This window comes from Halioglobus sp. HI00S01, assembly GCF_001635445.1.
GTDB classification, from domain to species: domain Bacteria; phylum Pseudomonadota; class Gammaproteobacteria; order Pseudomonadales; family Halieaceae; genus Halioglobus; species Halioglobus japonicus.
Genome location: NZ_LWEE01000025.1, coordinates 229921 through 286227, shown reverse-complemented (window position 1 = coordinate 286227; position 56307 = coordinate 229921). Strand labels below are relative to the sequence as shown.

General features: G+C 58.1%; 64 protein-coding genes (1 of these 64 only partly in view). 51 read left to right on the top strand and 13 right to left on the bottom strand.

The window, feature by feature from the left end; all coding sequences use genetic code 11:
• Nucleotides 1–336: 336 nt before the first annotated feature.
• The 6 genes from xerD to recJ all read left to right on the top strand — a co-directional run bounded on the left by xerD (nucleotide 337) and on the right by recJ (nucleotide 7933).
• Nucleotides 337–1242 carry a site-specific tyrosine recombinase XerD gene (gene xerD / locus A3709_RS06310; RefSeq protein ID WP_066051947.1) on the top strand — a complete coding sequence of 302 codons (906 nt, stop codon included), beginning with the start codon at nucleotides 337–339 and terminating at the stop codon, nucleotides 1240–1242.
• Nucleotides 1243–1328: 86 nt separating this feature from the next.
• Nucleotides 1329–2078, top strand: coding sequence for a DsbC family protein (locus A3709_RS06305; protein WP_066051701.1), 750 nt, complete (start codon nucleotides 1329–1331; stop codon nucleotides 2076–2078).
• Nucleotides 2079–2251: 173 nt separating this feature from the next.
• A complete protein-coding gene (gene alaC / locus A3709_RS06300) occupies nucleotides 2252–3442 on the top strand; it encodes an alanine transaminase (RefSeq protein ID WP_066051698.1) in 1191 nt (396 codons plus the stop codon).
• Nucleotides 3443–3473: 31 nt separating this feature from the next.
• Entirely contained in the window at nucleotides 3474–4784 is a 1311-nt protein-coding gene (locus A3709_RS06295) for a homoserine dehydrogenase (RefSeq protein WP_066051693.1), read from the top strand.
• 10 nt (nucleotides 4785–4794) lie between these two features.
• Nucleotides 4795–6192, top strand: coding sequence for a threonine synthase (gene thrC, locus A3709_RS06290; RefSeq protein WP_066051944.1), 1398 nt, complete (start codon nucleotides 4795–4797; stop codon nucleotides 6190–6192).
• 7 nt (nucleotides 6193–6199) lie between these two features.
• Nucleotides 6200–7933, top strand: coding sequence for a single-stranded-DNA-specific exonuclease RecJ (recJ, locus tag A3709_RS06285; RefSeq protein WP_082849933.1), 1734 nt, complete (start codon nucleotides 6200–6202; stop codon nucleotides 7931–7933).
• A 27-nt stretch (nucleotides 7934–7960) separates the two neighbouring features.
• On the opposite strand, the gene A3709_RS06280 is transcribed toward recJ, so the two are convergent.
• Nucleotides 7961–9274, bottom strand: coding sequence for an aminotransferase (locus tag A3709_RS06280; RefSeq protein WP_066051690.1), 1314 nt, complete (start codon nucleotides 9272–9274; stop codon nucleotides 7961–7963).
• Nucleotides 9275–9454: 180 nt separating this feature from the next.
• Between A3709_RS06280 and cueR the strand changes: the two genes are divergently transcribed.
• Both cueR and A3709_RS06270 read left to right on the top strand, forming a co-directional pair.
• Nucleotides 9455–9856: a Cu(I)-responsive transcriptional regulator gene (gene cueR / locus A3709_RS06275; protein WP_066051687.1), complete on the top strand. Its 402-nt coding sequence runs from the start codon at nucleotides 9455–9457 to the stop codon at nucleotides 9854–9856.
• Complete coding sequence (locus tag A3709_RS06270) at nucleotides 9853–10959, top strand: permease (protein ID WP_066051684.1); 1107 nt, start codon at nucleotides 9853–9855, stop codon at nucleotides 10957–10959. The genes cueR and A3709_RS06270 overlap by 4 nt, the downstream gene beginning before the upstream one ends.
• 329 nt (nucleotides 10960–11288) lie before the next feature.
• Here the strand turns inward: A3709_RS06270 and A3709_RS06265 are convergent, their stop codons facing one another.
• A complete protein-coding gene (locus A3709_RS06265; RefSeq protein ID WP_066051680.1) occupies nucleotides 11289–11951 on the bottom strand; it encodes a pseudouridine synthase in 663 nt (220 codons plus the stop codon).
• Nucleotides 11952–11980: 29 nt separating this feature from the next.
• Between A3709_RS06265 and A3709_RS06260 the strand changes: the two genes are divergently transcribed.
• The 29 genes from A3709_RS06260 (at nucleotide 11981) to A3709_RS06120 (ending at nucleotide 33539) form a co-directional block, all read left to right on the top strand.
• Entirely contained in the window at nucleotides 11981–12640 is a 660-nt protein-coding gene (locus tag A3709_RS06260; RefSeq protein ID WP_066051678.1) for a methyltransferase, read from the top strand.
• 86 nt (nucleotides 12641–12726) lie between these two features.
• Nucleotides 12727–13050 (top strand): hypothetical protein, encoded by a 324-nt coding sequence (locus A3709_RS06255; RefSeq protein WP_066051675.1) that lies wholly within the window; start codon nucleotides 12727–12729, stop codon nucleotides 13048–13050.
• Between the two features lie 264 nt (nucleotides 13051–13314).
• Nucleotides 13315–13497, top strand: a complete 183-nt coding sequence (locus tag A3709_RS23595; protein ID WP_197484087.1) for a hypothetical protein — start codon at nucleotides 13315–13317, stop codon at nucleotides 13495–13497.
• Between the two features lie 106 nt (nucleotides 13498–13603).
• On the top strand, nucleotides 13604–14551 hold the full coding sequence (gene accA, locus A3709_RS06245) for an acetyl-CoA carboxylase carboxyl transferase subunit alpha (RefSeq protein WP_066051672.1): 948 nt from the start codon (nucleotides 13604–13606) through the stop codon (nucleotides 14549–14551).
• A 14-nt stretch (nucleotides 14552–14565) separates the two neighbouring features.
• The gene (tilS, locus tag A3709_RS06240; protein WP_066051669.1) at nucleotides 14566–15921 is read left to right on the top strand and encodes a tRNA lysidine(34) synthetase TilS; all 1356 of its coding nucleotides are present in this window, start codon (nucleotides 14566–14568) and stop codon (nucleotides 15919–15921) included.
• 119 nt (nucleotides 15922–16040) lie between these two features.
• The gene (locus A3709_RS06235) at nucleotides 16041–17678 is read left to right on the top strand and encodes a CTP synthase (RefSeq protein WP_066051665.1); all 1638 of its coding nucleotides are present in this window, start codon (nucleotides 16041–16043) and stop codon (nucleotides 17676–17678) included.
• 30 nt (nucleotides 17679–17708) lie between these two features.
• Nucleotides 17709–18560, top strand: coding sequence for a 3-deoxy-8-phosphooctulonate synthase (kdsA, locus tag A3709_RS06230; protein WP_066051662.1), 852 nt, complete (start codon nucleotides 17709–17711; stop codon nucleotides 18558–18560).
• 20 nt (nucleotides 18561–18580) lie between these two features.
• Nucleotides 18581–19867 carry a phosphopyruvate hydratase gene (eno, locus tag A3709_RS06225; protein WP_066051659.1) on the top strand — a complete coding sequence of 429 codons (1287 nt, stop codon included), beginning with the start codon at nucleotides 18581–18583 and terminating at the stop codon, nucleotides 19865–19867.
• A gap of 20 nt (nucleotides 19868–19887) precedes the next feature.
• Entirely contained in the window at nucleotides 19888–20166 is a 279-nt protein-coding gene (locus A3709_RS06220) for a septum formation initiator family protein (RefSeq protein ID WP_066051656.1), read from the top strand.
• A gap of 3 nt (nucleotides 20167–20169) precedes the next feature.
• Nucleotides 20170–20883, top strand: a complete 714-nt coding sequence (gene ispD, locus A3709_RS06215; protein WP_255359722.1) for a 2-C-methyl-D-erythritol 4-phosphate cytidylyltransferase — start codon at nucleotides 20170–20172, stop codon at nucleotides 20881–20883.
• Entirely contained in the window at nucleotides 20880–21359 is a 480-nt protein-coding gene (ispF, locus tag A3709_RS06210; RefSeq protein WP_066051653.1) for a 2-C-methyl-D-erythritol 2,4-cyclodiphosphate synthase, read from the top strand. Before ispD ends, ispF begins: the two co-directional genes overlap by 4 nt.
• Nucleotides 21356–22366 carry a tRNA pseudouridine(13) synthase TruD gene (truD, locus tag A3709_RS06205; RefSeq protein WP_066051651.1) on the top strand — a complete coding sequence of 337 codons (1011 nt, stop codon included), beginning with the start codon at nucleotides 21356–21358 and terminating at the stop codon, nucleotides 22364–22366. Before ispF ends, truD begins: the two co-directional genes overlap by 4 nt.
• An 81-nt stretch (nucleotides 22367–22447) precedes the next feature.
• Entirely contained in the window at nucleotides 22448–23080 is a 633-nt protein-coding gene (locus tag A3709_RS06200; RefSeq protein ID WP_231871114.1) for a protein-L-isoaspartate(D-aspartate) O-methyltransferase, read from the top strand.
• 2 nt (nucleotides 23081–23082) lie between these two features.
• The gene (locus tag A3709_RS06195; RefSeq protein ID WP_156507582.1) at nucleotides 23083–24012 is read left to right on the top strand and encodes a DUF368 domain-containing protein; all 930 of its coding nucleotides are present in this window, start codon (nucleotides 23083–23085) and stop codon (nucleotides 24010–24012) included.
• A gap of 18 nt (nucleotides 24013–24030) precedes the next feature.
• Nucleotides 24031–24855 (top strand): peptidoglycan DD-metalloendopeptidase family protein, encoded by an 825-nt coding sequence (locus A3709_RS06190; RefSeq protein ID WP_066051644.1) that lies wholly within the window; start codon nucleotides 24031–24033, stop codon nucleotides 24853–24855.
• A gap of 185 nt (nucleotides 24856–25040) precedes the next feature.
• Entirely contained in the window at nucleotides 25041–26081 is a 1041-nt protein-coding gene (rpoS, locus tag A3709_RS06185; protein WP_255359721.1) for an RNA polymerase sigma factor RpoS, read from the top strand.
• A gap of 85 nt (nucleotides 26082–26166) precedes the next feature.
• Complete coding sequence (locus A3709_RS06180) at nucleotides 26167–26451, top strand: YdcH family protein (RefSeq protein ID WP_197484086.1); 285 nt, start codon at nucleotides 26167–26169, stop codon at nucleotides 26449–26451.
• Between the two features lie 551 nt (nucleotides 26452–27002).
• The gene (locus tag A3709_RS06175) at nucleotides 27003–27335 is read left to right on the top strand and encodes a YciI family protein (RefSeq protein ID WP_197484085.1); all 333 of its coding nucleotides are present in this window, start codon (nucleotides 27003–27005) and stop codon (nucleotides 27333–27335) included.
• A gap of 210 nt (nucleotides 27336–27545) precedes the next feature.
• Complete coding sequence (locus A3709_RS06170) at nucleotides 27546–28124, top strand: HupE/UreJ family protein (RefSeq protein ID WP_066051635.1); 579 nt, start codon at nucleotides 27546–27548, stop codon at nucleotides 28122–28124.
• On the top strand, nucleotides 28125–28718 hold the full coding sequence (locus A3709_RS06165) for a HupE/UreJ family protein (RefSeq protein ID WP_066051632.1): 594 nt from the start codon (nucleotides 28125–28127) through the stop codon (nucleotides 28716–28718). It abuts the gene before it with no gap.
• Nucleotides 28719–28729: 11 nt separating this feature from the next.
• Complete coding sequence (locus A3709_RS06160; RefSeq protein WP_066051628.1) at nucleotides 28730–29086, top strand: DOPA 4,5-dioxygenase family protein; 357 nt, start codon at nucleotides 28730–28732, stop codon at nucleotides 29084–29086.
• A 53-nt stretch (nucleotides 29087–29139) separates the two neighbouring features.
• Nucleotides 29140–29550: a thiol-disulfide oxidoreductase DCC family protein gene (locus A3709_RS06155; protein WP_156507581.1), complete on the top strand. Its 411-nt coding sequence runs from the start codon at nucleotides 29140–29142 to the stop codon at nucleotides 29548–29550.
• 6 nt (nucleotides 29551–29556) lie between these two features.
• Nucleotides 29557–29754: a CPXCG motif-containing cysteine-rich protein gene (locus A3709_RS06150; RefSeq protein ID WP_066051621.1), complete on the top strand. Its 198-nt coding sequence runs from the start codon at nucleotides 29557–29559 to the stop codon at nucleotides 29752–29754.
• A 174-nt stretch (nucleotides 29755–29928) separates the two neighbouring features.
• A complete protein-coding gene (locus A3709_RS06145; protein WP_197484084.1) occupies nucleotides 29929–30135 on the top strand; it encodes a GrpB family protein in 207 nt (68 codons plus the stop codon).
• A gap of 122 nt (nucleotides 30136–30257) precedes the next feature.
• Nucleotides 30258–31658 (top strand): M20/M25/M40 family metallo-hydrolase, encoded by a 1401-nt coding sequence (locus A3709_RS06140; RefSeq protein WP_066051615.1) that lies wholly within the window; start codon nucleotides 30258–30260, stop codon nucleotides 31656–31658.
• 36 nt (nucleotides 31659–31694) lie between these two features.
• Nucleotides 31695–32111: a DoxX family protein gene (locus A3709_RS06135; protein ID WP_066051612.1), complete on the top strand. Its 417-nt coding sequence runs from the start codon at nucleotides 31695–31697 to the stop codon at nucleotides 32109–32111.
• Nucleotides 32112–32153: 42 nt separating this feature from the next.
• Nucleotides 32154–32657: a GNAT family N-acetyltransferase gene (locus A3709_RS06130; protein ID WP_066051609.1), complete on the top strand. Its 504-nt coding sequence runs from the start codon at nucleotides 32154–32156 to the stop codon at nucleotides 32655–32657.
• Nucleotides 32658–32700: 43 nt separating this feature from the next.
• Entirely contained in the window at nucleotides 32701–33102 is a 402-nt protein-coding gene (locus A3709_RS06125; RefSeq protein WP_066051607.1) for a hypothetical protein, read from the top strand.
• Between the two features lie 164 nt (nucleotides 33103–33266).
• Entirely contained in the window at nucleotides 33267–33539 is a 273-nt protein-coding gene (locus A3709_RS06120) for a PepSY domain-containing protein (RefSeq protein WP_066051604.1), read from the top strand.
• Between the two features lie 82 nt (nucleotides 33540–33621).
• Here A3709_RS06120 and A3709_RS06115 read toward each other — a convergent pair whose 3' ends face one another.
• Entirely contained in the window at nucleotides 33622–33924 is a 303-nt protein-coding gene (locus A3709_RS06115) for a hypothetical protein (protein WP_066051602.1), read from the bottom strand.
• On the opposite strand from A3709_RS06115, the gene A3709_RS06110 reads away from it, so the two are divergent.
• From A3709_RS06110 to A3709_RS06085, 6 genes are all read left to right on the top strand, one after another.
• Complete coding sequence (locus tag A3709_RS06110) at nucleotides 33919–34347, top strand: alpha/beta fold hydrolase (RefSeq protein ID WP_066051598.1); 429 nt, start codon at nucleotides 33919–33921, stop codon at nucleotides 34345–34347. The two genes, A3709_RS06115 and A3709_RS06110, sit on opposite strands and share 6 nt — an antisense overlap.
• 294 nt (nucleotides 34348–34641) lie before the next feature.
• Nucleotides 34642–34878 carry a hypothetical protein gene (locus A3709_RS23590; RefSeq protein ID WP_066051595.1) on the top strand — a complete coding sequence of 79 codons (237 nt, stop codon included), beginning with the start codon at nucleotides 34642–34644 and terminating at the stop codon, nucleotides 34876–34878.
• On the top strand, nucleotides 34851–35069 hold the full coding sequence (locus tag A3709_RS23585; protein WP_066051592.1) for a hypothetical protein: 219 nt from the start codon (nucleotides 34851–34853) through the stop codon (nucleotides 35067–35069). Before A3709_RS23590 ends, A3709_RS23585 begins: the two co-directional genes overlap by 28 nt.
• Before the next feature lie 17 nt (nucleotides 35070–35086).
• Nucleotides 35087–36292, top strand: coding sequence for a CaiB/BaiF CoA-transferase family protein (locus A3709_RS06095; RefSeq protein ID WP_066051588.1), 1206 nt, complete (start codon nucleotides 35087–35089; stop codon nucleotides 36290–36292).
• Nucleotides 36285–37196: a hydroxymethylglutaryl-CoA lyase gene (locus A3709_RS06090; protein ID WP_066051586.1), complete on the top strand. Its 912-nt coding sequence runs from the start codon at nucleotides 36285–36287 to the stop codon at nucleotides 37194–37196. Before A3709_RS06095 ends, A3709_RS06090 begins: the two co-directional genes overlap by 8 nt.
• A gap of 77 nt (nucleotides 37197–37273) precedes the next feature.
• Nucleotides 37274–39337 carry a S9 family peptidase gene (locus A3709_RS06085; protein WP_231871113.1) on the top strand — a complete coding sequence of 688 codons (2064 nt, stop codon included), beginning with the start codon at nucleotides 37274–37276 and terminating at the stop codon, nucleotides 39335–39337.
• Nucleotides 39338–39422: 85 nt separating this feature from the next.
• On the opposite strand, the gene A3709_RS06080 is transcribed toward A3709_RS06085, so the two are convergent.
• Entirely contained in the window at nucleotides 39423–41228 is a 1806-nt protein-coding gene (locus A3709_RS06080; RefSeq protein ID WP_066051581.1) for an acyl-CoA dehydrogenase, read from the bottom strand.
• A 75-nt stretch (nucleotides 41229–41303) separates the two neighbouring features.
• On the opposite strand from A3709_RS06080, the gene A3709_RS06075 reads away from it, so the two are divergent.
• The 3 genes from A3709_RS06075 to A3709_RS06065 all read left to right on the top strand — a co-directional run bounded on the left by A3709_RS06075 (nucleotide 41304) and on the right by A3709_RS06065 (nucleotide 44122).
• A complete protein-coding gene (locus tag A3709_RS06075) occupies nucleotides 41304–42152 on the top strand; it encodes a helix-turn-helix domain-containing protein (protein WP_066051577.1) in 849 nt (282 codons plus the stop codon).
• A gap of 87 nt (nucleotides 42153–42239) precedes the next feature.
• Nucleotides 42240–43169, top strand: a complete 930-nt coding sequence (locus A3709_RS06070; RefSeq protein ID WP_066051575.1) for an alpha/beta hydrolase — start codon at nucleotides 42240–42242, stop codon at nucleotides 43167–43169.
• 173 nt (nucleotides 43170–43342) lie between these two features.
• On the top strand, nucleotides 43343–44122 hold the full coding sequence (locus tag A3709_RS06065) for an SDR family NAD(P)-dependent oxidoreductase (RefSeq protein WP_066051570.1): 780 nt from the start codon (nucleotides 43343–43345) through the stop codon (nucleotides 44120–44122).
• A gap of 52 nt (nucleotides 44123–44174) precedes the next feature.
• On the opposite strand, the gene A3709_RS06060 is transcribed toward A3709_RS06065, so the two are convergent.
• A complete protein-coding gene (locus A3709_RS06060; RefSeq protein WP_066051566.1) occupies nucleotides 44175–45131 on the bottom strand; it encodes a glutathione S-transferase family protein in 957 nt (318 codons plus the stop codon).
• Between the two features lie 27 nt (nucleotides 45132–45158).
• A complete protein-coding gene (locus A3709_RS06055) occupies nucleotides 45159–45590 on the bottom strand; it encodes a DoxX family protein (RefSeq protein WP_082849930.1) in 432 nt (143 codons plus the stop codon).
• Nucleotides 45591–45863: 273 nt separating this feature from the next.
• On the opposite strand from A3709_RS06055, the gene A3709_RS06050 reads away from it, so the two are divergent.
• The 3 genes from A3709_RS06050 to A3709_RS22480 all read left to right on the top strand — a co-directional run bounded on the left by A3709_RS06050 (nucleotide 45864) and on the right by A3709_RS22480 (nucleotide 47839).
• Nucleotides 45864–46880, top strand: coding sequence for a zinc-binding dehydrogenase (locus tag A3709_RS06050; RefSeq protein ID WP_082849929.1), 1017 nt, complete (start codon nucleotides 45864–45866; stop codon nucleotides 46878–46880).
• A gap of 221 nt (nucleotides 46881–47101) precedes the next feature.
• Nucleotides 47102–47527, top strand: coding sequence for an NUDIX domain-containing protein (locus A3709_RS06045; RefSeq protein ID WP_066051563.1), 426 nt, complete (start codon nucleotides 47102–47104; stop codon nucleotides 47525–47527).
• A gap of 81 nt (nucleotides 47528–47608) precedes the next feature.
• On the top strand, nucleotides 47609–47839 hold the full coding sequence (locus A3709_RS22480) for a DUF2798 domain-containing protein (RefSeq protein ID WP_308428283.1): 231 nt from the start codon (nucleotides 47609–47611) through the stop codon (nucleotides 47837–47839).
• 356 nt (nucleotides 47840–48195) lie between these two features.
• Here A3709_RS22480 and A3709_RS06040 read toward each other — a convergent pair whose 3' ends face one another.
• The 7 genes from A3709_RS06040 to hppD form a co-directional block, all read right to left on the bottom strand.
• Nucleotides 48196–48960, bottom strand: coding sequence for a hypothetical protein (locus A3709_RS06040; RefSeq protein WP_066051561.1), 765 nt, complete (start codon nucleotides 48958–48960; stop codon nucleotides 48196–48198).
• A gap of 605 nt (nucleotides 48961–49565) precedes the next feature.
• Nucleotides 49566–50231 (bottom strand): SDR family oxidoreductase, encoded by a 666-nt coding sequence (locus A3709_RS06035; RefSeq protein ID WP_066051560.1) that lies wholly within the window; start codon nucleotides 50229–50231, stop codon nucleotides 49566–49568.
• Between the two features lie 10 nt (nucleotides 50232–50241).
• The gene (locus tag A3709_RS06030) at nucleotides 50242–51981 is read right to left on the bottom strand and encodes an aromatic amino acid hydroxylase (protein WP_066051559.1); all 1740 of its coding nucleotides are present in this window, start codon (nucleotides 51979–51981) and stop codon (nucleotides 50242–50244) included.
• Nucleotides 51982–51994: 13 nt separating this feature from the next.
• Nucleotides 51995–52636, bottom strand: coding sequence for a maleylacetoacetate isomerase (gene maiA, locus A3709_RS06025; protein ID WP_066051557.1), 642 nt, complete (start codon nucleotides 52634–52636; stop codon nucleotides 51995–51997).
• A gap of 9 nt (nucleotides 52637–52645) precedes the next feature.
• Nucleotides 52646–53635, bottom strand: a complete 990-nt coding sequence (locus A3709_RS06020) for a fumarylacetoacetate hydrolase family protein (RefSeq protein ID WP_066051554.1) — start codon at nucleotides 53633–53635, stop codon at nucleotides 52646–52648.
• Nucleotides 53632–54177, bottom strand: a complete 546-nt coding sequence (locus A3709_RS06015) for a VOC family protein (RefSeq protein WP_066051551.1) — start codon at nucleotides 54175–54177, stop codon at nucleotides 53632–53634. The genes A3709_RS06020 and A3709_RS06015 overlap by 4 nt, the downstream gene beginning before the upstream one ends.
• An 8-nt stretch (nucleotides 54178–54185) precedes the next feature.
• On the bottom strand, nucleotides 54186–55277 hold the full coding sequence (gene hppD, locus A3709_RS06010; protein ID WP_066051549.1) for a 4-hydroxyphenylpyruvate dioxygenase: 1092 nt from the start codon (nucleotides 55275–55277) through the stop codon (nucleotides 54186–54188).
• Between the two features lie 145 nt (nucleotides 55278–55422).
• Here hppD and A3709_RS06005 point away from each other — a divergent pair, with 145 nt between their 5' ends.
• On the top strand, nucleotides 55423–55884 hold the full coding sequence (locus A3709_RS06005; RefSeq protein ID WP_066051544.1) for an Lrp/AsnC family transcriptional regulator: 462 nt from the start codon (nucleotides 55423–55425) through the stop codon (nucleotides 55882–55884).
• A gap of 27 nt (nucleotides 55885–55911) precedes the next feature.
• Nucleotides 55912–56307, top strand: the 5' portion of a protein-coding gene (locus A3709_RS06000; protein WP_082849928.1) for an NUDIX domain-containing protein. Its footprint extends 336 nt past the window's final position; 396 of the gene's 732 nt are visible here — the first part of the coding sequence; its start codon is at nucleotides 55912–55914; its stop codon lies beyond the right edge, outside the window.

The window sequence follows — 56307 nt, the reverse complement described above, 5'->3', positions numbered from 1 at the left end:
TTTGCCCTTCCAAGACCACTGCGAGCCCATCCATGGGGCGATTCGGCGTACCGGATCGCCGGCCGCGCCACCCAGCCTCCCGACGATATCGAAAGGGCAAAAGCTCTCTCGGCCTTGGGGCTGTATGTGTACCGGTACCTGGGGTGTTTCTATTCTAGAGAGGCTTTTCGCCTAGGGTGTGGCGTGTATGGCGAAATAGAGGGCGGGAACGGAGTTTATCTCTCGAAATCGTCGGGAGCCATGGATGGCCTTGCAGCGGTTTCGAGAGATAAACTCCGTTCCAGCCGGGCTAGCCGGAACAAACCCAATCACATCGAATCATGTTACCGTTACCGCATGTCAGAAGCCCTGCTAGAACACCCAGAAATCGAACGCTACATCGACGCCATGTGGATGGAGAAGGGCCTCAGTGACAACACCCTGAGCTCCTACCGCCGCGACCTGCGCCAATTCAATGAATGGCTTGCCAAAAACAAAGGTAGCACAGTGGTTCGCGCCGACCGCGCTGAACTGCAGGCCTACCTCGGAGCGCGCCTGGAGCAGGGGCAGTCACAGCGCTCCACCGCGAGGTTTATGTCCTGTGCCAGGGGCTTTTATAAGTACCTGATCAGGGAAAGTCGGATACAGGCCGATCCTACCCTGGATGTCGACAGCCCCAAGCTCGGGCGCCCATTGCCCAAGTCCATCTCTGAAGCCCAGGTCGACAAGCTGCTTGAGGCACCCGATCTCGACGATCCGCTGGAATTCCGCGATCGCACCATGCTCGAGCTGTTGTATGCCTGCGGCCTCAGGGTGACAGAGCTGACCAGCCTGCAGGTGACCCAGGTGAGCCTCAACCAGGGGGTGGTGCGGGTGTTCGGCAAGGGCAGTAAGGAGCGGCTGGTGCCTATGGGTGAGGAGGCGCTCAGCTGGTTGCAACGCTATATGGCCGGTCCGCGGGGTGAAATGCTCAAGGGAATCCCCTCCGATGTTGTGTTTCCCAGTAAAAGAGGGCGGCAGATGACTCGCCAGACCTTCTGGTATCGTATTAAAATCTACGCCCAGCGCGCCGGTATTCGCCAGGCACTGTCTCCCCACACCCTGCGCCACGCATTCGCGACCCACCTCCTGAATCACGGAGCGGATCTGCGGGTCGTGCAAATGTTGCTGGGGCACAGCGACCTGACGACCACCCAGATATACACCCATGTGGCGAAGCAGCGGATGCAGGAACTGCATGCCGAGCACCATCCACGGGGTTGAGGAACTTATTGCGCTACTGATGCTCAAAAAGCTGAGAACTGTGCGCCGGCCAGGGGAGACCGGGGCGAAATTAGTGAGGAAACAAGATGTTTAATCGACTGTACCAGGCCGCTGTGGCTACCCTGATCATTGCCGTGGCTCCTATGGTCAATGCCGGCGCGCCGGTGGACAAAGAAACTTTTGAGCGCATTAGTGCCGCCATGAACAGCCCCGCCATGGGCCTGTCGGTGAGCACTGTGAGCACCAGCGATATCCAGGGCATGTACGAAGTACAGTTTGATAACGGTCCCATGGTTTACGCCACCGCTGACGGCAAGCATTTCCTGGTGGGTGACCTGTTTCAGGTCGATAACGGCCAGTTTGTAAACCTCACCGAGCAGCGCCGCGATGGCGAGCGCCTGGCCAAGATGGAGGCCTTGGACGAGGCCGACATGATTGTATTTGCGCCTGAAGGTGAGGTGAAAGGCGAGATCACTGTATTCACCGATACCACCTGTTTCTACTGCCAGAAGCTGCACAATGAAGTGCCGGAGCTGAACAAACACGGCGTACAGGTGCGTTACCTGGCCTTCCCACGTGGCGGCACCGACTCAGCGGGCTATCGCCAGCTGGTAGGCGCCTGGTGTGCAGAGAACCCGCAGCAGACTCTCACCGCGCTGAAAAACAAGGAGCCGGTACCGGTTAAGCAGTGCGATTCCAACCCCGTTGATGAGCAGTACCAGCTCGGCCAGCAGCTCGGTGTGCGTGGCACCCCTGCGATTATTACCGACACTGGCCAGATGATTCCCGGCTACCAGGATGCTGACAAGATTCTTGCGACACTTGGTGTAGAGTAATTTTCTCTAAACCCGCGCGCCATTGCGTGCGGGTTTTTCCCTTTTTCGTGGGTGTTTTTGGTAGTCCCCCGCGTTGACATCCCCCCCCTTAAACCGTACTGTTTCTGACCCCTTTCCTGTCAGTTCTCCAGCCCTTTGCTGGGCTGTCATAACCGAAGTAAGAGTTAGAAATCGTGGACGAACAATTCCGGCGCATTTCACGCCTACCCCCCTATGTGTTCAACATTATTGGTGAGTTGAAGCAGCAGGCGCGAGCGGCGGGCGAGGATATCATCGATTTCGGCATGGGCAACCCCGATCAGCCGACCCCGGAGCATATCGTCGACAAGCTGGTGGAGACCGCCCAGCGCGGCGATACCCATCGCTATTCGCAGTCCAAGGGTATTCCAAGGTTGCGCAAAGCGATTTGCGATTGGTACCAGCGCCGCTACGACGTCATGCTCGACCCCGAAACTGAAGCCATTGTCACCCTGGGCTCCAAAGAAGGCCTGGCACACCTGGCGCTGGCCACCACTGGCCCCGGCGACGCGATTCTGGTGCCCAATCCCTCGTACCCGATTCACCCCTATGGTTTTGTGATCTCCGGTGCGGATATCCGCCACGTGCCCATGGGCATGAACGAAGAAGACTTCTTCGATGAACTGGAAAAGGCGATTCACAACAGCTGGCCACGGCCCAAGATGCTGGTGCTCAACTTCCCCTCCAACCCCACGGCCTATTGCGTGGAGCTGGAGTTTTTCGAGCGCGTGGTGGCCATTGCCAAGGAACACAATATATGGGTGGTACAGGATCTGGCTTACGCCGACCTGTGCTACGACGGCTATGAAGCGCCGTCGATTCTGCAGGTAGAAGGCGCCATGGATATCGCCGTGGAGTTTTACAGCATGTCCAAGAGCTACAACATGCCGGGTTGGCGTGTGGGCTTCTGTTGCGGCAACAAAACCCTGGTGGGTGCGTTGGCGCGGATGAAGTCGTACCTTGATTACGGCATGTTCACACCGATTCAGGTGGCGGCCATCGCGGCCCTGGAAGGTGACCAGACCTGCGTGGGTGAAATCAACGCCATGTACAAGTCGCGCCGCGACGTGCTGTGTGAAGGCCTGAACGCCGCTGGTTGGGCGGTCACGCCGCCGCGGGCCACCATGTTCGTGTGGGCGAAAATTCCCGAGTGTTACAGCGACTACGACTCCATCGAGTTCAGTAAAAAGCTGCTGCAAGAAGCCAAAGTGGCGGTCTCGCCCGGCGTGGGATTCGGCGAGTATGGCGAGGGCTACGTGCGGTTCGGTCTGATCGAAAACGAACACCGTACGCGTCAGGCGATTCGCAATATCAAACGTATGTTTAAAAATGACGGTTTCGCCTGAGGCGAGCCGCAGCGCTGGAGATAGCAACAGTATGAGCAAGCCAGTAAAGGTCGGAATTTGCGGCCTGGGCACCGTGGGAAGCGGCACGTTTAACGTCCTCACTCGTAACGCGCAGGCCATTAATGCCCGCGCCCAAGGCGAGTTGGAGATTACCGTGGTGGGTGCGCGTCGCGATAACCCGGCCTGTGATCTCGGGGATACACGTGTTACCCGAGATATTTTCGAGGTGGCTCGCGACGCGGAAGTCGATGTGCTGGTCGAACTGATTGGCGGTACGACGGTAGCTCGTGACCTGGTGACTGAAGCGCTTACGAACGGCAAGCATGTTGTGACTGCCAACAAGGCGCTCATTGCTGAATTCGGTAACGAGTTGTTTGCGCTGGCCGAACAGAACAATGTGGTGATTCGCTACGAAGCCGCCGTGGCCGGCGGTATCCCTATTATCAAGGCGTTGCGCGAAGGCCTGGCCGGCAACCGGATTGAATGGCTGGCGGGCATTATCAACGGCACCGGCAACTTTATCCTCAGCGAGATGCGCGAGAAGGGCCGTGATTTCGCCGATGTGCTGGCCGAGGCGCAGGCACTGGGTTACGCGGAGGCCGATCCCACATTTGATGTGGAAGGTATTGATGCCGCTCACAAACTGGTGATTCTCGCATCGCTGGCGTTCGGCATGCCGCTGCAGTTCTCCTCAGTGTATGCCGAGGGCATTACCCGTCTTACCACGCAGGATGTGGAGTACGCTGAAGAGCTCGGCTATCGGATCAAGCACCTGGGTGTTGCCAAGCAAAGTGATGAAGGCGTGGAACTGCGTGTTCATCCCACATTGATTCCGGAGTCGCGCCTGCTCGCCAACGTCAACGGTGTGAAGAATGCTGTGCTCGTAGAAGGTGATGCGGTGGGTCCAACGTTGTACTACGGCGCTGGCGCCGGGGCAGAGCCCACGGCATCAGCAGTAGTGGCAGATATCGTCGATCTTGCGCGTGAGTTGAGTGCGGGTCAGCAGTGCCGCGTACCCGCCCTGGGCTTTGCAACCGATACCTTGCAGGATCTGCCTATCGTACCCATGGAGCGTGTCAGCACCGCGTGGTACCTGCGTATGGAGGCCGAAGACAAGCCCGGCGTACTCTCGCAGATCGCCAGCATATTCAGTGACCAGGGCATTAGCATCGAGGCGTTGATTCAGAAAGCGCCGGCCGGGGGTGAAACCCGCGTACCGCTCATCCTGCTCACTAACAAGGCCGTGCAGGGCAATGTCGATAGAGCGGTAGCATCCATAGAAGGTCTGGATACAATTTCAGGAGAAGTCATGCGCATTCGTGTCGAAGCGCTGGACGGTTGAGGAACAAAACGTGAAGTACATCAGCACCCGTGGCCAGGCCCCGGCTCTAAATTTTGAAGAAGTTCTCCTGACAGGCCTGGCGTCCGATGGCGGCCTGTACGTGCCCGAAACGCTGCCTACATTCAGCGAAGCCGAAATTGCGGCTATGGCCGGCATGAACTACGCGCAGCTCGCGCAAAAAATTATCACGCCGTTTGTTGACGACTGTATTCCCAAGGCGGATCTCAAAGCCATTCTCGAGGAAACCTACGCAGAGTTTCGTCACGAAGCGGTCGCGCCAATGGTGCAGATCGACAGCAATCAGTGGGTTTTGGAACTGTTCCACGGTCCCACGCTGGCGTTCAAAGACTTCGCATTGCAGTTGCTGGGCCGCCTGCTCGATTACGTGCTGGAGCGCAAGCACCAGAAGGTTGTGATCATGGGCGCCACGTCTGGCGATACCGGCTCGGCCGCTATCGAGGGCTGCAAACGTTGCAAGAATATCGATATTTTCATTCTGCATCCGCACGAGCGCGTCTCCGACGTTCAGCGTAAGCAGATGACTACCGTAGTGGGCGACAATATCCACAACCTGGCGGTGCAGGGTAACTTCGACGATTGCCAGGCCATGGTGAAAGCCAGCTTTAACGATCGCAGCTTTCTGCCTTCCGATCGCAGCCTGGTGGCGGTGAACTCCATTAACTGGGCGCGCATCATGGCCCAGATCGTTTACTACTTTTATGCCGCAGTCGCCCTTGGCGCACCTGCGCGTAAAGTCGCGTTCTCGGTGCCCACCGGTAATTTCGGGGACATCTTTGCGGGCTATCTGGCGCATAAAATGGGCCTGCCTGTGGAGCGTCTCATTATTGCGACCAACCGCAACGACGTATTGCACCGGATAATGATCAGCGGCAGCTACGGCCGTCAGCCCCTGGAACACTCGTTGTCGCCGAGCATGGACATTACCGTGTCCAGCAACTTCGAGCGCCTGTTGTTCGATCTGTACCAGCGCGATGGCGCAGCGATTGCGCAGCTCATGAGCGACTTCGACAATGGCGACATTCATTTCTCTGAGGACGCGATGGGAGCAGCACGCGAGTTGTTCTCCAGCCAGTGTGTGAGCGATGAAGAGACCTGTGCGCAAATGGCAGCGACATGGGATCGCTGTGAATACATGCTGGATCCGCACAGTGCCATTGGCGTGAAGGCAGCTCTGGAAGCAGGCGTGCCTGCCAGTGTGCCTGTCGTTACCCTGGCAACTGCACATCCTGCCAAGTTCCCCGGCGCTGTTGCCGAGGCGGGCCTGGGCGAGGAGCCAACGCTGCCGCACCACTTGCGCGACCTCTTCGACCGTCCTGAACGCTGTGAAGTGCTGCCCAATGAACTCGGGTCCGTACAGGCCTTTATGGCGGATAACCTGAACGCCTGAGCCGGGCGTGGATAAGGTCATCCGCCGGCGCGAGCCGAGCGAATCTACCGAACTGCAGGCCACTGGCCTGCACCCTATCCTGTCCCGGGTCTATCGGGGCAGGGGCGTCGCCGAAGCGGCTGAGCTCGAGCTCGATCTGGCGCGGCTCATTCCCCCTACACAACTGACCCACGCAGATACCGCTGCTTCTTTGTTAGCCGATAGTCTGGAGCGCGGTGAGCGTATTCTGGTGGTGGGCGACTACGACGCCGATGGCGCCACCAGCACCGCGCTGGCGCTCACTGCGCTGCGTGAATTCGGGGCGGCCGAGGTGACGTACCTGGTGCCGAACCGATTCGAATATGGCTATGGCCTGAGCCGGCAGATCGTCGAGCTGGCCCTGCGCGGTGACAAGCCGGACCTGATTATTACGGTCGACAATGGCATCTCCAGTATCGATGGTGTCGCTGCCTGCCGAGAGGCGGGCGTTAAGACGTTGATCACCGATCACCATCTGGCCGGCAGCGAATTGCCCAACGCAGATGTCATCGTGAATCCCAATCAGCCCGGCTGCGATTTCCCCAGTAAGAACCTTGCCGGCGTCGGGGTCATCTTTTACATCATGCTGGCGCTGCGTGCAGAGCTGCGCAAGCGCGATTGGTTTGACCAGCGCAAAGAACCCAACCTGGGGCGCCTTACTGACCTTGTGTCTCTGGGTACCGTGGCAGACGTCGTGCCCCTGGACCAGAACAACCGTATTCTCGTGGCTGCCGGACTGCAGCGCATTCGTACCGGACACGCTCGTGCCGGTATTCTCGCCTTACTGGAAGTGGCGGGACGCAATCTCCATTCGGTGGTAGCGTCGGATCTGGGATTCGCCGTGGGACCGCGCATTAATGCCGCCGGTCGCCTGGATGATATTTCCGTGGGTATTGAATGCCTGCTGCAGCAGGAGCAGGCCGGTGCCCGCCGGCTGGCGGCGGAACTGCACCAGAAAAACCAGGATCGCCGCCTTATCGAACAGGATATGCAGGACCAGGCCCTGGCCTTTCTCGATAGCCTGCCGTTGGCAGAGGAGGGCGTGCCTGTGGCTATGACCCTGTACCAGGGCGACTGGCACCAGGGCGTGATTGGTATTCTCGCATCCCGTATCAAAGATCGCCTGCACCGGCCTACCATTGCCTTTGCCAATGGCGATGCCGGTGAAATCAAGGGCTCGGCCCGCTCCATCGCCGGCATTCATATTCGCGATATTCTCGACGCTGTTGCCACCCGTCATCCGGGCATGATTCTCAAGTTCGGCGGCCATGCCATGGCAGCGGGCCTGACGATTCCAGCGGACGCGTATGAGGCGTTTAATGCGGCGTTCGTGGCAGAAGTGGAGCGCCACGCCGAGGATGTGCACTTGCAGGCAGTGATCGAATCCGATGGCGAGTTACAGAGGGATGATTTCGACCTCACGCTCGCCGAGGCGCTGCGTTACGCCGGGCCCTGGGGCCAGCACTTTCCAGAACCCGTGTTCGATGGAGAGTTTCGTATCGTGCATCAGCGTTTGGTGGGCGAGAAACATCTCAAGTTGGTGCTGTCACCCTCTGGCAGCGCGCAACTGATCGACGCCATTGCTTTCAATATTGATCTGGACACATGGCCCGACGAGACGGTCCAGGACGTGCGCCTGGCCTACCGCCTTGATGTGAATGAGTTTCGGGGGCGTAAAAGCGTCCAGCTCATGGTGGACTACATCGAGGCGCTCCAGTCCTAAGCCCGGAGCGCCCCAAGAGGGCCTCTGTTACAGGCACTGCTCCAGCGACATGGTGAGCTTGTCGACCAGCTCATCCACCTGTTCGTTGGTAATGATCAGGGGAGGGCAGACAGCGATCGCATTGCCCGCCACGTTGCGGACAATCAGTCCATTGTCTTGGCAGGCTTTGGTCACGCGCTTGGCCAGGTCGGTTGCCGGCGTTCTGCTGGTGCGATCTTCCACCAGTTCTATGGCACCCAGCAGACCTTCACCGCGCACTTCGCCCACCTGGTCAAAACGCGCCAGCATGGACATCTTCAGCTGCAGGTATTCACCGACGTCACGCGCGTTGTCGTACAGACCATCGCGCTCGTAGATTTCCAGGGTTTTCAGTGCCGCGGCGCAACCTACCGGGTGGCCAGAATAGGTGAAGCCGTGGCCAAAGATACCCACCTCGTTGCTCGCCTCGACCATGGGCTCGTACATGTCGCCGCGAATTACCGAGGCCCCGATGGGGATGTATGCGGATGACAGCTGCTTGGCAAACGTCATCATGGCCGGGTTCTGAATGTTCATGGTGTCACAGCCGAAAAGGTTGCCGGTGCGGCCAAAGCCGGTGATAACCTCATCAGCCCAGAACAGGATGTCGTACTTATTGAGTACCGCCTGGATCTTCTCGTAGTAGCCCGGGGGCGGAACAATCACACCGCTGGCGCCGGTAATCGGCTCGGCGATAAAGGCGGCGATGGTGTCCGGACCTTCGCGCAGAATCAGTTCCTCGAGGTTGTTGGCCAGGCGGGTGCCGTACTCAGCGGCACATTCGTCGCCCTGTACACCGCGATAAAAGTGCGGAGCGTCGGTGCGAAGAATGCCCAGCGCCTCCAGCGGCGCATCGAAGTGCGCGAGGTTGGCGGGCAGGCTGGTCAGTGCACCGGCAGCCACGGTAACGCCGTGGTAGGCCCGCTCGCGGGTAATGATTTTGCGCTTCTCAGGCTTGCCGATGGCATTGAAGTAGTAGCGCAGCATTTTGATATGGCTGTCGTTAGCGTCCGAACCGGAGTGGCCGAAAAATACCTTGGCATTTTCTACCGGTACCATGCCGGCCAGCTTGTCGGCCAGGTCGATAACTGGCTGGTGTGTTTTGCCGCCAAAGTTATGGGCGAATGACAGCTTGCTCAACTGCGCGCTGATCGTATCAATGAGCTCCTGGTTGCCGTAACCGAGCCCGGTGCACCAAAGCCCCGCCATACCTTCGAGGTACTGCTTGCCATTTTTGTCATAGACATACACACCTTCACCGCGATCAAAATTGAGCTGCTCGGTCGCCGTGAGGTTCGTGGTTGGGTAGATAACTGCTGACATCGAATATTCCCGTAATGGATGGCGCGCGCCTTGCCCGCCAATAATAGTTGGCAACGATTGTAATGTTCCTACTTCTCAGTAATCCAGCGAATAACCCCCTGGGGTTGTAAGAATCTAAAGTTTCTTGACCTTCCAGTCGCTGGAAGGTTTAGATTGGGGCCTGAATGAGAGGTCATACCGATGAAGATTTCAGAAGCCGCCCGCCGCAGCGGGCTGTCCAGCAAGACGATTCGCTACTACGAAAATATTGGCATTATCGCCCCCGCACTGCGCGGTGAAAATGGCTATCGCCACTACGAGCCCGCTGCAGTGGAAGAGCTCAAGTTCCTGGCCCGGGCTCGTGATGTAGGCTTTAACCTCGATGAGTGCCGGGAACTGCTGAACTTGCATCGCGACAGCGGTCGCCAGAGCCGTCACGCCAAGGCGTTGGTGCTGGAAAAGAGCGGCCAGTTGCAGGAGCGCATTGCTCGCCTGCAGGCGATGCAGGAGGTCCTAGAGGGACTGGCCGCGCGCTGCCAGGGCGATGAAGGCCCCGACTGTGCCATTCTCGACGACCTGGCTAGCGGGGAGGCTACGGTATGAGCACCCATGCAGAGCACGACAGCTGCTGCGGCAGCGCCTCTGACAACCCTGACGTGAATAGCCCGGCGACGGAGGCCGTTGACCCCTGCTGTGAGGCGCCTGCCCGACGCGACTACTTCCTCTGGGCATGCCTGACGATCGTTACAGCCGCCTACGTCTGGGGTGCGTTTAATCCCCACGACCACAGCAGTGTGATCGGCGTATTCAGTGGCGGTGTTCTCGAACTATTTAACGCCATGTGGTGGGGCATCGCCCTGGGGATTATTTTTGTCGGTCTGCTAAGCCGCATTCCCCGTGAACTGGTCATGGGTGTGCTGGGCCGCGATACCGGTGTTCGCGGATTATTCCGGGCCACCCTGGCGGGCGTCTTTCTAGATCTGTGCAGCCACGGCATTCTCGCTGTCGGCATGAAACTCTACGAACGAGGCGCCAGCACCGGCCAGGTAATGGCCTTTCTGCTGGCCAGTCCCTGGAACTCCTTCTCCCTGACGCTGATTCTGTTTGGTCTGATCGGTGTCGGCTGGACCTTGCTCTTTATCGGCTTGTCACTGGTCATTGGTATTATCACCGGGCTGATTTTCGAACAGCTGACCCGTCGCGGCACCTTGCCGGCCAACCCCTGGCGCGAAACTCTCGGTGAGGAGCGCCCGGTGGGGGAAATTTGGGCAGAGCTGCGCGGCGATATACACTTCTCCGCAGCGGGTACCGTGGATCTGCTGAAAGAGGGGATTGCGGGCTCGCGGGTGGTGATTCGCTGGTCGATGTTTGGCCTGATTCTGGCTGGGCTCATTCGTGCGCTGGTGCCGGAGGACGCCTTTGCTGCCTGGTTTGGGGCGACCTTTGCAGGCCTTTGGCTGACTCTGCTGGCAACGACCATTATCGAAGTGTGCTCTGAGGGTGCCACGCCGATTGCCGCTGACCTGATGAATCGGGCCCAGGCGCCGGGGAATGCGTTTACGTTCCTGATGGCGGGGGTGGCTACTGACTACACCGAGGTGATGTCGATCAAGGACACGACCCGGTCCTGGAAGATTGCCTTGTTCCTGCCGTTGATTACGGTGCCTCAGGTGATGGTGATTGGGTACTTGCTTAATAATCTTTGATTTGGTGCAGGGCTAGTCGGGCTGAGAACTTTCGTATCCTCGCGAAACCACTACAAGCACATCCATGTGGGCGTTTCAGCCAGCGGCATCCATGCCTCCGGACGATTTCGAGAGGATACGAAAGTTCCCAGCCCTTATTGAGCTCTCTAACTGCAGAGGGATAGAAGGAGCCGGAACACCAAAGGCCTTTCCAGAATCGTCTGGAGGCATGGATGGCGCGGCCGGCGCTCCGGGACGCCGAAGCAACCACATGGATGTGCTTGTAGCGGTTCTGGAAAGGCCTTTGGTGTTCTGGTGCCGAATAGAGTGAGCTGGCACGTATCCAGCGTCTAGAAATCCGGCTGACACTCACCTTCAAGCCACTCCCCGGTCGCCGGGTGTTCAAACCCCAACGTCGTCGCATGCAGCAACAGACGATCCGCCATTTTCAGCGCCTCCTCATGAGCGTACATGTCGCAGCCCAGAATAGGGTGGCCCAGTTCACGCATATGAATGCGCAGCTGATGGGAGCGTCCGGTCACAGGCATAAGTAACATGCGGGTGCGGTCGCCCTGGCGTTCCAGCACGCGGTAGCGGGTGAGGGCGTATTTGCCGCGTTCGTGGTCAATCATCTGCAATGGGCGCCGCTCCCAGTCGCAGCGGATTGGCAGTTCCACCTCGCCTTCGTCGTTCTCGACGATGCCGTGTACAACCGCGATATAGGATTTCTCTACCTTGCGCTCCTGAAACTGGCGGCTGATATGGGCGTGAGTGGGCTTGTTCAGGGGGATGACCATAATGCCCGAGGTGTCGAGGTCAAGGCGGTGCACAATCGTGGCCGTGGGATAGTCCGCCTGCAGCCGGGTAATCAGGCAATCTTTGTTGAGGGGGTGACGGCCCGGGATGCTCAGTAACAGGTCGGGTTTGCGCACCAGTAACAGGTCGTGATCCTCGTGCAGAATGCGAATGGCTTCCTGGCTATGGGGGACGATATAGGGGGGTAATTCGGACATGGCGCGTAGTGTAAGTATAATCCGCCGCCATGTCGCCCGATCGTGAAAATCTTGAAGCCCGCCTGCGGGACATTCTGCCCAGTGCTCATCTGGAGGTCATGCCATTGCCGGATGCCCCGGAGCTGCGGTTGTTGCTGCTGGCTGAGGATTATCCACGCCAGGTGCTGAACAGGCAGGAGATGTGGGCGGTGATGGACAGCCCGCTGTACTGGATTTTCTGCTGGGCGTCCGGACAGGTGCTGGCCCGCTATATTCTCGATCATCCCGAACAGGTGGCCGGTAAGCGCGTGTTGGATTTCGGCTGCGGCTCAGGCGTGGTGGCGGTTGCGGCGGCCATGGCTGGCGCGCGCGAAGTTGTTGCCTGCGACATCGACCCATTGGCTATCGCTGCCACACAGTTTAACGCCCAGCTCAATGATGTGTCCCTGGTTCTCGCCGAAGATTACTTCGATGTACAGGATGATATCGACCTGATCATTGTGGCCGACGTGCTTTACGATCGAGAGAACTTCCCCTGGCTGGAGCGTTTCGTGGCCCGGGCCCCGCATGTGCTCATTGCCGATTCCCGGGTCAAGAACTTTGATCATCCTCCCTATAGGGCGATTGATCGCCGGCAGAGTTGTACGATCCCCGATCTCGACGAGTCCGCCGAGTTTCGTGATGTGCGCATTTACCAGGCCATTCGCTGACCACCTTTAGGGCAGCATGGGGTAAGACATCTGGTGGTTTGTTGTTATATCGAGAGTGTAGCGACATCGATCGATCAGATGACTTTATGAAAACAATCACAGCGCTCCTGAGCTTCGCGCTGTTAACGCCTGCCGCAGTATACGCATCGGATCATCCCGAGCGCCGCCAGCAGTACAAAATGGCGGTAATGACTGAAACGCCCGAATTCGGGAGTCTGCCCATGGCCGCGTATTCACAGACCGGGCATCACCATCTCAAGCCCTCACACAAGCATAAGCAGAGTGATATCTACAAAGGTAAATACGGGGGCTTCTACTATGACCGGCATGTCGGCAAGTGGCGGGACCCCGATGACGAAGTCTGCCACACCTGTACCCCGGAGAACGGCTTCCCGGCCCACGGCCACTAGCATTTCATAATCATAATCAGAGGGGCGTAGAGCCCGACAGGAGATTTGCGTTGTTGCGCATCTTAATAACGCTGCTGGCTCAGCCACGATATTAGTCGGCTTTGGTACCACCGACGGAGCATTACAGGAACAGGGCCGTTCTCAGGCGTTTATCACCGGCTTCCACGATGGCAGGCATAGCGGCATGCAGGAGCAGGGTAACGATTGCGAAACATACATTAAAGGCCACGAGCGCTTCGAAACAGACGCCGAGTACAAGGCCGGTTGGCGGGCGAGGCCGAGGGCATAAAGCTGCAGCAGCAGGCCGTAGCTGTGGGAAGCGCGGCTGCCGGAGCTTACGGCGCACATAGCATCAAGAAAGAAATGGACAAGAACGACCCGGATAAGATCGCCAAGGATGCCGTGAAAGGGTTTGATACCGACGCCCTGAACACCCTGGAAAATTAGCCACACCCCTGCTTGCCATGGTCCTGCGGCTGAGTCTTTGTTGGAGCGCAGCGGGGAATTTCTGTACACTGTCGCCAGCTGAAATGACGTAGGACCTGCGCGCGCGATGAATCCGAATTACCTGGACTTTGAACAACCCATTGCCGAACTCGAGGTGAAAATCGAGGAGCTGCAATTGGTGGGGTCTGACGCTGATATCAATATCAGCGAAGAGATCGACACCCTGCGGGACAAGAGCGCCAGGCTCACCGAGAAGATTTACAGCAATCTCAGCGCCTGGGACATCGTCAAAGTGGCGCGCCACCCGCTGCGCCCCTACAGCCTGGATTACATCCCCCGTATTTTTACCGAGTTTGACGAGCTGCACGGCGATCGCCGTTTCGGTGACGACAACGCTATCGTCGGCGGTGTTGCCCGTCTGGACGGCAAGCCGGTGATGGTCATCGGCCAGGAAAAGGGCCGTGCCGTGAAAGACAAGGTCATGCGCAACTTCGGCATGCCCAAGCCCGAGGGCTACCGCAAGGCCCTGCGCCTTATGGAAATGGCCGAGCGCTTCAAGATGCCCGTAGTAACGCTCATCGACACCCCTGGAGCCTACCCCGGTATTGATTCCGAGGAGCGGGGCATTTCTGAATCTATCGCCCAGAATCTGGCTGTGATGTCGCGCCTGGCGACACCGATTATCTGCGTGGTGATTGGCGAAGGCTCTTCTGGCGGTGCCCTGGGTATTGGTGTTGGCGACCATCTCGCCATGCTCCAGTACTCCACGTACTTTGTGATCTCTCCCGAGGGTTGCGCCAATATCATCTGGAAGGATTCCTCCCATGCATCCGATGCCGCCCAGGCCATGGGTGTGACCTCGTCCGTGCTCGAGGATCTGGGTATTGTCGATTCCACCATCCCCGAGCCCATGGGCGGCGCCCACCGGGACGTGGACCTGATGGCGGAACGTATTCGCGATCACCTGATCAAGCATCTCGACTCCTTGCAGGCGCTGCCCACCGAAGACCTGCTGGCCAAGCGCTACCAGCGCTTGATGTCCTACGGCAACTAGTGATCTGACCCGCAATGTCGCGCGCTCTGGATCACAGTTTGCTCGACGCCACACTGCTCCACCTTCTCGACTCCCCCCACTGGTACGTTGGTTTCAGTGGCGGGGTTGATTCCACCGCATTGCTCCACTTGCTTACCCGCTGGCGTCGCGGTCGCGACGATGTGCCGGCTATTACCGCCCTGCATGTCAACCACGGCCTGCAGCAACAGGCCGCGGAATGGGTGAATCACTGTGCGTGGATTTGTCGCTTTCTGGATGTGCCTTTCAAGGCGCTCGATGCGCGTGTGGAGGCTGACGGTGAAGGGCTGGAGGCGGCGGCTCGCGATGCCCGCTACGCCCAGTTTGAAGCCCAGCTGGGGGAGGGCGATGTGCTGTTTCTAGGCCATCACCAGGACGATCAGGTGGAAACACTTTTTCTGCGGTTGCTGCGCGGAGCCGGGGTAGAGGGGCTTGCCGCTATGCCGGCGGCGCGCCGGTTGGGCGCGGGGCGGTTGAGCCGCCCGCTGCTGGACACGCCACGCTCAGCCCTGGAAGCCTATGTGGCCGAGCACGGGCTCAGCTGTATCGAGGACCCCAGCAATGGCGATACCTCGCTGGATCGCAATTATCTGCGCGCCGAAGTGCTGCCGCTATTGGCAGCTCGCTGGCCGGGTTACCGCAAAACGGTGACGCGCGCTGGCGATCATCTGGCTGTTGCCGCCAGTGCATTGCGCGAGGCGCGACAGCTGCCAGCCACGCAATTTTCCTGTGTGGGCGACCCGGGTTTGCCCGTGTCCAGCCTGGTGGAACCTGACAGTGAAACCGCGGCCGCTACCCTGCGTGACTGGCTGAAACTCGGCGGCTACCCGGCGCCGGATGCATTGGCATTGGCGGAGTTCCTGCGCCAATTGCGCGAGGCGGGTGAAGACGCTGCGCCGCGGCTGGACTGCGGCAAGTATCAGCTGCAACGGTTCCAGAACGCGGTGTACTTGTTGCTAACGCAGGACAATTTACCCGAGGCCCTGCCGGAACTGGCGCCGGGGCAGTCGCTGACGCTGCCGGGTATAGGAGATATCGGCCTGGCGCGGGCCGAGGGGGAGGGGGTGTGGCTGGCCCTGGATGAGCGCCCTGAGGTTGCCGTTCGCGAGGGCGGCGAGCGCTGCCGTCCGGTGGCTCGCAAGCGCAGTACCAGCCTCAAAAAACTCCTGCAGGAGGCCGCGATACCCCCGTGGTGGCGGGATCGGGTTCCCCTGCTACAGTTGGACGGAGAGATTCTTGCAGTGGGCGCGCTGGGGCCTTGTGCCAGCGAGCGATGGGGGGACGTCGGCGAAGAGGATGAGGCATCTTGGCAATTGTACTGGAAACCAGCTGTGGCACCGGGATTCGATTGAGCTGGCGGGCCCTTTCTGATAGTCTGGCTACCCATCTTTTTGCAGTATTTCGCCAGCGTCTTCAGATGCCGGGGCGGAAATCTGTGTTTCCGGATTTACAGCGTAATTAAAGGCTTTTCATGACGCGTTACGTGTTCGTTACTGGTGGTGTGGTTTCCTCTCTTGGCAAGGGGATCGCAGCGGCCTCGCTCGCGGCCGTTCTCGAGGCCCGTGGTCTCAAGGTCACCCTGCTTAAACTTGACCCCTATATCAATGTTGATCCCGGCACTATGAGCCCGTTTCAGCACGGTGAGGTGTACGTGACCGAGGACGGTGCAGAAACCGACCTCGACCTGGGTCACTACGAGCGTTTCACCCGCACCACCATGCGCAAAACCAACAACTTCACGACCGGCCGGGTCTACAACGAAGTGCTTCGCAAGGAGCGCCGCGGTGACTACCTCGGCGGCACAGTACAGGTGATTCCGCATATTACCGATGAGATTAAGCGTCGGGTGATCATGGGTGCCGGCGATGCCGATGTGGCCGTGGTGGAAATTGGCGGTACGGTGGGCGATATCGAGAGCCTGCCTTTCCTTGAAGCTGCCCGTCAGCTGAAAGTTGAAATGGGCCCGAACCGCGCTCTGCTCATGCACCTGACCCTGGTGCCCTATATCCCCACCGCCGGTGAAATCAAAACCAAGCCCACCCAGCACTCTGTGAAAGAACTTCGCGCCCTGGGCCTGCAGCCGGATATCCTGTTGTGTCGTTGCTCAGTGGATATCGAAGAGAGTGCCCGCAAGAAGATCTCGCTGTTTACCAACGTCGAAGAGCGTGCCGTTATCCCACTGATTGACGCCGATTCCGTCTACCGTATACCCGGTATGCTGCAGGGCTTTGGTCTGGATGATTTTGTTACCGAGCGTTTTGGGCTGGAGTGTGGTCAGGCTGATCTGTCCGATTGGGACGATGTACTGGATCGCGAATTCAACAAGACCGGCGGCGAAGTGCGGGTGGCCATGGTCGGCAAGTACATGGACCTGCTGGACGCCTACAAGTCCTTGAACGAGTCTCTGTCACATGCGGGACTGCAGACACGCACTAAGGTCAAAGTCGATTACATTGACGCGGAAGACATCGAGAAAGATGGCACTGGCGTGCTGGAAAATGTCGATGCAATTCTGGTTCCCGGTGGCTTTGGCGATCGCGGTTTCGAGGGCAAGATCACCGCTGCGCGTTACGCGCGCGAGAACAATATTCCCTACCTGGGCATTTGCCTGGGTATGCACGTTGCCCTGGTCGAGTACGCGCGCAATGCCTGTCAGCTCGGAGGTGCGCACTCCACTGAAATGGAGCCGGGCACCCCACATCCTATCGTCGGCCTGATCACCGAGTGGCAGAACGCCGATGGCAGTACCGAGCAGCGCGATGAGTCCTCCGACCTCGGCGGCACCATGCGTCTCGGTTCGCAGCTCTGTCACCTGGAAGAGGGCAGTAAGGCACGCGAAATTTACGGTGCGCCCTCTGTGGAAGAGCGGCATCGTCACCGCTACGAGGTCAACAACAATTACGTTGATCAGCTGCGTGATGCCGGTATGCGCATCGGTGGCTGGTCTACCGACCATTCGCTGGTTGAGATGATTGAGCTGCCCGAGCACCCCTGGTTTGTCGCGTGTCAGTTCCACCCGGAATTCACGTCTCGCCCGCGCGGTGGTCACCCTCTGTTTACCAGCTATATTGAAGCGGCACTGGCCCATTCAGGCGGTAGCGACAACTAAGGGGCTGCGGCCCGTTCGAGAGGACAATCTGTGAACGACCAGACCGTTACACTCGGAGATATCCGTTTCGACAACGGGGCTCCGTTTGTGTTGTTGGGTGGAGTCAATGTGCTGGAAAGCCGTGACTTTGCCCTATCGGTGGCGGAGCACTACGTTAAGGTGTGTCGCCAGCTCGACATTCCCTACGTGTTCAAGGCCTCTTATGACAAGGCCAATCGCTCCTCGATTCATTCCTTCCGCGGTCCTGGCCTGGAAGAAGGTCTGTCCATTCTCGCCGAGATCAAGTCGACCTTTGGCGTGCCCGTGATTACCGATGTGCATACCCCGGAACAGGCTGCGCCCGCTGCCGAGGTTGCAGATATTATTCAGTTGCCGGCTTTCCTGGCACGGCAGACCGACCTGGTTGCAGCGATGGCAGCCACCGGCTCTGTCATCAACGTGAAGAAGCCCCAGTTTTTAAGTCCCTCGCAAATGGCCAACATCGTTGAGAAGTTTGGCGAATGCGGCAACAACCGCATTCTGCTGTGCGAGCGCGGCAGCAATTTTGGCTACGATAATCTTGTGGTCGACATGCTTGGTTTTGGTGTTATGAAGCAGGTCTGCGGCAATGCGCCGCTGATCTTCGACGTGACCCACGCCCTGCAGTGTCGCGATCCCGGTGGGGCTGCCTCCGGCGGACGCCGTACCCAGGTGGCAGAGCTTGCCCGTGCTGGCATGGCCACTGGCCTGGCGGGGCTGTTCCTCGAAGCCCACCCCGATCCCGATAAAGCCCTTTGTGATGGTCCCAGCGCGCTGCCGCTGGACCAGCTCGCCCCTTTCCTGTCGCAGGCGAAAGCAGTGGACGATCTCGTCAAATCACTGCCGCCCCTGCAGATCGATTAGAAAATACGGAGTAATACCCTATGAGTAACATCGCTAGTGTTCAGGCGTTTGAAGTGATGGATTCCCGCGGGAATCCCACGGTTATGGCTGAAGTGACGCTCGAATCCGGCCACGTGGGCGCCGCCTGCGCGCCCTCCGGTGCTTCCACCGGTTCTCGCGAGGCGCTGGAGCTGCGCGACGGCGACAGCAGCCGCTACCTGGGCAAAGGTGTCACCAAGGCGGTCGATTTTGTAAACGGCCCTATCAACGCCATGCTCAAGGGCACCGACGCGGCTGCGCAGCGCGACCTCGACCAGGCGATGATCGATGCCGACGGCACTGAGAACAAGGAAACCTACGGCGCCAACGCGATTCTGGCGGTGTCTCTTGCCGCGGCCAAGGCAGCTGCAGCCGGTAAAAACATTCCGCTGTACCAGCACATTGCCGACATTAACGGCACCAGCGATTTCACCATGCCGGTACCGATGATGAATATCCTCAACGGCGGAGAGCACGCCGATAACAATGTCGATATTCAGGAATTCATGGTGCAGCCCGTTGCGGCTCCGACGTTCGCCGAAGGCCTGCGCGCCGGCGCAGAAATTTTCCATAACCTGAAGAAAGTGCTCTCCGCGCGCGGTCTGAACACCGCTGTGGGTGATGAAGGTGGCTTTGCGCCCAACCTGCCCTCTAATGAAGCGGCGCTGGAAGCGATTGCCGAAGCTACCGCTAATGCCGGCTACAAGCTGGGCACTGACATTACCCTGGCGCTGGACTGTGCGGCGTCTGAGTTCTACAAGAACGGTGTTTATGACCTGGCCGGCGAAGGCAAGCAGTACGACAGTGCCGGTTTTGCCGACTACCTGGCAGACCTGGCTGGTGCGCATCCCATCATCTCTATCGAAGATGGTCTGGATGAATCTGATTGGGATGGCTGGAAACTGCTCACCGAAAAAATTGGCGACAAAGTGCAGCTGGTGGGTGACGACCTGTTCGTTACCAATACCAAGATCCTGCAGGAAGGTATCGACAAAAACATCGCTAACTCCATCCTGATCAAGTTCAACCAGATCGGCTCGCTGTCCGAGACGCTCGACGCCATCGCCATGGCCAAGGCTGCCGGTTATACCGCGGTTATCTCGCATCGCAGCGGTGAAACGGAAGACACCACTATTGCCGACCTGGCAGTAGCGACGGCCGCTGGCCAGATAAAAACCGGCTCGCTGTGTCGCTCTGATCGCGTGGCCAAGTACAACCGTCTGCTGCGCATCGAAGCGGAGCTGGGTAGCCGCGCTCCCTACCGCGGCATGGCGGAATTCCAGCGCTAAGCTGAGTCGGGACCGGGCCCTTGCGCTGGTTGTTCGGCATTCTCCTGGTTCTGCTGGTGGTGCTTCAGTACCGCCTGTGGATTGCCGAGGGGAGTCTCGCCGAGCAGCAGCGCCTGAAGCGCCAGGTCGATCGCTTTACCGAAGAAAACGCGGTGTTGCGCGAGCGCAACGCCGTGCTTGAGCGCGAAGTATTGGAGCTGCAAACCGGGAATGCCGGTGTGGAGCAACGAGCCAGGGAACAACTCAACCTGGTGCGCGACGGCGAAACCTTTTACCAGATGGATGACGAGGCGGAATAGGGCGTGCCTGAACCTGCCTGCCACGCTGTGCTTCCCGCCGCCGGTATCGGCGCGCGCATGGGCAGCGATACGCCCAAGCAATACCTGCAAGTGGCAGGGAGTACCTTGCTGGAACACAGCGTTCGCGCGCTGCTCGCAGCCCCCTCTGTCAGCTCCCTGACGATAGCGCTTCATCCTGGCGATACCCGTGCACAGTCCCTGGCGCTGCTCGATGATGCGCGAATTCACACTGTCGTGGGTGGCGACGAGCGCGCCGATTCCGTGTTGGCGGCACTGCAGGATTTGTCGGCGCGGGCAGCGCCCGATGACTGGGTGTTAGTACACGATGCCGCGCGGCCTGGCCTGGCCCCTGCCGATGTTGAGCGGCTTATCGCCGCTGTCACCAGTACCGGCAACGGCGGGATTCTGGCGGAACCGGTGGTGGATACCGTCAAGCGCNGCGATGCCGCGGGCCACGTGCTCACCACGCTGGATCGCACCCAATTGTGGCGCGCGCAGACACCGCAGATGTTTTCCCTTGGCGCATTGTTGCAGGCAATGGAAAATGCGCGAGAGGCGGGCCTGACGGTCACCGATGAAGCGTCTGCAATGGAGTATGCAGGTCATAGAGNGGCGCTGATCCAGGGCGCCGCCGCCAACTTGAAGGTGACGGTGCCCGCCGACCTGGCGTTGGTCGCCTGGTATCTTGAGCGTCGCACTGACGAGGAAATACTATGAGAATCGGGCACGGTTACGATGTGCACAAGTTTGGTCCCGGGGACAGCATTGTGCTCGGCGGGGTGTCGATCCCGCACGCCCGGGGTCTGGTGGCGCACTCTGATGGCGATGTGTTGCTGCACGCGGTGTGCGATGCGCTGCTGGGAGCCATTGCCGCCGGCGATATCGGAGGCCACTTCCCCGATACGGACCCCACTCACGCCGGCGCGGATTCCCGTGAATTGCTGCGCCAGGTGATGAAGCTGGTGCATGAGGCCGGTTACGTGGTGGCCAACCTCGACAGCACGATTATTGCCCAGACGCCAAAAATGGCCCCCCATATCCCCGGTATGCGCGAGCACATCGCCGCGGATCTGCAGGTATCTGCCGGGCAGGTGAATGTTAAAGCCACAACCACCGAGAAGCTGGGCTTTGCCGGCCGCGAGGAAGGTATTGCCGCGCACGCCGTGGTATTGCTGGAAGTGGCAGCTCAATGATGGCAGCCCGGCCCCGGGCCCATGGCGACGCTGTGGCCCAGGCCTTGTTCAAGGCCCGCCCGGAAGATTTCTTTGTCGATGAAGAGCTCGGTTTCGAGCCGGGCGGTGAAGGCGAGCATGTCTTTCTGCACCTGGAAAAACGTCTGCTGAATACGGCCGATCTGGCGCAACGCATTTCTTCCCTGAGCGGGATTCATCCCCGGGATATCAGCTACAGCGGTATGAAAGACCGCCAGGGCGTAACGCGCCAGTGGTTCAGTGTGCGCATGGCGGGCAAGGCCGAGCCCGACTGGCAGCTGTTGTCCGAGGAAGGCGCCGTGACCGTGCTGGCGGTGACGCGGCATCAGCGCAAACTCAAGCGCGGTGTACACAAGGCCAATCGGTTCCGGATCGTGCTGCGCGACCTAGAGGGCGACCGCGACGCGATTGATCAGCGTTTGCACCGTATTCAAACCGAGGGCACACCCAATTACTTTGGCGAGCAACGCTTTGGCCGCGATGGTGCCACCTTGGATCAGGCTCGCCATTGGCTGGAGCGCGGTGCGCGTAAGGTCCCCCACAATAAGCGCAGCCTGTTTCTGTCGGCGGCGCGCAGCCATCTGTTCAACCTTGCTCTCGCCCAGCGGGTGAATGCCGGTACCTGGCGCGAGGTATTGCCGGGCGATACCTGCATGTTGCAGGGTACGCGCAGCCTGTTTGTCTGTGAGCAGCCCGATGCCGACATAGCCGAGCGGGCCGCTGCGGGTGATCTGCACCCGGGCCTGCCGCTGTGGGGCCGTGGAGCGCCACAAAGTTACCTGCAACCCGGTGCGCCGCTCGCTGCTGAGCAGCTCCTCTGTGAGCAGTTGGAGCGGGCGGGCCTGGAACTGGCCTGGCGGCCGAGCCGGCTTGTAGCGGATGACTTTTGCTGGGACTTTTGTGATGATGACGTATTGCAACTGGAGTTTCGCTTAGGGGTTGGCAGCTATGCGACAGCGCTGCTGGGCGAATTGTTGCAAGGGCAGTGATTCTGCCGGGTAACAACAAACAATAACGGGACATTCGGAGTGGTATCAGGAGTGAGTAGGGTAGACCTCAAGGGGATTGGTATGACGTCGCAGCGGACACGCGAGCGGCTCATCCAGCGTCTGGTCGACCAGGGGATTAGTAATCAGAAGGTGCTGGACGTCATGGCGACGACGCCCCGGCATTTGTTTCTCGATGAGGCTATGGCTCATCGCGCCTACGAAGACGTCGCGTTGCCCATTGGCTTTCAGCAAACCCTGTCGCAACCTTATATCGTGGCCCGCATGACCGAGCTGCTACTCGAGGGCGGGGCCCCGGAACGCGTGCTGGAGATCGGTACGGGCTCGGGCTACCAGACAGCCATTCTGGCGCAGTTGGTGGGCGAGGTTTACAGCGTCGAGCGCATCAAGCCCCTGCAGCAGAAGGCTCGCCAGCGCATGCGCCAGCTCAAGCTGCGCAATGTGCACATGAATCACGCCGATGGCGGCATGGGCTGGCCCGAGCGCGGCCCCTTTGACGCTATTCTCGCCGCCGCTGCCCCCGAGCGTATTCCCGAAGACTTACTGCGCCAATTGGCGCCGGGCGGGCGTCTGGTCATGCCCGTGGGTGGCGCCACCCAGCACCTGCAGATCGTGGATCGCACCCACGAGGGGTTTGAGACCACCATCGTCGAAGAGGTGCGTTTCGTGCCGCTGCGACCTGGCACAGTGAGGTAGCCTTGACCTCCCTGGGCGTATATCTGCGCGGCATCCTGATGGGTGCCGCAGACATTGTTCCCGGTGTGTCTGGGGGCACCATGGCCTTTATCACCGGCATTTACGACGACCTGCTCGGCGCGATTCGTGCAGTGGATCTCGAGTTTGCGCGCAAGGTGCTAAAGCTGGATATTCGCGGTGCCTGGGAGCACATTAACGGCGGCTTCCTGCTGGCGCTGCTGCTGGGTATTGTCACCGCCGTGGCGACCCTGGCGCAGCTGTTGTCCTGGGTGCTGGAGCATCATCCTGTGCCCCTGTGGGCGTTTTTCTTCGGCCTGATCCTCGCCTCGTCGCTGGTATTACTGAAACAGGTGCCCGCGTGGAACATGGGTCGGCTGGTGTGCCTCGCTGCGGGCATTGCCGTGGCGGTGACCATTGCCCTGGCGCCCATGGTGAACCTGGACTTTGGCCTGCCCGGAGTATTTCTCGCCGGCTTCCTGGCGATTTGCGCCATGATACTGCCCGGCATCTCCGGCAGTTTCATTCTCGTGCTTATCGGTATGTACGGGCCCACGTTATTGGCGGTGAAGTCGCTGGATCTTGCTTATCTGGGGGTGCTGGCCACGGGAGCGGTGTTTGGATTGATGGTGTTTTCGCGCCTGCTGCACTGGCTTCTAAAACGCTTCCATGAGGCCACCATGGCCTTGCTCACGGGTTTTCTGTTCGGTTCGCTGTTGGTGGTCTGGCCCTGGAAACGGGTATTGGCCTGGGTAGAGAGCAGCAGCGGCGGCCTTAAACCCGCGCAGCAGGTGCCGGTACTCCCCGACAGTTTTCTGGTGCAGACGGGCACCGATCCGCAGACGCTGTTGTGCATGGCGCTAATGGTGTTCGGCTTTTGCCTCGTTTGGTTGGTCGAGCGGCGTTGGGGCCAGGAGGCAGGCGCCAGCCCCTAGGGGCAGCGCTGCGGGAGCATGAAACTGGGCCAGCGGGGTGCCATGTATTGTCTCCTGTGCGCACTGCTCACAGCCTGTGGCGGCAGCCCGCCCGCGCCGGTTGAAGATCGCAATCGCGCCGGCTCCAGTAGCGGCCAGTACAGCGGTTATGTGGTGCAGCGCGGCGACACCCTGTACTCCATTGCCTTTCGCTACGGCCTCGATTATCGCCGCCTTGCCGCGGCCAATGGCATTGCCGTGCCCTATACGATTTATCCCGGGCAACGTCTGAAGCTGGCCGAGGCAGACCCTCCTGTAGCTAACCCGGCGCCGCGTAAATCCGCCACAACTTCGACCGCCACTGCGAGCCGTTCCCGAACTCCAGCGAGCCCACCGCCGGTAGCTGTCGCAACGCCTGCACCTGCGCCAAAGCCTGTCACACCAGTGTCATCTGCGCCTGTTAAAACGTCTCCATCCGGTTCGGCGGGTACTGGGCCGGTAAAAGCCTGGCGCTGGCCGGCGCAGGGCAGGTTGGTGCGAAAGTACTCATCAACTGTGCACAAGGGAATCGATATTGGCGGTAAGGCGGGTGACCCGGTGACTGCGGCAGCCGGTGGCGTAGTGGTCTACTCCGGCACAGGCATTGTGGGGCTTGGCGAACTGCTGATCATCAAACACAATGAGGTCTACCTCACCGCCTACGGCCACAACCGCCGGTTGCTGGTTGCAGAGGGTGACACTGTCCGGGCCGGGCAGCAGATTGCGGAAAAAGGCAGCACAGGGACCGACACCGTCAGCCTGCATTTTGAGATCCGCAAAGAAGGTAAACCCATCGATCCCCTGCGGCTTTTGCCCCGCCGATAACGCCTTTTGGGGCGCTCCAGTATAGAAAGTTAGCTTCTGCAATTCTTTGCATAGATGCTTGAATTTGCCGATTGGCCTGCGTTAGTCTGTTGTGCCCGGCGTAGAAACTCGGCCAATAGACCCAGCAAAAAGAGGTTGTTGCCATGGATCTGGATTCATCTACAAGCCCGAAACGGACTTCAAAAATGGGATGTAAGACAGGGGCTAAAATGGGTACGACGGCGAAAGCCAGAAAAAAACTAGCCTCCCGCAAGAAGGTACCGGTCAAAGCAGCTGAGCCCGCAAGCTCAGAAGTTGTCGAAGAACTGGCACCGGAACAAACAGCGGAGGCAGCTCAGGGAGAGACGGAGGCCTTTGACGAGGCCAAAGCTCGGACTGCCCGCAAGGTCGAGAAATCACTCGACGCGACCCAGTTATATCTCAACGAAATAGGATATTCCCCACTGCTCACGGCAGATGAGGAGAAGTACTACGCGCGCCTTGCCCGCAAGGGCGATGAAGCTGGCCGCAAGCGTATGATTGAGAGCAATCTGCGCCTGGTGGTGAAAATTTCACGGCGCTATATTAATCGTGGCTTGACGCTGCTCGACCTGATCGAGGAGGGTAATCTGGGCCTGATTCGCGCAGTAGAAAAGTTCGACCCCGAACGCGGGTTCCGCTTCTCTACCTATGCCACTTGGTGGATACGCCAGACGATTGAACGAGCTATCATGAATCAGACGCGTACTATCCGTTTGCCCATTCATGTGGTTAAAGAACTGAACGTGTATCTGCGGGCGGCTCGCGAGCTGACCCAGAGACTCGATCACGAGCCTACCGCGGAAGAAATCGCCGATATGCTCGATAAGCCGGCGGCAGATGTGAAGCGGCTGATGGGTTTGAACGAGCGCGTTACCTCGGTGGACACCCCGGTGGGGCCAGATTCGGACAAGACCGTTGTCGACACGATTGCCGACACCCATGAGAGCGATCCCTCGGAGTTGCTCCAGGATTCAGACATCAAAGACAGCATTGCCAGCTGGCTGGATGAACTTTCAGAGAAGCAACGCGAGGTTGTGTCGCGCCGGTTTGGCCTGCGAGGTTATGAGAGCAGCACTTTGGAAGAGGTAGGCCGTGAGATTGGCCTTACTCGCGAACGCGTGCGCCAGATCCAGGTAGAGGCACTCAAGCGACTGCGTGGCATTATGGAAAACCAGGGCCTTTCAGGCGAATCGCTGTTCAGCTAGTTACCAACGATGTCCCGTGGGCGCGGCTTCGGCTGCGCCTTTTTTTGCCCTGCAGTCTCAAGGCCGTGTGCTAAGCTGAAAGTTCGTGTCCCCCCATCCGACCTGTCTGGTCGAGGAGAAGCTGATGCTTGGCGAAGTGCACTCTTTGAACAATGATTTTCCGGAACTGGAAGCGATTATTGCGCAGTTGCTGGAGACAGATCACCTATTTGCTGCCGACAATAAACAGTACACAGCACTGGACAAGGAAATTCGCACCCTCGAACTGCGCGGTGGCCCTATTGATGATATGGCCATGCACCAACTCAAACATGACCGGGCCGAACTCAAAGACTCGCTTTATCGGCGCATGGTGGCCGCCCAGGCTTGAGGCCTGGGCTGGAATATCAGCAATACGCAGAGCCGCAGGGTAAAGGGCACAATGCGCTCGGCGATGTTGAAGGGCGTGTTCGAAAGCAGGTAGAACAACAACGCAGCAGTAAAACCCATTGGCAATGATCTGCGCCCGACGCAGTGCGCGCTTGTCTCTCAGTGCCATAAACCGCGCCGTAAGGTGCGGCTGGCCAAACGAGGCAATGTCGACGTTGCAGATGGCCGCGCCCGCTTGGCGATCAGTGTCGCTCTGGTAGGCTCGCTGAAGCCAAACCGCTCGAACTATTCAATGGCTGACTCCGCATCGCATGTGCCGGCGATGAACAGTACACGCCCGAGATGTCGGTGTCGGGCCGGGCCTGCGCCGGCCTAGTAAGTGTGGCGCTAAGGATAGCAACGAGGGCTATCATCGGTAGGCTCCGCCTGTATCATGGTGTTGTAGGTGTCTTACAGGACTTGTCGGTAATCACCTGTAAGTGAAGCCCCCGCTTCTTTTGTTAGCATGAGCTATGTTGAAGCCTGATAACAAGAATGGGGAGTTTGGGGCGTATGCTGAAGCATAAAATGCCTTTCTATCTGTTTTATTGCCGCGATATTGAGGACCGGGAATCTGCCGCACAGATTCGCCGCGAATTGTTGCCAGATCATCTCGGTTACGTCGAGCGGAATATGTCGCGGTACGCTGTGGCAGGCCCCAACCGTGATCAGGATGCTGCCTATCGTTCCAGTACCTTCGTGATAAAAGCGGGTTCATTCGCTGAGGCCGATGAGGTGATGCAGGGCGACCCTTATGTGGAGGGCGGCCTTTATCAGGAAATTCTCCACGTTGAATTTGTGCCCATGGCAGGTGACTGGGTGGGCGGCGCTGCCTGGAAACTTTAACGGGACCATCGTACGGGTGAGCCTATGAACACAGATTAATATGGCTTGGTGGCGCCCAGAAAGGCCACGGACAAACTGCCAATCCAGCAGCAGTACGCCAGCTTGCTAGCGTAGCGGTGGTCCAATAGATTGGCATGGCGTGCTTAACAAGTCTCGGCATTCTTGTTAGTGTCCGTCGCGATAATGTCTGTTGGTATTGGAATACACGCTATGCGATATTTTGCCCTGTTGGCCTCCCTTATCCTGCTCAGCCAGACCGCCATGGCACACGAGGCCAGCGGTGTCGCGGGCGGCTTCAGCAGTGGGTTTATGCACCCCATCCTGGGCTGGGATCACGTGGCCGCGATGGTGGCTGTTGGCTTGTGGGGCGCTGTGCTGGGCCAGCCGGCACTGTGGGTGCTCCCGGTAACTTTTCCGCTGGTCATGGCGTTTGGTGGCGCACTCGGCGTTGCTGGCATTCCCCTGCCAGGCGTGGAAGTGGGCATCGCCTTGTCGGCACTGGTATTGGGTGTGATGGTGCTCACCGCAGCGCGTCCTCCTTTGTGGCTGGCGGCGGTGATCGTGGCGGCCTTCGCGATATTCCACGGCCATGCACATGGCACCGAGCTTCCTCATGCGGTGAGCCCGTTGGCCTATAGCATTGGCTTCGTCCTATCCACCGGTATGTTGCACATGTGCGGTATCGCCTTCGGCCTGCTGACCCGTTTCAAGGCCGGTACTGTTGCTGTGCGTGCCGGTGGTGGTTTGGTCGGACTGGCCGGCGTACTGTTTCTCATCAGGGCAATCTAAGTGCCTCGCCTGCTGTTGTGGGTGCCAATACTACTGGCGCCTTCAGCTGCCTTTGCGCATAGCCCGATGCCCGGTATCGGGTATTTCTACAGCGGTATCCTCCATCCGTTGCTGGTGCCTTCGCATTTGCTAGCCCTGGTGGCGCTGGGTTTGTTGATCGGCCAGCGCGGCCTGCAGGCAATGCGGCTTGCCTATCCGTGCTTTTTAGTGGCCCTGTTGGTCGGCCTGGCTTACGCTGGGTACGCACCAGAGTCGATTTCCATTGCCGAAACCCTGCTCCTGGTTGCCGCGGGCGGCTGTGGCCTGCTGGTGGCTTCGAACCTGGCGTTACCATCCGCCTTGTTGGCGATGCTTCCCGTAGTCGCGGCGTTTGTAATCGGTGCTGATTCGGGCGTGACTGACCTCGAGCGACGCGAGACATTTGGCGCCATGCTGGGTGCAGGTACCGGCACCTGTATTGTGCTTATTGCCGTGGCCGCAGTGGCTGAGCTGCCGCGGCGAGACTGGCAGAAAATCCTGGTCCGTGTGTTCGGCTCCTGGTGTGCGGCGAGTGCTGCCCTTGTGCTGGCATTGGCGCTGCGTGGGCTAACCTGAGAGGTCGCCCTATGACGACACCACAACGTCCCGTGAATTCCCACACGGCCTATCACGCCCACATCTATTTTGATGAGCAGAGCAAAGCACTGGCCCGCCGTCTGTGCGACGCCTCGGCGAGTGAGTTTGGGCTCAAAGTAGGGCGCTTCCACGAGAAGCTGGTGGGGCCGCATCCCTGTTGGAGCTGCCAGGTGACACTGGGTACACGCGATTTCGATCGCTACATCGCCTGGCTGGAGAAAAACCGGCAACAGTTGACAGTGTTCATCCATCCGCTAACCGACGATGATGTCCGGGACCACACCGAGTTCGCCTACTGGCTGGGAGACGAGATTGCACTCAACCTTGATATTTTTAAGGCCACATGAGCGCGGAATCCAATGCCATTGGATTAGGGGCCCAGGAGTGATTGGGGGTGCTCGTGCCGACTGACGACAGAAGCATTGTGGTCTTTGACGGGGTTTGCCACTTCTGCAATGCCGCTGTTCTGTTCATCATCAAGCGTGATCCCGAGGGGCGCTTTGCTTTCACGCCAATGCAGAGTGAGCTGGCTCAGGAGCTACTGGCTGAGTACGACGTTGGCAGCAGCGGCGTTGACACCTTTCTGTTGGTGAAAGACGGCAGGCCCTACGTTTTCTCCGACGCGGCCCTGGAAATCGCGAGAGACCTCACAGGCTGCTGGTACCTGTTCAATGTATTTCGAATCATACCCAGCGCTGTCCGAAATTATCTGTACCAAATGTTTGCAAAGCGTCGCTACCGGCTGTTTGGTAAGCGGGATAGCTGTATGGTTCCCAGTGACGATGCGAAATCGCGTTTCATCGGAGTTTAATGCGAAATGCATGACCTGGCCCAACACACTGTCGGTTGCCCATACTGTGGCGAGGTGATTGAGGTATTAATCGATGCGCAGGAAGCAGGGCAGCAGTACATCGAAGACTGCCAGGTTTGCTGCCGGCCCATTACCTTCTCTCTCACAGAGGATGCCCAAGGCTACTTGATCGTGTCAGTTTACGATGAGAATGAATCCTTCTGAGTAGAGCGACTTGAAAGCTCTCGCGGTATAGCTGATTCTTTGCGATGTGTTAGTCTTGTGAACGTCCGCTTTTGTCCACAAAGCGGACGTTTGATTGCCTAAGCCGAATAGGCTTCTATCGCCTAATTCCTGCCCAAGGTAGACACACTTCAAACCAACGAGCTTAGAATGCTCGTGTCGAGCGACAAGGAAATCGATTTGGCTTGTCAGGTCGTTATCCTTGGCAGCCAGTATGATGTCTTCAGGGGTTTCAGGGATAGGCTGAACAATGACATCGCGCTTGTCCAAGCCTACAACGCGCTGAAACTCAAACACTTTGATCTGCCATACGAACAATACAGAGATGCAAAGGCCGCGTTTATCGAGCGCGTTCTGTCCTGATCCATAGTCCCTTCTGCTGAACTGCCAAGAACAGCATTTTCCGGGCGTAGATTGCTCGAGCGCCACTTGCCTCTATAGCCGCATGCTGACATTCTTGAAAAATCTCGCACAGGGGAGCCCCCATGATTCGACTCGTATTCACCGCTTTCGCACTGGTCAGTGCGCTTGGTGCACAGGCCGCTGAACCTATCCGCTCTCACCACGCGGTGAGGACGCTGGACATCTATCGCCATATCATTGAAATCGATACTTCCAAGAGCAAAGGCAATACGGTGCCGGTCGCACAGTATCTGGCTGATCAGCTTACTGCGGGCGGCCTGCCCAAGGAAGATGTGGAAGTGGTGGAGCTGTTTGGCTTCGGCGCCCTGGTCGCGCGTTATCGTGGTGACGGTAGCTCGGGTAAAAAGCCCATTCTCTTTCTGGGTCATATGGATGTCGTAGAGGCGCTGGCTGAGGATTGGGAGCGTCCGCCGTTCAAGCTGACGGAAGACGAAAAGAACTTCTACGCGCGTGGCACGGTTGATAACAAGTTTGGCATAGCCCAGCTCACCTCTACGTTTATTCGCCTCAAGGAAGAGGGCTTTGTGCCCGACCGGGACCTCATTCTGGTGTTTACCGGTGATGAGGAGAGCGCAATGGTCACCACGCGCTACTTTGCACAGAAGCGACCGGACATCCTTGAGGCGGAGTACGCCCTGAATTCGGACGCTGGCCGCGGCGAACTCAACGCGAAAGGTGACCCCATTGTCTACGCGGTTCAGGCAGCAGAGAAAACCTACTCAACCTGGGAGATTACAGCGACTAACCCGGGTGGTCACAGTTCACGTCCACGCCTCGACAATGCTATTTACGATCTCGCCAGCGCCATAACGAACATTCAGGGCTATCGCTTTCCGGTGCAGTGGAGCGAAATGACGCGGGCTTACTTTAAAGAGACAGGAGAGCTGATCGGCGGCGAGCTGGGTGAGGCGATGATCGCATTTTCCTATGATCCCAATAATGAGCAGGCCAGCGATCGTCTTTTTCGTGAGTCATCCTATGTCGGGTCCACCCGCACTACCTGTGTGGTGACCATGCTGCGTGCAGGGCACGCGGAGAATGCCTTGCCGCAGTCTGCGACCGCCACGGTGAACTGCCGGATATTCCCGGGCACAAGTGCAGCCGAGGTAGAGGAGGTGCTCAAAGAGGTGGTGGCCAATGACGGAATACAGTTTGAGCTGCTTACCGATGTCATCGAGAGCCCGGTCTCTTCGCCAAGGGAAGATGTGATGTTGGCCGTGACTAAAGCGGTTTACAGCCGCTACCCCGGTATCCGAGTCATGCCTTATATGGAATCAGGCGGTACGGATGGCATGCACTTTCGCAGAGCCGGTATTCCCACCTGGGCGGTGAGCGGCATCTTTATGAACCCTGACGAGATGTTCGCCCACGGGCTGAATGAGCGAGTGCCCAAGGCCACTTTCTACGGCGCGTTGGATCACTGGAGCATAATTATTCGTGAACTGACAGGTGGCGCAGAATAAGATTAGTTGAAGTAACTATGGGGGAGATTTAAGGATATGGATGCAGCGAGTATTGCGGTGGGGCGGTTTCTTTTAGGTCTCTACTTTTTCATACCTGGTATTCAGAAGTTCGCAGATTCTGAAAGGCTTACAAGCTATATGCAGGCCCATGATATAGCTTATGCGTCCCAGCTATTGCTGTTTGCCGGCGTTGTTAGCGTCGTGGGCGGCGCTCTGTTAATGACGGGCAGATATGTGAAATTGGTAGCCTATGGGTTTGTCGTCTATGTGCTGCTTGTAAACCTAATGCTGCATAACTTCTGGGCCATGAGTGATGATATGGTGGCCAGGGAAATGCAGAACTTTGTCAAAAATCTTGGGATTCTGTCGGGTTTGTTAGTGATTGCCGGCTACGCGCTGCCTCGTCCGCTTACAACCCGTGGTTGGTGGCAGAGCGACAAAGCACATGTCTGATTCTAAAAGCGGATATGCAACGTCGTATTGATCACGGAAAGTATGATAAATGTTCACACAAGGCCCCTCACTTCAGCTGACCTGTCGGCCATGCGAACCCTGCTGTTTGCTGAAGGTCCCAACCAATGGAATTACCTGACGGACGAGAGTGTTGATGATCAGATGGCATTAATTCGTGAGGGCAAAGCCACGGCGGTGATTGTAGAAGACACGCGAATTCTCGGTTTCGCTGTGCTGATCTTTGGCGCACAGAGTCCCGCCAGGTTGGCAAAGTATGCGAATCTCGCAGAGGTCGCCTATATCAATGATGTCGTTGTCAGCCGTGAGCTGGTGGGCAAGGGGTATGGCACTCGCCTACTGGAGGAAGCAGTTGCAGTGGCCGCTAGAGAGGCCTTTAAAGCAGTGTATATAGAGCGGCACGAAGAAAATCTGGCCTCTGCAGGGATGATGCGGAAAGCGGGTTTTGCGCTCGTGGAAACCTTCTATGATCCGGACAAACGGTTTACCGGCTCCCGCAATACGACGGTAATGGTGAAGCATCTCTAAACAGGGCGGGATGAATGTTTAATGAACCGGCAAGGATTAGTCGATGATGACCTTCTTCAAAATTTACACGTTCGTGTTCGCGGGCCTGCTCTTGCTGTCGCTGGCGACAAAGATTCTGATGAAACTCCGGGGTAGCTACGATCGTACCCCTGATGCTGTGCAGATAGAGGAAGCTCTGATGATGCCCTTTATGCTGGTCGCGTTACTCGGGTGTTTCGGCTACGTATTCCAGTCGGCTCTGTTCGGTCAGGTCTTTTGGCAGGCATATGTCGTGGTTTTCATTCTGCTATCTCTAGCCAGCTATTGGATGCCTAAGTTTCAGTGGATGAAGTCAGAGCTCGCGCCGCGCAAGTTTGCCATCAGTTTTTTGGTGCTCAGCCTGATGAACCTGCCATTTTTCTACATGCTTATTGACTACGCCTATCTGAGTTATCCAGCGGCGTGATTCGGTGCGACTGGCTAAGCGGTGATTAGCCACGAGAAATAGTCTTTCCCTCCACTTTTAATATTGGCCGCATGTCTATAATGAAGCCTGAGTGCGGCTTTGTTTAGCTGGTGTAGAGCAAGCAATGCCGATGGTTATTACATTGAAATTAACAGGAAGTTAGCATGAATAAATCAGTACTCCGTATCTCTTCAATTGCCGGCGCCTGCGTGCTCCTGGGTGCAATAATCGCCGTTGCCGGTGAGAAGCCACCTGCAGACGCTATTCCCTTGTCGGAGATCGTCAAGTCTATTGAAGCAAAGGGTTATGCGCCCATTGTTGAGGTATCGATAGATGATGGTGTCTGGGAGGCTGAAGCCTATAAAGGGGCGGAAAAGCGTGAGCTCAAGGTCGACCCTTTGAGCGGCGATATTATTTCTGACCGGCCCGACAAATAGGTTTACGAAGCTGTGTGAGCGCAGCCTCCAGGTCATATGGTTGTCTAACCATGCAGTGCGCGTGTTGCGCAACGCAGCTATCTCAGTGAATCAGGCGCTTATCCAACACCGCCATCGAGGCGGCCTTGTCCCGTTGGATCACAATGGCGCGCGTTCTCAGGAAGCGCAGTAGACCCTGCTCGCCCATCCGCGAGGGGCCCATGCCGGGAAATCGCGCCCTGATGCTGAGGCGCAAGGGTAGCCTCGACTCCCACTGCATAATAAACCCCGGTGTACTGGGCTTCGGCGAGTCCTGAGTCTGCAACGCGACTAGCTCACGCTGGCCAATGGTCGACAGTTGCATCACCGTCGAATAGGCACCGGGCAGCGGGTAGTCATATTGCACCCCTCACCGCTGGCCTCGGCTTTTCTGGCACCGTTTGCGCAATTGCCGGCGAATGACTTCGATGTCATTGCCCTGGATACGCCAGGGTACCGCGACAGTGACCCGCTGGCACAGCCAGAAGACATCCTCAAGCCAGATGTGGAGGTACTCAGCGAGATACTTGGGTTACTGGAAGATGGCCATTTTTTGCTATTTGGCACTGCAACGGGGGCTCAGCTGGCCATAGAATCAGCCAAATCGTACTCGGATTACTTCATTAGCATTGCGTCGGAGAACATCGCGGCGTCATCTGATGAGGAGCGGCATGCGGCGATCGCGCAATGTTTCAAGGGTCTGAGGCCGCCTGGAGATGGCTCGCATATCAGTCAGGCGCGGCAGATCGCCCCACAGATGTTCCATTTTCCCTGGGAAGGCACCTCGTAAGCGGCGCGTATATCGGCGCTAGAGCCACCGCGGGAGGTCCTCGAGACGACGGTGCGGGCCTATCTAAAGGCGGGGCCGGATTATGCCTGAGCTTACAAGGCTGCGTTTGCCAATGAGCGACCAGGAAAATAGGCGGCGGTTGAGCAACCGGTGAAGGTGATGATGTGGCAGGGTGCGTTGTCGCGGGCGTGCGGTGTCTATGGCAGACAATATTGAATTTATCGACGCGCCTGCGGGTATCGAGGCGCGTTACCAGGTAGTGCAACAGGCGCTGCACAGCTTTAAGGATGGTGGATGAAAACAACACAGGTACAATTGTCGAGCACGCCTGAAGGTTTCCCCGAAGAGCATCACTTCCAGGTGGCCGAGGTTGCGTTGCCGGCACTGGGTGACGATGATGTGCTTTTAGAAACGCAACAACTGACGCTGGATCCATACATGCGCGAGCAGATTGCCGGCCGTCACTTGTCGGGCTCGGTAGCGCCGGGTCGGGGCCGTCGCCTGTGCTGTGGATTGTTGCCCGGACCGTAGTCTATGGCCTGGTGGTGTATGACTTTGAGGGCCTGCGCCAGGAGTTTTTGGATGCTGTGGCGCCGCTGATTGATGCCGGTACCTTGAAGGTTCCGGAAGATAGGGTCGAAGGGCTTGCGAATGCGCCTGTCCTGTTTTGTAAGCTGATGCGCGGAGAGAACCGCGGCAAAGCTGGGATTGAAGTTGCCTAAACGCTAAGGAGCAAAAGATGTCTAAAGCCGCAAGGCCCCTGGAAGGTATTCGCGTCATTGAAATGGGTCAGCTGTTGGCCGGCCCGTTCACCGGCACGATCCTCGGTTACTTCGGGGCAGAGGTGATTAAGGTTGAACCGCCTACCGGCGATCCGGTGCGCGGCTGGCGCCTGCTTGACGATAACGGTATGGCCTATTGGTGGCGAAGCTTGGGTCGCAACAAGAAGAGTGTGACCCTGGACCTGAAATCCGAGCGTGGCCAGCAACTGGCCAAGGATCTGATTACCACCGCCGATGTGGTGGTTGAGAATTTTCGTCCCGGCATGATGGAAAAATGGGGCATTGGCCCGGACACCATGAAAGCGGTAAACCCCGGCCTGATCTACGCGCGCATTTCCGGTTACGGCCAGTACGGTCCCTACGCATCCAAGCCCGGTTACGCTTCAGTGACCGAAGGCTTTGGCGGCTTCCGTTACATTAACGGTGAAGAGGGCAAGCCGCCTATTCGCACCAATATCAGCATGGGTGACACCCTGTCAGCGATTCACGCGGCACTGGGTATTGCCCTGGCGATTATCCAGCGCTCCAAGCCCGGCGGCGAGGGGCAGGTGGTCGACGTGGCCCTGTACGAATCTATCTTCAACCTGATGGAAGGCATTGTGCCGGAATATGATGGTGCGGGCGCGATTCGCGGTCCTTCAGGCACCACGGTGACCGGCATTGTGCCTACCAATACCTACCTGTGCGACGACGGTAAACATGTGGTGATTGGCGGTAACGGCGATTCGATATATAAGCGCCTGATGGCGGCTGCAGGCCGTTCCGACCTGGGTGAGCACCCTGAGATGGCAGACAACGCCGGCCGTGTGATCCACCAGGCAGAAATCGACGCTGCATTGGCGGACTGGTGTGCAGGTCATAGCTCCAAGCACATCATTGAGGTGCTGGAAGAGGTCCGTGTACCTGTGGGGCCGATCTACAGTGTCGAAGATATGGTGGCGGACGAGCACTACAACGCACGCGGTATGTTCGAATCGGTAGAGATCGACAGCAAGCCCCTGAAGATTCCCGCCATTCTGCCCAAAATGCAGGGCACGCCCGGGCGTACCGACTGGGCCGGCGGCGACATCGGCAGCCACAACGACGAAGTGCTCAAGGGCATTCTCGAACTGGGTGACGACGAAATGGCCAAGTTGAAGGAAGAGGGCGTGATCGGTGATTGATCGCGTTGTCTTTACTGATGTGGGGCCCCGCGATGGGCTCCAGAATCAGCCCAAGATTCTCACCATCGATGAGCGCCTGGCGCTCATCGAATCGATCGCCGCTGCCGGTGTTAAAAACATCGAAGTAGGCAGCTTCGTATCGCCCAAAGCGGTGCCTGCCATGGCGGGCACTGACCAACTGGTGCGGCGCCTGCCGACCGACGACAGCGTGCATTACAGTGCACTCATTCCCAATCGCAAAGGCTATGAGCTGGCGCGGGATGCCGGTGTGCGCACGGTGAATATGGTGTTGTACGCCATTGAAGGCATGGCTCAACGCAACGTGAAGATGAGCATTGTCGAAGCGGAAGAGGCCACGGGCCAGATTCTCGAGATGGCGAAGAATGACGGTGTTTCTGTTGTCGCCGCGATTGCCACCGCCTTTTGCTGCCCCTTTGATGGGCCCACCGATCCAGGTGTAGTCAAAGACATTGTGCGCCGTTTTACGGATACCGGTATTGAGCAACTGGTTCTGGCTGACACCATCGGCGCCGCCAATCCCATGGAGGTGCGCTCACTTACTGCCGACCTGGTGGCAGAGCACGGCGCAGATCGCCTCGGCTGCCATTTCCACGACACCCGCGCCATGGGCCTGGCGCTGGTGTTTGCCGCGTTGGAATCCGGTATTTATCGCTTCGACGCCTCCATCGGCGGCCTCGGCGGCTGTCCGTTTGCACCCGGTGCCAGCGGCAATGTGGCCAGCGAAGATGTAGTGATGATGCTCGAGCAAATGGGCGTCGGCACCGGTATCGATCTGGAGGCACTGCTGCGTGCGTCGGATCTCTCTGAGCAGCTCACGGGCACGGCGCCCGGCGGGCGAGCCAAGCCCTGGTTGGGGCCCTGGTTAGAAAAGCAACGCGCTTAATCTGAACGCCGGTCACTCACCGGCGTTTTTTTTGCTCTATACTCTCCTGCTTTAATGCACATGACAGGAACACTCCATTGCGTAACAAACCCACCCTGCTTGGCGGCGCCTGTGCGCTTTTAATGGCCTTTAGTGCCCCCACTTACAGCCTCTCACCCCTGCAACCCGAAGACATCTTCCAGCTTCAGCAAGCCACCCAGCCTGTTGTGAGCGGTAATGGCGAGCGCATTTTTTATCTGCGCCAATCCATGGATATTATGCAGGACCGACGCCGCACCAATGTGTGGATGATCGACAGCGATGGGGGGCAGCACCGGCCGATTACGTCCGGGGCAATGAATGCCGGGTCGCTGGCGGTGGCGCCGGATGATAATCGGTTGGCCTGGGTGGCCAGCGACGACACCGGCGCGCAGATATTTATGCATTGGCTCGACAGTGGCCACACCGCGCAGCTGACGCGGTTGCCGGCGTCGCCTGGTAATCTCGCTTTTTCGCCCGATGGCAATTGGATTGCCTTCACCATGAAAGTGCCGGCCAAGGCAGAAACCATTGGCAGCCTGCCTGCGGCCCCCAAGGGGGCTAAGTGGGCAAAACCACCCACGGTGGTCAACAAGCCGGTGTTCCGCTTTGACGGGGCAGGGGAGATCAGCCCCGGGCACACCCATGTGTTCCTAGTGTCTACCAACGGCGGTAGCGTGCGCCAGGTGACCTCTGGTGACTTCAATTACAGCAGCAGCCTCAGTTGGGGGAGCGACAGCAAGGCTTTGTATCTCTCGGCGAATACCAATGACGATTGGCTTTACCAGGCGCGTGAGTCAGAGCTCTACCGTCTTGACGTGGCAACTGGTGAAATCGAACAGCTCACCGATCGCAAGGGCCCGGACAGCAGCCCCAGGGTCTCACCGGATGGTCGCAAGCTGGCCTACCTTGGCTATGATGACGAGGAACTGGCGGCTGATCAAAACGATGTGTACGTGATGGATCTGTCGTCCGGCAAATCGCGCGCAGTGCTTTCCGATCTCGATCGCGGTGTCACGGCGGTGCGCTGGTCAGCCAATAGCAAGCGTCTCTACATCAGCTACGACGACAAGGGCGACACGGTACTGGCCAGCACGGATTTGTCCGGCAACCTCAAAGAGATTACGCGTGCCCTGGGCAGCGTGGCCTTTGGTCGCCCCTACACCGGCGCGCAATTCGATGTGGGCGGCAAGGACGTGATGGCCTACACCGTGGGTGGCCCGTACTCACCGGCGGAGCTGGCCAGCGGCCGCGCCAATCGTGCCGGCGAGCAGATCACCCAGCTTAACCAAAACATCCTCTCCCAGCGCGAGCTAGGGCAGGTTGAAGAGATGTGGGTAACATCCTCTCACGATGGCCTGGATATCCAGGGCTGGATTGTGAAACCGCCGGGTTTTGATCCGACCAAAAAGTACCCGATGATCCTGGAGATTCACGGCGGCCCATCAACCGCCTATGGTCCGCACTTCTCGTCCGAAGTGCAGCTGTTTGCAGCGGCGGGCTATGTGGTGCTCTACGCCAACCCCCGCGGCAGCACCAGCTACGGTCAGGCGTTTATCGATGAGATTCACCATAACTATCCGAGTGAAGACTACGACGATCTGATGTCAGCGGTTGATGGTCTGCTGGCCAAGGGCTATGTGGATGAAGATCAAATCTATGTCACCGGCGGCAGCGGTGGCGGCACGCTGACGGCCTGGATCGTCGGTAAGACCGACCGCTTCCGCGCTGCTGTGGTCGCCAAGCCGGTGATCAACTGGACCAGCTTTGTGCTGTCGGCAGACATGACCACCTTCTTCGCCCGCTACTGGTTCGGCGAAATGCCCTGGGAAAATCCTGAGCGTTATTGGGAGCGATCCCCGTTGTCGCTTGTGGGTAATGTGACCACGCCCACCATGCTGTTAACAGGGCAGTCTGATTGGCGCACACCCATGTGGGAAACCGAGCAGTACTATGCGGCCCTGAAGTTGCAGGGCGTGGATACCGCCATAGTGAGAATGCCGGGTGCCTCGCACAGTATTGCGAAGCGCCCCAGCCAGTTGTTGGGGAAAGTGGCCGCTATTCTGGCCTGGTTTGAACGCTACCAGCCGGAACAGGCCGGTGCTGATGACGGTGCCAGCTAGCACTTACCGCGGGTAACTTTCATTCATTGTGTGGACAGGCGTTAACGCACACAGCGCGTTAACGCCTTTTTTGTGTTGCCCTGATTTAGAACCAGGCGGCCTGCATGTCGTAGCTGGTTGTATCCACCTCGCCAATGATCTTGGCCCAGTGCCGGATCTCGGGCAGCTCAATGCGGAAGAAGTACTGCATGGCCTGTAACTTACCGCGATAGAACTGTTCATCGGCTTCGTGAGGTTGCTGCTCCAGGGCAAGGTCTGCGACGCAGGCCTGCTTCAGCCATAGCCAGGCAATGACCACGTGACCAAACATCTCCAGGTACTGCACAGAGTTGGAGAAGACCGCGTCAATATTCTGCGACTGGGTGGCGCCCAGCACGGCTTCTGTAGTTGACTTGAGCAGGATGACGGCATCCGCCAACTGTGTCGCGTAGGCGCTAAGATTGTCGCGCGAGGCAGCCAGGGCAATCGTTTTTTCGATCTCATTCAAGCACGCGGTGTAACCGGCAAAACCATTCATGGGCACTTTGCGCCCCAGCAAATCCATGGACTGAATGCCGGTGGTACCTTCGTGAATCGGATTCAGGCGGTTGTCGCGGTAGAACATTTCCACCGGATGTTCGTTGATGTAGCCATGGCCACCGAGTACCTGGATCGCAAAATAGTTGGCTTTGGGCCCGTATTCAGAGGGCCAGGTCTTGATGATTGGCGTGAGGAAGTCGAGCAGTGTATGAGCGGCCTGGCGCTCTTCCTCGGTCGCGGCGGTTTTTTCATCGTCCACCAGGTAGCTGCCGTAGAGGCACAGTGCGAGTGCGCCTTCAGCGTAGGCCTTCTGTGCAAGTAGCATGCGGCGGATGTCCGGGTGCTCAATGATGTTAACCGGCGGCGCATGCGGATCTTTCTCTGACAGCAAACGGCCCTGGGGGCGCTCTTTGGCGTAGTCCAGCGAGTACTGGTAGCCTGCCACGCCAGTGACGGCAGCGGATGATCCCACCATGATGCGCGCTTCGTTCATCATGTGGAACATGTACATCAGCCCCTTGTTCTCTTCGCCGACAAGATAGCCAACGGCTCCGTCCTGCTCACCGAAGCTGAGCGCGGTCGATGTCTGGGCTCGGCCGCCCATCTTGTGGAACAGCCCGGCCAGGGCGACTTCGTTGCGCTCGCCGACAGAACCGTCGTCGTTGACCAAGAATTTCGGAACAATAAACAGCGAGATACCTTTCACGCCTTTGGGCGCGCCTTTCACTCGGGCCAGTACCAGATGCACGATATTCTCGTTGAGTTCATGGTCGCCGCCGGAAATGAAAATCTTGCTGCCAGAGACACGGAAACTTCCATCAGCCTGTTTGACCGCGGTGGTGGTAAGGTCGGCGAGGCCGGAACCGGCGCCGGGTTCGGTCATTGCCATGGTGCCGGCGAAGCGGCCCGCACGCATGGGATGCACCCACTTTTCAATCTGCTCCTGGCTGCCGTGCGCTTCAATGAGGTTTGCATTGGCGGTCGTCAGGCCGGTATAGCCGGTCGCCACACCACCGGCAGCCACCAGATAGGATGTTGCGGCATTGGCTACGATATAGGGCAGTTGCATACCACCTGTCTCGTAACTGGCAGTGGGAGTGGCCAGGCCCGATTCAATGATAGCGTCCACGCCGACCTTGATGTCGGGGATCATGTGTACCTTTTCACCGTCGAACGTGGGCTGTTCGTTGTCGGCCTTCTGCCGGAACGGCAGCAGCACCTTCTCTGCCACGGTTTTGGCCGTGCCCAGAGTGGCGTCAAAAGTTTCCCGGTTATGGTCTGCGTATTGGGCGCGCTGCGTCAACGCCTCGGTATCGAACAGTTCATACAGCATGAATTCCAGGTCGCGATCGCTCATCAAGGGGGCGGGCATGGTTTACCTCTTTGTTTGCATTGCAGTTGTGATGGCTATTGTGGCGAATCCGGAGCGAAGATAACATGACATACCATGTCCGGTTCTGCCTCCTACACTGCCATCGAACTCCCTTTCGGGCGCCTGCTCAAATTCTGGCGTGGGGTGCGGGCAATGAACCAGGAAACGCTGGCCTCGAAGCTAGATTCATCGCCGCGCCATATCAGCCGATTAGAAAATGGTCGTTCCCTGCCCAGCAAGGCGCTGGTGCTTGGCATAGCCAGGGAGCTGGCCCTCGGTGAACGAGATACGAACCATCTGCTCATAGCGGCGGGTTTCAACCCCAATGTCACCAGGGTGGATTTCCACGCGCCGCAAATGCGCTGGCTGCGCAAGGCGATGACCATGACATTGCGGGCCCTCGACCCATACCCGGCAACGCTGATCGATGGTGCCAGTAATATTCTTATGGTCAATCGTGGCTGGGTGGGGCTGTTCAGTAATGCTATAGGCGAAGCATCGCTGAGTCAGGTCAGCAATCATTTTGACTTTCTATTTAGTCGCCAGGGGGCGGCAACAATGAAGAACGGCTGGGAAGACACCTTGTCGGTAATTCTCATGTCGCTGCAACAGGCGGCCCTGATGCGTGGAAGTGAAGAAGATCAGGCCCAACTGGACCGATTGATGAATTCGCCCAATGTGCCGGAAGACTGGCGTGAGCGGGGCGCGAGCCTGGAGCCCATGGCAAGCTATCGCATACAGTTGGAAGTTGACGGCGTATCACAAACGTTTTTTAACGTCAGTCAGACTGTTGGTGCCATGGGACCTAACGCCTATGTTTCTGAACCTAATCTGACGATTAATACCCTGTACCCGGAAGACGAAGCCGTCGACCTCTCGGTGCTTGTGCAAGGCGACCTGCGGCATCCTTTGTTGGCCTATTGATTGGTGTCGATCTTTTCGGCGGCCGAATTTTCTGGCACCGTTCAATGCCTCGATTGTTTCGTAAACCCACCCTGAGGAAAGCAGATTTTGGATATTGAACGCATTAACCCTGAATTGCGCGGCATCTTTAAGCGTCTCCCTGGTATTCGTCTCGACTGGGGGTGGGTGCTGTGGCTGGGCAAGCGGATTACAGGGCGGACTAAGAGCCTGACGCCCCCTGCGGGCGTGGTTGTCAACGACCACGATTGCGGCGACTTCGGTGTCCGGGTTTATGCCCCCGAGGGTGGCGGGACAGGCCCGGCAGTTCTGTGGATTCACGGTGGTGGGCTGATAATCGGCAGCGTCCCTATGGATGATTATCAGTGTCTCCAGTGGGTGCAGAACCTTGGCGTAGTGGTGGTGTCGGTGGATTACCGCCTCGCGCCCGAATATCCGTATCCTGCGGCTCCAGATGATTGCTATGCCGCCTGGCTATGGCTCCAGCAGCAGGCGCCTTCGCTGGGTGTGGACCCTGCCCGCATCGCCATCTCTGGTATGAGTGCAGGCGGTTGTCTCNCCGCCTTACTGGCGCATCGCATCCGCGATGAAGGCGGGGTGCAACCTGTGGCCCAGGGGCTGTTCTGCCCGATGCTGGACGACGAGACCGCCGCTAATACTCAACTGGATGCGATCAAGCACGCGGTGTGGAATAACCAGAGTAACCGCGCAGGCTGGTGCCACTTTCTCGGGCACGCCCCCGGTGAGCCTGAGGTGCGTGAGTACGCGGTTCCCGCCAGGCGCCAGGACCTGACAGGCCTGCCTGAAACCTGGATTGGGATTGGTGATGCGGACCTGTTCTACGACGAATCCACGCACTATGCAGAGCGCCTGCGTGCAGCAGGTGTTGCCTGCGAGTTCCATACCGCCCCTGGCGGCTTTCACGGGTTCGAAATCATTGCACGGCAAGCCCAGGTTACCCGGGACTATATGGCAGCACATGCCACGTTCCTGCGGCGCACCCTGGCTATCGAGACGTAGCCAGGCCCTTGCGGCGCCGTCTGCGCGCAGCCGAACCGATCTTGTAGGGCGTCACCTGCGGTAAATGTTGTTGTCACCTGCGGTCAGGTTCAATCCGCCAGAAGTGGGGTACTATGCGGCCCTCGGAACCAGATACCGACTCAATTTCTAACTCAGTTATCAAGGAAATCATCATGCCAAGAGTGAATCTGCAGGGTAGTTCGTCCATTGTTACCGGCGGTGCTTCCGGCATCGGCGAGGCGACCGCACGTCAGCTGGCTGAGGCCGGCTCCAAAGTGGTCATCGCTGATCTCAACGAAGAAAAAGGTAAGCAGGTCGCTGAAGAAATCGGCGGTGTGTTTGTTAAGTGTGACGTTACCAAGACTGAAGATGCCGACGCCGCCGTAGCGGCTGCCTGTGAGCTTGGCCCCCTGCGGGCCTGTGTTAACTCTGCGGGGCTGGGGCTGCCTGCGCGTACCATCGATCGCAACAACGACCCCATGGATCTCAAGGGCTTCGAATTTGTCATTCAGGTCAACCTGATTGGTACCTTTAACGTATTGAGTCGTGCTGCTGCGGCTATGGCCAAAACAGAGCCCATGGATGCAGATGGCGCTCGTGGCGCAATTGTTAACCTCGCTTCCTGCGCCGCCTTTGACGGCCAGATCGGTCAGGCTTCCTACTCGGCTTCCAAGGGCGGTGTAGTGGGCATGACTTTGCCGATTGCCCGTGACCTGAGCTCTGCTGGTATTCGAGTGAATACGGTAGCGCCCGGTCTGATTGATACGCCGATCTACGGTGAAGGCGAACACGCCGAAGCGTTCAAGGCTAAGCTTGGTGCCTCAGTACTGTTCCCCAAACGTCTGGGTGTCGGCGAAGAGCTGGCATTCACGGTCATGGAGTGTATTACCAACCCCTATATGAATGCTGAAGTCATTCGTATGGACGGTGGTATCCGTATGCCGCCCAAGTAAGTCCTGCGACGATGACGAAAAGGGAGTGGCCTGGCCACTCCCTTTTTTTGTATCAGCTCATGTAGTCGATATCAGGCCCTGCGGGTACCACGCCGGTGGGGTTAATCATCAGGTGCGAGGCATAGTAGTGGCGCTTGATGTGATCGAAATCGACTGTCGTGGCCACGCCGGTTAGCTGATAAATATCGCGGATGTAACGCGGCAGGGCGGCGAAGTCCTCCAGCCGTTGCCGGTTGCATTTGAAGTGACCGTGATACACCGCGTCAAAACGAATCAGCGTGGTAAACAATCGAATATCGGCCTCAGTCAGTGTGTCGCCCATGAGGTAGCGATTGCTCTGCAGATGTGCGTCCAGTGCATCCAGCTCGGCAAATAAAACCTGGTAGGCTTCTTCGTAGGCGTCCTGGCTGGTGGCAAATCCAGCGCGGTACACGCCGTTGTTCACGGCCGGGTAAATCCGCTCGTTCCACTCATCGATGCCTGCGCGCATGGCCTCGGGGTAGTAGTCATCTGTATTGCCCGTTAAGTCATTGAACGCTGTGTTGAGCATGCGGATAATTTCTGAGGACTCATTGTTGACGATGGTATTGCGCTCTTTGTCCCAGAGGACGGGTACCGTGACCCGGCCTGAGTAAGTGCTGTCGGCATCGGTGTAGACCTGATGGTGGAACTGGCGCTGGTTCAATGCGTCGCCAGAGCTGCCGGTGGTCTCGTCGTAGGTCCAACCGTTTTCCAACATGATCGGGCTGACCACCGAGACCGAAATAAGGTCTTCAAGCCCCTTTAGGGTGCGCATGATCAGGGTGCGATGCGCCCAGGGACAGGCCAATGATACGTACAGATGGTACCGACCTGGCTCTGCCTTGAAGCCACCCTCACCACTGGGGCCGGCGCTGCCGTCGAGGGTAATCCAGTGGCGGAACTGTGCATCCTCGCGCACAAACTTACCGCCGGAAGATTTAGTGTCGTACCAGGTGTCCTGCCACTTGCCGTCTACGAGTAATCCCATGATTGTTTCCTCCTGTATGGAGGGCGCTTACGCGCCCAGTTTGCGGTCGAGGGTGAAGGCGCCGGGGCGCGCATTGGCTATGGCCAGCAAGCCGCCCGCCATCGCCAGGTTCTTGAAGAGCATGATGAACTGCATCTGGTCGGCGAGATCGAAGTGGAACAGTACGCCGGATGCGATGCTGAACAAGGCGAGCAGAATGGCAACCAGTCGTGTCTGGAAGCCGACTACCAGGGCCGCGCCGCCAAGCACTTCGAGGGCGATCACGGCGGGGAGCAGGAAGCCGGGAACTCCCACGCTGGCCATGTAAGCGAGGTTGCCTTCATATCCGGAAATCTTCGACAGTCCGGCGAGAATGAAAACCGCTGCCATCAGGGTTCTGGCCAGTAAATCGGTGAGCCCGGCGGGGATTGCAGCGCTAATGCCGGCGTTGAGTTGTTGGTTGATTTCTGCGGTGGTCATCGTGTCTCTCCAGTGGGTGCGTTTGGTTGCGGCCTGTAGTGGCCTGCGATGGAGAAACTATAAGTCCGAAAATAGCGAAATAAAATCGTATTAAAGCGGCTCATATGTTCTAAAAAATGGAAATATAGGTGGGTCGGTGGCTTGGGTATCAATACCCATACTGGCGCTTTGGTGTCATGGTTTACCATTTGCGCATATGTGTCGAGGTGGTTGCTGCCGCCAGGCGCATGCGGGGCCAGGCTCTGCCTGCGCTGAACAATAAGGAGATTCACAGTGGGGATTTTGCAAGTGGTTGTCGACGGCGTCGACAGCGTCAAATTGACCGAGGTGGATGCGCCTCAGGCGACGTCCGATGATGTGATCGTGAAAGTCGAGCAGTGCGGTATCTGCGGCTCGGATTTGGGTTACATCAGCATGGGTGGTCTTCTCGGCCCTGGTGTGCCCATGCGCCTTGGCCACGAACTCTCCGGCACTGTGGTGGAAGCTGGCAGCAATGTCTCTCATGTCGCCGTCGGTGACCGGGTTATCGTTAATCCGGTGGCCAACAGCAACCAGATTGGCAATGGCGGCCCCGAGGGTGGTTTTACACCACTGCTGCATGTCAGGGGCGCAGCGCAGGACGAGCAGGGCGTGATCAAGCTGCCCGATACCCTGGATTTCGAGCAGGGCGCACTGGTGGAGCCGCTGGCAGTGTCTATGCACGCGGTGCACAAGGCGTCGCTGACCGCGCAGGATCGGGTCGTGGTGTTTGGAGCCGGTCCTATCGGTCTTGGTATTGTGCTCGTGGCTCGCTACTACGGTGTTGATGACATTGTGGTGGTGGATCTCTCGGAGCAGCGTCTCAAGACCGCCAGCCAGTTAGGCGCCGCACCGTTTAAGGCGAGCGAAGGTGATCTGCCCCAATTCCTGTCTGAGCGCTGGGGCTCCCGCGACGTCATGGGAATGCCCATGCCTGCAGCAGATGCGTTCTTCGAGGCTACGGGTGCCGGCCCGGTGTTCAATCAGATCGTGAATATGGCGCCGGTGAATGCGCGCGTAGTTGTAGTGGGCGTGCACAAAGCGCCGGTGGAATTTGATCTGGTGAACCTGCTGCTCCGGGAGCTTCAGGTCAGTGGCTCGATGGCCTATCCGGATGAATTCTCACAGGTGATCGAGATGCTGGCCAGCGGTAAGGTCGATCCTTCACCGCTGGTCAGTCATCGTTATGACTTGTCGGAGTTTCCCGATGCGTTGGCAATGGCGCGCGACCAAGCCCAGGCACTTAAGGTGCTCGTAGCCTGCCAGCGTTAGCGGTAACCCAGGGGGCAGGCCAGGTCTTTTATCGGGAGTAGGGCGCCGTGTACGGCGCTCGCCGCATCCGACGCCAGAAAACACATGACTTCCGCCAGCGGCTGAAGTGCCACCCGGGTGGCGAAGTCGGCGTCAGCCTAAGTGCGGTTAAAGAGAGCGCCCCTTTGCCGTCATCATAGTACGGCATTTCCAGTGACCTGAAAATTACGAAGCAAAAGAATGTGGCGGAGTTTGCCAAGCGTTTGTCAAAGAGCAATGCGCCCGCAGAGCCCACTGAACTGATCCCCGCGGCGACAGTTCTTCTGTTGCGCGATGGCGCTGACGGCGTTGAAAAACTGATGCGCAAGAACTCTCGAATCGTCTTTCGCGGCTTTTGGGTGTTCCCCGGCGGCCGTATTGATCCCGAGGATGGCTCAGATCAGGACGCCATCCAGGAGCGGGCCCGGGTTGTTGCGGCAAGAGAGGCGATGGAGGAGACCGCGCTGGATGTCACGCCTTATGAAAGCAGGTTTATTGCGCCAGCTTCGATCGCTGTACTGCAAATTGTCGATGAAGTGGATGGTGGGCTCATTGTAGTTGTTTGGAAGGGGCCTGAGCTGAGTAGAAACCAAGTCTTGGCGGCGGCGTACAGGGATGAAACAATATAACAAGAGTGGGCAGTGCGCTCCCGGACGGCCTTCTAGGCCGTCCGCTGCCGCAAGCGTTATGAGTCATACTTGAATTAAGGAATGTCATTGATACCGAAAAAGTACACTCCATTAGTTTTTTCTTTTTTCATGTCATTACTCATGTCATGTCTGATGTCTTTAATAATTTGCCTTCTCAATTTTGGCTTAATAGAAAATATCTTACTCATCTGGTTAAAATCTTGGGGAACTGCATTTTTAATTGCTTATCCAGTTGTTCTGTTAATTAACCCGCTAGTCAGCAAGCTCGTTAATCTTGTTATTAAAGACTAAAATGCATACATATAGCTCAATATAAAGTTATATATTCGGCGAGAGTGAGGAAATCCTGTCCACCTCGTTCAATAAACGCAAAGGTCCACCACTGCGCTCCATATAGGTGTCTCTGAGTTCTTGCATAACGCCGTAAGAAAGGGCGGCTGCGCGTGTACCACCACCTGAGAAGGCCAGCAGCACGAGGGTCTCATCGACATTGTTAGTGCGATCGGGACTGATCTGGCCGTATCCTGTGGATTCATCGACCTCAGTGATCGCCTGGTTGGGTGGCTTGTAGGTGGTAGCGCACCCGACGAGTAGCAGCGCTGGCTGGCGAAGTGTTGGCGTAGAGCCATCTCCGCTAGGTCCCGTTACTACAGTTTTACCGTCAGTGGCGCACGCAGGTTCGTTTCGACCAGGGTGCCAGCAGGAATATTAATGGATGCGCCACTGGTGAGAATGGAGGCACCCACGCCCACCTTGGCACCTTTCTTGGCGCTGGAACTGCCTCCGTAAAGGCCGCCCAGGGCCGCTGCCCGAGCGGTGCGCTTGGCGGTTCTTCCCGCCTCATTACCTGTCTGTGCCTTCAACCCATCAGTGGTAATTTCATACATCAGCTCGTTCAACATAATGTCGGTGAATTCGATTGCCATTTCGGAGGAGCCCGCCACGCGGCCTGCGCTTTTGGCCTGGGTGATTCGGCCGTAGAGCATGGTGCCGCGAGGGGCTACGGTGACACCATCGACCATCAGTGCGCTTTCCAGCTGGGCGCGAAAGCGGTGCCCCGAAGAATGACGGCGGGTGTCGATGGCCTCGGACATGCGTATGACCAGACGGGTACCGCTGGCGACGGTGGTTGTTTTAGGCGGGGGTGGTGGTGCCGGTTCTGCTTTGGGTGCGGGCACCGCTTCTTGCGCAGCCTCGCGTGCGGCTACGCCTTCAGAGTTGAATATCGCAACCACCTCATCCTCGGGGAAAGCCTCGATGCCGGCGCCCGTATCAAACATCATGATCCCGTTACTCATGCCGACAAATGTACCCTCAAGCAGGGTGCCATCGGCCAGCTCTATGGTATCGGCCAGACTGACTGGAGTGACAAGGATGGCGCTCAGGCCAAGTGGAAACAGAATACGTCGCATGGTCGGTGTCCTTACGTGAGTCGATCTCAAACTGAATTAGAGTATCAATAGCGTAGATAAAGCTCCGTTTTAGTCAACATCGCGCCACATTGACGAAAACTACCTATGCGGACACTCCCGCACTGTATTAGATTGGAGGCATACGCATTCTCAGATCGAAATTATGACTGAGGCTTTGGCCATGAAAAAGCGACTTTTGCTGTGCGGTATGGCACTGCTTATGGCAGTGGGTTAGCTGTCCGCCGACGAGGTAACAGCGAAAGAATTCTCCGGCTGGATGGAAGACTATGACTCACGGCCAGGGCTTATAAACGGCCTATTGAGAGTAGACATCCTAGCTGATTATGTCGACCGGGCCTGCTGACCTGTCGAAGTTCCCTGCTATTGACCGCGAAAATCCTGTTCGCGGCGTTGAGCATGCCATTCACATCCATTCACTCGTGAACGGGTGCACGCAACAGCTCATGCCATGCGGTTTTCACTGGCTTCCTTGCTGGCTTTGATCACTAGGACTTCAGTAGCGCACTTGCCGTGGCCCGCGACTCGGACCAGGCAATCAAGGTAATTGTGGGATTTCAGCGTTGAAACAGCTGCCCTGACGCCGGTCAGACGAGCCCTTTTACTGGCAGCAGGGCGCCGTGCACCGCGCTTGCAGCGTCGGATGCCAGAAAGCACATGACCTCCGCCAATTGCTCCGGGGAGACCCACTCAGCGAAGTCAACGTCAGGCATGCCCTCGCGATTAGGGGGGGTATCAATGATGCTGGGTAGCACCGCATTCACGTTGACCCCAGCTGCCTTCATCTCTTCTGACAGGCTCTCAGTGAGGCGCATCACCGACGACTTGGCACAGCCGTAGGCGCTCATTGCAGCCTGACCCGAGACCGCGCCCAGCGCGCCGACGTTAACGATGGCGCCACGCTGCTGTTTCAGCACCGGTGCGGCGGCGATGATGGCATTGCGCAGGGTCTCGACATTGATGCGGAACATCCAGTTCCACTGTTCATCACTGGGATCTGCTGCATCTACACCCATGGCAAAGCCGCCTGCAATGTTAAGCAACGCATCGAAGGGTCCGATACCTGCGATCACTGCCTGCGTCGCTTCGCGGTCGAGCAGATCAACCTTGTGATAACTGCCACCGGGAACGTCGGCGTTGTCGACGATGTCCAGGCCAATGACTTCTGCGCCGTGTTGGTGAGCAATAGTGGCGGCGGCTTGGCCGAGCGTACCTGCGGCGCCGGTGATCACGATGCGTTTGTTGTTGAGCATTGGAATAGCCTTATGCGGATTCTGCAAAAGCGTATTCTGGATTAATCGCCAGCGCAGTCAACTCCTGTAGTGCGTCGTGTGTCTCGCCCAGGCTGCGCAATTCGTCGACCAGGCGTTCGTGCAGCGCCTTGCTGGCCACCGTGAGCATTTCAGCGCGCAGCAGCCATTCCTCTGGATACGCCTCCAGCGCTGCAGTCAGCGCGTCCTGGATGTCCGGATCACTGCTGTTCTTTTCCGCGCGGCGCACGTTCTCGACCAGCGCATAGCAGGCCATTAGTTGCACGTCGTGTTCAACGCGAATGGTCTCGGTGTGCGGAGTGGGTTTGTAGAGCTGCAGGGCGGTGCGGTCGGCGACGCCGCCGTGCACGGAGGGAATGCTCGAACCTACTGCCAGGTCATATGTTCCCCAGGCGGGGTCGAACAGAATACGGCCGTGCAAATCCTGCACACTGCAGTCGCTGAACGTCAGTATCAGATTGCGGTGGTCCTGTCGAAACACCTTGTCGAGCGTCCCTTCAACGGTGATGCCCGAAAGGTATTCAAGGCGCACCGGTTTGCCGATGGCTATGTTGTGGGCGGCCAACTCGTCAATGGTGTACTCGGACAGGCATCGGCTGAAGTCCTTGATATGACCGATAGGTGAGCCAAAACCCTCGCTGTGCCAGGCCACGCCATGACCGATGATTTCCTGGTCGCGGTAGGCGAGCTGGGTGGGGCCACTGGTACGCAGATAGGTGGCATTGCCCACGGCGTCACACAGGACCTCGCAGAACACGCCGCTTACCTGCATGCCACTGTCATAGGTCGCCGTGCACATACTGGCGGCATCGATGGCGGTGCGCAGTGACTCCGCGCCACCGCGTTTGAAGCACATGGACGCGGCGAATTCCTCCAACACCTGGCTGAGGTGCTTGCAGCTCTTGGTCACGAACAACTGTGGTTGCTCGCGCGTGATGTCATAAGCTGTGTTCACGGCATCAACCGTCAGCGGTACTTTCCTGACGGCTTCATCATTCAGGCAGTGGCGGCTCTCGCCGAGTGAAGACAGCAGGCCCGCGCCGAAGATGTGATAGTCATCGGGATCGCCGACCAGTCCGTATTCCACGGTCCACCAGTGCAGGCGAGTGAGTAGCGCAGCCTCCGAGGGCGTTTGCTCGCTTTGTGCCAGCCGTTCCAGCGCGGCTTCTGCTGCGGCGATTTCATTGCGGGAGCTGTCTGGGCACTCCTTGAGAATCGACAGCTTGCGAATGGCCTCGTACTGCTCGAAGTCTTCCCGCGTGGCGATTGCTTTCATGCCTACCGCGCCAAAGCGCTGCAAAAACTCGGCGTAGTCGATATCGACAATGAACGGTGCGTGACCGGCAGACTCGTGCACGATATCGGGTGCCGGGGTGTAGAAGACGTTGTACACGCTGCGCATATCCAGCGCGATGACCAGCACCTTTAGCGCCTGGAACTCCATGAAAATTGCCGGCGGGATAAAACCGTCGACGACCACCGCGCGCCAACCCAGTTGGGTCAGGCATGCGTTCATTTCTTCGATGGAGGGAATGTGATCGAGGGCGATGCCGGTGCGGGCAAGGCCGTCGAGGTACACCGGGTGTGCTGTTTTTTCCAGTTGCCCGGTGAGGTGTTTCATAATGAACCGCCATACCGCCTGGTCTCGTGGCGTGTAATCGCTGTAGTCCTGGACTTTGACGAAGGGGCGCAGGTGGGCGGGTAGGCTGTTTATTATGTCTTGCTGGCTCATTGTTCTGCTGTGGTTACGACGATGGCGCGTCCGGTTGCTGCTCGGGCGCCGCCTCAATAAAGGCAGGTAGCTCGTTGCAGGCATCGACGATGCGGGTAATGTTGGGGTAGGGCGCCATGTCGAGATTGAAGCGGCGCGCATTATAGACTTGGGGCACCAGGAAAATATCAGCCATGCCCGGCGCGTCGCCTGTTGCGAAGGCTGTTGATGCGGTCTCGAGCATTTCTTCTACCGCGCCAAAGCCGCGCGGCATCCAGCGTTGATACCACTCGCCAATGCCTGCGTCAGAGACCCCCATGACCTTTTTAAGGTGCTCTGTCACTCCACTGTTGCACAGCGGCTGAATTTCGCAGGCGACGGCATTCACCAGGGAGCGGACGCGAGCGCGGGCCAGTGGATTCTCGGGCAGCAGTGCAGGTTCGGGATGGGTCTCTTCCAGGTACTCGATGATGGCGCTCGACTGGGTCAGCCTGGCGCCATCATCCAGAATCAGCGTTGGCACCAGGCCCAGCGGGTTGATAGCCAGATAGGCGTCACAGCGCTGCTCTGCCTGCAGCAGATTGACGGCGTGGTAGTCGTACGCAATGCCCTTCAGTTTGAGGGCAATGCGCAGTCGATAGGACGCGGATGAACGGTAGTACGAGTATAGTTTCATGCTTTGCCTCTATTGGGACGGCGTGTACTGCACCACCCGCTGATCGATGTTGCCGAAAATGCTGTTGCCAGCGTCGTCCAGCATATCGATTTCTACGCGATCACCAAAGCTCATAAAGGGGGTGCTCGGTGAACCATTGGCGATGGTTTCGAGACAGCGCACTTCGGCCAGGCAGCAAGAGCCTGCCTCGCTGCCAACATTTGAGACCGTGCCCGAGCCGATGACCGTGCCGGTCATGAGCGCGCGGGATTTCGCGCAGTGCGCGATCAGCGTGGGAAAGTCGAAGGTCATATCCACACCCGCATTCGGTGCGCCAATAAGCTCGCCGTTGAGCGTGGCGCGCAGCGGCAGGTGCAGCTTTGCACCATCCCAGGCATCGCCGAGTTCATCGGGCGTTGCCAGCACCGGCGTGAAGCTGGTCCAGGGTTTTGACTGGTAGAAACCAAACTGTTTGCCCAGCTCCGCCGGGATCAGATTACGTAGTGATACATCGTTGACCAGGCCGATTAATCGGATGTGGTTGCGCGCCAGTTCAGGCGATGTGCCGGCGGGCACGTCGTCGGTAATCACCACGACCTCGGCTTCGAAATCGATGCCCCAGTCTTCGCTCTCGACTTCGATGTCGTCGCGCGGGCCGATGAACGCGTCCGAGGCGCCCATGTAGATCAACGGGTCAGTCCAGAAAGATTCGGGTAATTCTGCGCCACGGGCCTTGCGCACCAGCTCCACGTGCGTGACATAGGCGCTGCCATCCGCCCAGTGGTAAGCCCGGGGCAGGGGGGCTGCACAGTCTTCCGGGATAAAGTCGAAGGCACCGTCGCAGTCACCGGCGTTCAGGTCATTGTACAGCGCAACCAATGCCGGTTCTTTCGCTGCCCAGTCGTCCAGGGCTGCTTGCAGGGTGGGCGCGATGGTTTCGGCGCTTACGGCGCGACTCAGGTCGCGGGAAACGACAATCAGTTTGCCGTCGCGGCCGGATTTGAGGCTGGCCAGTTTCATGTTTTGTCTCCGGTAAATTCCTTTTCGTGTAACCACGCAGCATGACGTGGGGCTTTGCGGGTCTGGCTCCACTCTTCCAGCATAGCGGGTGCCACGCGGTTGAGCTCAGCCATTTCCTCGTCAGTACAGGTATTGGCCACGAGTTCCAGGCGGTGGCCGTTGGGATCGCGGAAATAAATGGACTGGAAAATGCCGTGATTGGTGGGGCCAATCACTTCCAGCCCCTCGGCTTCGATCGCAGTCTTGGCCGCGAGCAGGGCATCCCAGTTTTCTACCTCAAAGGCGATATGCTGGACCCAGTCGGGGGTGTTGCCGTCAAAGCCCATATCCGGGGAGTTGGGCAGTTCGAAAAATGCCAGCACGTTGCCCATGCCCGCATCGAGGAAGACATGCATATAGGGATCGGGCGCCTTGGTTGACGGCACCTGATCCTCGGCGATGGCAAGAACAAATCCCATGCCTAGCACGCGCTGGTAAAACTCCACCGTCTCCTTGGCGTCGCGGCAACGATAGGCCACGTGATGTATGCGTTTCAGATTCATGGTCGACCTCAGGCTGCGTCTTCGTCGGTCTTGAGCGCACCGCGGCGCATCTGGTCGCGTTCCATGGATTCAAACAGGGCCTGGAAGTTACCTTCGCCAAAGCCCTCGTCGCCCTTGCGTTGAATGAACTCAAAGAAAATGGGGCCGATTCGTGTCTCTGAGAAAATCTGCAGCAGCAGGCGCTCATCGCCTTCCTCTGTGGAACCGTCCAGCAGTATGCCGCGGGCTTTGAGCTCATCCACGGGCTCGCTGTGATGGGGCAGGCGCTCGTCGAGCATCTCGTAATAGGTTTCAGGCGGGGCGGTCATAAAGGGCACGCCGTTGGCCTTGAGCTTGTCCCAGCACTCCAGCAGGTTGTCACAGGAGAAGGCGATATGTTGAATACCTTCGCCATTGTATTGCAGCAGGTACTCCTCGATCTGGCCTTCACCGCCGGCCTGGCCTTCTTCATTGAGCGGAATACGGATTTTGCCGTCCGGCGCAGTCATGGCGCGTGAACGCAGGCCGGTGTACTCACCCTTGATGTCGAAGTAACGGATCTCACGGAAGTTGAACAGGTCTTCATAGTACTTGGCCCAGTAGTCCATGCGGCCGCGATACACGTTGTGGGTCAGGTGGTCGATGACTTTAAAACCACAGCCGATCGGATGACGATCGACGCCTTCGAGATATTCGAAATCGATATCGTAAATGGAAGCACCGTCCTCGTAGCGATCGATCAGGTACAGAATAGCGCCGCCAATGCCCTTGATGGCCGGCAGTTTGAGTTCCATGGGCCCCACGGGTACATCGATGGGCTGTGCACCTTTCTCCAGAGCCCGTTCGTAGGCGGCCTTGGCGTTCTTGACACGGAAGGCCATGCCACAGGCGGAGGGGCCGTGTTCTTCGGCGTAGTAGTAGGCCCAGGACTTGGGCTCGTAGTTGATGATGAAGTTGATATCGCCCTGGCGCCACAGGTCTACATCCTTACTGCGGTGGCTGGCCACATGGGTAAAGCCCATTGATGTAAACACGGGTTCCAGAATGCCGCGCTCTGCAGCGGCGTATTCAACGAATTCGAAGCCGTTCAGGCCCATTGGGTTTTCGAACAGGTCTGCCATGAGATATCACCTGATGTTGTGTTTATGAAAGCGGTTCCAAAATAGTAGTCGCAGGTGGGGGCAGGATTTATTCTATTTGTGTCTATAATAGGGCCTAAATAGATGAAATATTTCTATAAAGAATGAATATCAGGGGGAAATCACCGTGAAACTGGAGCGCCAGGAAAAAGACATCCTCAGGGCACTACAACACGATGGGCGCATGTCCAACGTGGATCTCGCGGAAACGGTGGGCCTGTCAGAGTCGCCGTGCTATCGCCGGGTGCGGGCATTGGAAGAGGCCGGCGTGATTGAGGGCTACGGGGCGAAACTGGATCGGCGCGCTATTGGCCTACAGGTGACGGCATTTGTACTGGTCACCCTAGAAACCCAGGATGATCGAAAACTGGCCAAATTTCTGTCGGCGGTAGAAGGCGAAGAATACATTGTTGAGGCGCATGCGATGAGTGGCTCTCACGACTTCCTGCTCAAGACCGTGGCTCGCAGCATGGATCATTTTTCCGAACTGGCCATGAACAGGATACTGAAAATACCCGGGGTTAAAAATATTGAAACCAACTTTAGCCTCCGGGCGGTTAAAGAGAGTGCCCCTTTGCCGTTATCATAGGCAGACAAGTAAACCGACCCGAACACAATGACTGACAAGAACATAAAAGACTTCGCCCAACGTCTGTCCAAGGGCGAGGCCCCGGCCGAGCCGACAGAGCTGATTCCTGCCGCAACCGTTATTTTGCTCCGCGATGGAGAGGACGGTGTGGAAACCCTGATGTTGCGCAAAAACTCCAAGATTGCCTTTGGCGGTATGTGGGTGTTTCCCGGTGGCCGGATAGATCCGGAGGATGGCGCTGAAGAAGACACCATAGAGGAGCGTGCCCGTATTGCTGCGGCGCGAGAGGCCATGGAGGAGGCGGCGTTGGATGTGNCCCCCGCCAATATGACCATGATCTCGCACTGGACGCCGCCCCCCATGGGGAATCGCCGCTTTGCGACCTGGTTTTTTGTCATGCCCGCTCCCAGCGGTGAAGTGACC

Excerpts from the sequence above, each read along its gene's own strand:
- xerD (WP_066051947.1), top strand. The coding sequence starts at position 337 with ATGTCAGAAGCCCTGCTAGAACACCCAGAAATCGAACGCTACATCGAC.
- A3709_RS06305 (WP_066051701.1), top strand. The coding sequence starts at position 1,329 with ATGTTTAATCGACTGTACCAGGCCGCTGTGGCTACCCTGATCATTGCC.
- A3709_RS06295 (WP_066051693.1), top strand. The coding sequence starts at position 3,474 with ATGAGCAAGCCAGTAAAGGTCGGAATTTGCGGCCTGGGCACCGTGGGA.
- A3709_RS06280 (WP_066051690.1), bottom strand. The coding sequence starts at position 9,274 with ATGTCAGCAGTTATCTACCCAACCACGAACCTCACGGCGACCGAGCAG.
- cueR (WP_066051687.1), top strand. The coding sequence starts at position 9,455 with ATGAAGATTTCAGAAGCCGCCCGCCGCAGCGGGCTGTCCAGCAAGACG.
- A3709_RS06270 (WP_066051684.1), top strand. The coding sequence starts at position 9,853 with ATGAGCACCCATGCAGAGCACGACAGCTGCTGCGGCAGCGCCTCTGAC.
- A3709_RS06265 (WP_066051680.1), bottom strand. The coding sequence starts at position 11,951 with ATGTCCGAATTACCCCCCTATATCGTCCCCCATAGCCAGGAAGCCATT.
- A3709_RS06260 (WP_066051678.1), top strand. The coding sequence starts at position 11,981 with ATGTCGCCCGATCGTGAAAATCTTGAAGCCCGCCTGCGGGACATTCTG.
- A3709_RS06255 (WP_066051675.1), top strand. The coding sequence starts at position 12,727 with ATGAAAACAATCACAGCGCTCCTGAGCTTCGCGCTGTTAACGCCTGCC.
- accA (WP_066051672.1), top strand. The coding sequence starts at position 13,604 with ATGAATCCGAATTACCTGGACTTTGAACAACCCATTGCCGAACTCGAG.
- tilS (WP_066051669.1), top strand. The coding sequence starts at position 14,566 with ATGTCGCGCGCTCTGGATCACAGTTTGCTCGACGCCACACTGCTCCAC.
- A3709_RS06235 (WP_066051665.1), top strand. The coding sequence starts at position 16,041 with ATGACGCGTTACGTGTTCGTTACTGGTGGTGTGGTTTCCTCTCTTGGC.
- eno (WP_066051659.1), top strand. The coding sequence starts at position 18,581 with ATGAGTAACATCGCTAGTGTTCAGGCGTTTGAAGTGATGGATTCCCGC.
- ispF (WP_066051653.1), top strand. The coding sequence starts at position 20,880 with ATGAGAATCGGGCACGGTTACGATGTGCACAAGTTTGGTCCCGGGGAC.
- truD (WP_066051651.1), top strand. The coding sequence starts at position 21,356 with ATGATGGCAGCCCGGCCCCGGGCCCATGGCGACGCTGTGGCCCAGGCC.
- A3709_RS06200 (WP_231871114.1), top strand. The coding sequence starts at position 22,448 with ATGACGTCGCAGCGGACACGCGAGCGGCTCATCCAGCGTCTGGTCGAC.
- A3709_RS06190 (WP_066051644.1), top strand. The coding sequence starts at position 24,031 with ATGAAACTGGGCCAGCGGGGTGCCATGTATTGTCTCCTGTGCGCACTG.
- rpoS (WP_255359721.1), top strand. The coding sequence starts at position 25,041 with ATGGGATGTAAGACAGGGGCTAAAATGGGTACGACGGCGAAAGCCAGA.
- A3709_RS06175 (WP_197484085.1), top strand. The coding sequence starts at position 27,003 with ATGCTGAAGCATAAAATGCCTTTCTATCTGTTTTATTGCCGCGATATT.
- A3709_RS06170 (WP_066051635.1), top strand. The coding sequence starts at position 27,546 with ATGCGATATTTTGCCCTGTTGGCCTCCCTTATCCTGCTCAGCCAGACC.
- A3709_RS06160 (WP_066051628.1), top strand. The coding sequence starts at position 28,730 with ATGACGACACCACAACGTCCCGTGAATTCCCACACGGCCTATCACGCC.
- A3709_RS06150 (WP_066051621.1), top strand. The coding sequence starts at position 29,557 with ATGCATGACCTGGCCCAACACACTGTCGGTTGCCCATACTGTGGCGAG.
- A3709_RS06140 (WP_066051615.1), top strand. The coding sequence starts at position 30,258 with ATGATTCGACTCGTATTCACCGCTTTCGCACTGGTCAGTGCGCTTGGT.
- A3709_RS06135 (WP_066051612.1), top strand. The coding sequence starts at position 31,695 with ATGGATGCAGCGAGTATTGCGGTGGGGCGGTTTCTTTTAGGTCTCTAC.
- A3709_RS06130 (WP_066051609.1), top strand. The coding sequence starts at position 32,154 with ATGATAAATGTTCACACAAGGCCCCTCACTTCAGCTGACCTGTCGGCC.
- A3709_RS06125 (WP_066051607.1), top strand. The coding sequence starts at position 32,701 with ATGATGACCTTCTTCAAAATTTACACGTTCGTGTTCGCGGGCCTGCTC.
- A3709_RS06120 (WP_066051604.1), top strand. The coding sequence starts at position 33,267 with ATGAATAAATCAGTACTCCGTATCTCTTCAATTGCCGGCGCCTGCGTG.
- A3709_RS23590 (WP_066051595.1), top strand. The coding sequence starts at position 34,642 with ATGAAAACAACACAGGTACAATTGTCGAGCACGCCTGAAGGTTTCCCC.
- A3709_RS06095 (WP_066051588.1), top strand. The coding sequence starts at position 35,087 with ATGTCTAAAGCCGCAAGGCCCCTGGAAGGTATTCGCGTCATTGAAATG.
- A3709_RS06080 (WP_066051581.1), bottom strand. The coding sequence starts at position 41,228 with ATGCCCGCCCCCTTGATGAGCGATCGCGACCTGGAATTCATGCTGTAT.
- A3709_RS06075 (WP_066051577.1), top strand. The coding sequence starts at position 41,304 with ATGTCCGGTTCTGCCTCCTACACTGCCATCGAACTCCCTTTCGGGCGC.
- A3709_RS06065 (WP_066051570.1), top strand. The coding sequence starts at position 43,343 with ATGCCAAGAGTGAATCTGCAGGGTAGTTCGTCCATTGTTACCGGCGGT.
- A3709_RS06060 (WP_066051566.1), bottom strand. The coding sequence starts at position 45,131 with ATGGGATTACTCGTAGACGGCAAGTGGCAGGACACCTGGTACGACACT.
- A3709_RS06055 (WP_082849930.1), bottom strand. The coding sequence starts at position 45,590 with ATGACCACCGCAGAAATCAACCAACAACTCAACGCCGGCATTAGCGCT.
- A3709_RS22480 (WP_308428283.1), top strand. The coding sequence starts at position 47,609 with ATGTCATTGATACCGAAAAAGTACACTCCATTAGTTTTTTCTTTTTTC.
- A3709_RS06040 (WP_066051561.1), bottom strand. The coding sequence starts at position 48,960 with ATGCGACGTATTCTGTTTCCACTTGGCCTGAGCGCCATCCTTGTCACT.
- A3709_RS06035 (WP_066051560.1), bottom strand. The coding sequence starts at position 50,231 with ATGCTCAACAACAAACGCATCGTGATCACCGGCGCCGCAGGTACGCTC.
- A3709_RS06030 (WP_066051559.1), bottom strand. The coding sequence starts at position 51,981 with ATGAGCCAGCAAGACATAATAAACAGCCTACCCGCCCACCTGCGCCCC.
- maiA (WP_066051557.1), bottom strand. The coding sequence starts at position 52,636 with ATGAAACTATACTCGTACTACCGTTCATCCGCGTCCTATCGACTGCGC.
- A3709_RS06020 (WP_066051554.1), bottom strand. The coding sequence starts at position 53,635 with ATGAAACTGGCCAGCCTCAAATCCGGCCGCGACGGCAAACTGATTGTC.
- A3709_RS06015 (WP_066051551.1), bottom strand. The coding sequence starts at position 54,177 with ATGAATCTGAAACGCATACATCACGTGGCCTATCGTTGCCGCGACGCC.
- hppD (WP_066051549.1), bottom strand. The coding sequence starts at position 55,277 with ATGGCAGACCTGTTCGAAAACCCAATGGGCCTGAACGGCTTCGAATTC.